General features: G+C 72.1%; 51 protein-coding genes and 1 tRNA gene (2 of these 52 only partly in view). 48 read left to right on the top strand and 4 right to left on the bottom strand.

Features of this window, described 5'->3' with window-relative positions:
* The 10 genes from alaS to nusB all read left to right on the top strand — a co-directional run.
* Positions 1-2,135, top strand: the 3' portion of a protein-coding gene (alaS, locus tag MTQ12_RS05760) for an alanine--tRNA ligase (protein ID WP_247424939.1). 523 nt of this gene lie to the left of the window's left edge; 2,135 of the gene's 2,658 nt are visible here — the last part of the coding sequence; its start codon lies beyond the left edge, outside the window; its stop codon occupies positions 2,133-2,135.
* Positions 2,135-2,617 carry a Holliday junction resolvase RuvX gene (gene ruvX, locus MTQ12_RS05755; RefSeq protein ID WP_345032186.1) on the top strand — a complete coding sequence of 161 codons (483 nt, stop codon included), beginning with the start codon at positions 2,135-2,137 and terminating at the stop codon, positions 2,615-2,617. The genes alaS and ruvX overlap by 1 nt, the downstream gene beginning before the upstream one ends.
* Positions 2,614-3,741 (top strand): endolytic transglycosylase MltG, encoded by a 1,128-nt coding sequence (mltG, locus tag MTQ12_RS05750; RefSeq protein WP_247424936.1) that lies wholly within the window; start codon positions 2,614-2,616, stop codon positions 3,739-3,741. Before ruvX ends, mltG begins: the two co-directional genes overlap by 4 nt.
* Positions 3,731-4,642, top strand: coding sequence for a shikimate dehydrogenase (locus MTQ12_RS05745; RefSeq protein ID WP_247424933.1), 912 nt, complete (start codon positions 3,731-3,733; stop codon positions 4,640-4,642). The genes mltG and MTQ12_RS05745 overlap by 11 nt, the downstream gene beginning before the upstream one ends.
* Positions 4,643-4,684: 42 nt before the next feature.
* Positions 4,685-5,455: a prepilin peptidase gene (locus MTQ12_RS15155; protein WP_247424930.1), complete on the top strand. Its 771-nt coding sequence runs from the start codon at positions 4,685-4,687 to the stop codon at positions 5,453-5,455.
* A gap of 10 nt (positions 5,456-5,465) precedes the next feature.
* Positions 5,466-6,659, top strand: a complete 1,194-nt coding sequence (gene aroC, locus MTQ12_RS05735) for a chorismate synthase (RefSeq protein ID WP_247424927.1) — start codon at positions 5,466-5,468, stop codon at positions 6,657-6,659.
* Positions 6,656-7,345: a shikimate kinase gene (locus tag MTQ12_RS05730; RefSeq protein ID WP_247424924.1), complete on the top strand. Its 690-nt coding sequence runs from the start codon at positions 6,656-6,658 to the stop codon at positions 7,343-7,345. Before aroC ends, MTQ12_RS05730 begins: the two co-directional genes overlap by 4 nt.
* Positions 7,342-8,448 carry a 3-dehydroquinate synthase gene (aroB, locus tag MTQ12_RS05725; protein ID WP_247424921.1) on the top strand — a complete coding sequence of 369 codons (1,107 nt, stop codon included), beginning with the start codon at positions 7,342-7,344 and terminating at the stop codon, positions 8,446-8,448. Before MTQ12_RS05730 ends, aroB begins: the two co-directional genes overlap by 4 nt.
* Before the next feature lie 117 nt (positions 8,449-8,565).
* Positions 8,566-9,129: an elongation factor P gene (gene efp / locus MTQ12_RS05720; protein WP_137319822.1), complete on the top strand. Its 564-nt coding sequence runs from the start codon at positions 8,566-8,568 to the stop codon at positions 9,127-9,129.
* Entirely contained in the window at positions 9,126-9,533 is a 408-nt protein-coding gene (nusB, locus tag MTQ12_RS05715) for a transcription antitermination factor NusB (protein ID WP_137319821.1), read from the top strand. The genes efp and nusB overlap by 4 nt, the downstream gene beginning before the upstream one ends.
* On the opposite strand, the gene MTQ12_RS05710 is transcribed toward nusB, so the two are convergent.
* On the bottom strand, positions 9,514-10,521 hold the full coding sequence (locus tag MTQ12_RS05710; RefSeq protein ID WP_247424918.1) for an alpha/beta hydrolase: 1,008 nt from the start codon (positions 10,519-10,521) through the stop codon (positions 9,514-9,516). The two genes, nusB and MTQ12_RS05710, sit on opposite strands and share 20 nt — an antisense overlap.
* A 155-nt stretch (positions 10,522-10,676) precedes the next feature.
* Here MTQ12_RS05710 and pyrR point away from each other — a divergent pair, with 155 nt between their 5' ends.
* From pyrR to pyk, 36 genes are all read left to right on the top strand, one after another.
* The gene (gene pyrR, locus MTQ12_RS05705; protein ID WP_137319819.1) at positions 10,677-11,228 is read left to right on the top strand and encodes a bifunctional pyr operon transcriptional regulator/uracil phosphoribosyltransferase PyrR; all 552 of its coding nucleotides are present in this window, start codon (positions 10,677-10,679) and stop codon (positions 11,226-11,228) included.
* Positions 11,228-12,208: an aspartate carbamoyltransferase catalytic subunit gene (locus tag MTQ12_RS05700; RefSeq protein WP_247424916.1), complete on the top strand. Its 981-nt coding sequence runs from the start codon at positions 11,228-11,230 to the stop codon at positions 12,206-12,208. The genes pyrR and MTQ12_RS05700 overlap by 1 nt, the downstream gene beginning before the upstream one ends.
* Positions 12,205-13,512, top strand: a complete 1,308-nt coding sequence (locus MTQ12_RS05695) for a dihydroorotase (RefSeq protein WP_247424914.1) — start codon at positions 12,205-12,207, stop codon at positions 13,510-13,512. The genes MTQ12_RS05700 and MTQ12_RS05695 overlap by 4 nt, the downstream gene beginning before the upstream one ends.
* Positions 13,500-13,997, top strand: a complete 498-nt coding sequence (locus MTQ12_RS05690; RefSeq protein WP_247424912.1) for an ABC transporter permease — start codon at positions 13,500-13,502, stop codon at positions 13,995-13,997. The genes MTQ12_RS05695 and MTQ12_RS05690 overlap by 13 nt, the downstream gene beginning before the upstream one ends.
* On the top strand, positions 13,994-15,148 hold the full coding sequence (gene carA / locus MTQ12_RS05685; RefSeq protein ID WP_247424910.1) for a glutamine-hydrolyzing carbamoyl-phosphate synthase small subunit: 1,155 nt from the start codon (positions 13,994-13,996) through the stop codon (positions 15,146-15,148). Before MTQ12_RS05690 ends, carA begins: the two co-directional genes overlap by 4 nt.
* Positions 15,149-15,160: 12 nt before the next feature.
* The gene (gene carB / locus MTQ12_RS05680) at positions 15,161-18,433 is read left to right on the top strand and encodes a carbamoyl-phosphate synthase large subunit (RefSeq protein WP_247424907.1); all 3,273 of its coding nucleotides are present in this window, start codon (positions 15,161-15,163) and stop codon (positions 18,431-18,433) included.
* Positions 18,430-19,323, top strand: a complete 894-nt coding sequence (gene pyrF / locus MTQ12_RS05675) for an orotidine-5'-phosphate decarboxylase (RefSeq protein WP_247424904.1) — start codon at positions 18,430-18,432, stop codon at positions 19,321-19,323. The genes carB and pyrF overlap by 4 nt, the downstream gene beginning before the upstream one ends.
* A 45-nt stretch (positions 19,324-19,368) precedes the next feature.
* Positions 19,369-19,686 carry an integration host factor, actinobacterial type gene (mihF, locus tag MTQ12_RS05670; RefSeq protein WP_137319812.1) on the top strand — a complete coding sequence of 106 codons (318 nt, stop codon included), beginning with the start codon at positions 19,369-19,371 and terminating at the stop codon, positions 19,684-19,686.
* Positions 19,683-20,294 carry a guanylate kinase gene (gene gmk, locus MTQ12_RS05665; RefSeq protein WP_137319811.1) on the top strand — a complete coding sequence of 204 codons (612 nt, stop codon included), beginning with the start codon at positions 19,683-19,685 and terminating at the stop codon, positions 20,292-20,294. Before mihF ends, gmk begins: the two co-directional genes overlap by 4 nt.
* Positions 20,295-20,612: a DNA-directed RNA polymerase subunit omega gene (gene rpoZ, locus MTQ12_RS05660; RefSeq protein WP_247424901.1), complete on the top strand. Its 318-nt coding sequence runs from the start codon at positions 20,295-20,297 to the stop codon at positions 20,610-20,612.
* Positions 20,609-21,877, top strand: a complete 1,269-nt coding sequence (gene coaBC / locus MTQ12_RS05655; RefSeq protein ID WP_247424898.1) for a bifunctional phosphopantothenoylcysteine decarboxylase/phosphopantothenate--cysteine ligase CoaBC — start codon at positions 20,609-20,611, stop codon at positions 21,875-21,877. Before rpoZ ends, coaBC begins: the two co-directional genes overlap by 4 nt.
* Before the next feature lie 9 nt (positions 21,878-21,886).
* Positions 21,887-23,089, top strand: coding sequence for a methionine adenosyltransferase (gene metK, locus MTQ12_RS05650; RefSeq protein ID WP_247424895.1), 1,203 nt, complete (start codon positions 21,887-21,889; stop codon positions 23,087-23,089).
* Positions 23,090-23,096: 7 nt separating this feature from the next.
* Positions 23,097-25,229, top strand: coding sequence for a primosomal protein N' (locus MTQ12_RS05645; RefSeq protein WP_247424892.1), 2,133 nt, complete (start codon positions 23,097-23,099; stop codon positions 25,227-25,229).
* Positions 25,230-26,044: 815 nt separating this feature from the next.
* Positions 26,045-28,291 carry an HNH endonuclease signature motif containing protein gene (locus MTQ12_RS05640; protein WP_247424889.1) on the top strand — a complete coding sequence of 749 codons (2,247 nt, stop codon included), beginning with the start codon at positions 26,045-26,047 and terminating at the stop codon, positions 28,289-28,291.
* A gap of 263 nt (positions 28,292-28,554) precedes the next feature.
* Positions 28,555-29,304, top strand: coding sequence for a M23 family metallopeptidase (locus tag MTQ12_RS05635; protein ID WP_348983846.1), 750 nt, complete (start codon positions 28,555-28,557; stop codon positions 29,302-29,304).
* An 89-nt stretch (positions 29,305-29,393) separates the two neighbouring features.
* Complete coding sequence (locus tag MTQ12_RS05630) at positions 29,394-30,458, top strand: methionyl-tRNA formyltransferase (protein WP_247424886.1); 1,065 nt, start codon at positions 29,394-29,396, stop codon at positions 30,456-30,458.
* 242 nt (positions 30,459-30,700) lie between these two features.
* Entirely contained in the window at positions 30,701-32,056 is a 1,356-nt protein-coding gene (locus MTQ12_RS05625) for a transcription antitermination factor NusB (protein WP_282599196.1), read from the top strand.
* Between the two features lie 9 nt (positions 32,057-32,065).
* Positions 32,066-32,728: a ribulose-phosphate 3-epimerase gene (gene rpe, locus MTQ12_RS05620; protein ID WP_247424879.1), complete on the top strand. Its 663-nt coding sequence runs from the start codon at positions 32,066-32,068 to the stop codon at positions 32,726-32,728.
* Positions 32,729-32,742: 14 nt separating this feature from the next.
* The gene (locus tag MTQ12_RS05615; RefSeq protein WP_137319802.1) at positions 32,743-33,405 is read left to right on the top strand and encodes a nicotinamide mononucleotide transporter family protein; all 663 of its coding nucleotides are present in this window, start codon (positions 32,743-32,745) and stop codon (positions 33,403-33,405) included.
* 73 nt (positions 33,406-33,478) lie between these two features.
* Positions 33,479-33,742 carry a phosphoribosyl-ATP diphosphatase gene (locus MTQ12_RS05610; protein WP_137319801.1) on the top strand — a complete coding sequence of 88 codons (264 nt, stop codon included), beginning with the start codon at positions 33,479-33,481 and terminating at the stop codon, positions 33,740-33,742.
* Positions 33,743-33,766: 24 nt separating this feature from the next.
* Entirely contained in the window at positions 33,767-34,609 is an 843-nt protein-coding gene (gene hisG / locus MTQ12_RS05605; protein WP_137319800.1) for an ATP phosphoribosyltransferase, read from the top strand.
* Positions 34,593-35,051, top strand: coding sequence for a PH domain-containing protein (locus MTQ12_RS05600; protein WP_247424874.1), 459 nt, complete (start codon positions 34,593-34,595; stop codon positions 35,049-35,051). The genes hisG and MTQ12_RS05600 overlap by 17 nt, the downstream gene beginning before the upstream one ends.
* Positions 35,052-35,085: 34 nt before the next feature.
* Entirely contained in the window at positions 35,086-36,288 is a 1,203-nt protein-coding gene (locus MTQ12_RS05595) for a CoA transferase (RefSeq protein WP_247424872.1), read from the top strand.
* A 5-nt stretch (positions 36,289-36,293) separates the two neighbouring features.
* Positions 36,294-37,799 carry an acetyl-CoA carboxylase carboxyltransferase subunit alpha/beta gene (locus MTQ12_RS05590; RefSeq protein ID WP_247424869.1) on the top strand — a complete coding sequence of 502 codons (1,506 nt, stop codon included), beginning with the start codon at positions 36,294-36,296 and terminating at the stop codon, positions 37,797-37,799.
* Positions 37,800-37,807: 8 nt separating this feature from the next.
* Positions 37,808-38,581 (top strand): imidazole glycerol phosphate synthase subunit HisF, encoded by a 774-nt coding sequence (gene hisF / locus MTQ12_RS05585; RefSeq protein WP_137319796.1) that lies wholly within the window; start codon positions 37,808-37,810, stop codon positions 38,579-38,581.
* Positions 38,578-38,937, top strand: a complete 360-nt coding sequence (hisI, locus tag MTQ12_RS05580) for a phosphoribosyl-AMP cyclohydrolase (protein WP_137319795.1) — start codon at positions 38,578-38,580, stop codon at positions 38,935-38,937. The genes hisF and hisI overlap by 4 nt, the downstream gene beginning before the upstream one ends.
* Positions 38,915-40,456, top strand: coding sequence for an anthranilate synthase component I (locus MTQ12_RS05575; RefSeq protein WP_137319794.1), 1,542 nt, complete (start codon positions 38,915-38,917; stop codon positions 40,454-40,456). The genes hisI and MTQ12_RS05575 overlap by 23 nt, the downstream gene beginning before the upstream one ends.
* Complete coding sequence (locus MTQ12_RS05570) at positions 40,453-40,950, top strand: Trp biosynthesis-associated membrane protein (RefSeq protein WP_137319793.1); 498 nt, start codon at positions 40,453-40,455, stop codon at positions 40,948-40,950. The genes MTQ12_RS05575 and MTQ12_RS05570 overlap by 4 nt, the downstream gene beginning before the upstream one ends.
* 84 nt (positions 40,951-41,034) lie before the next feature.
* The gene (locus MTQ12_RS05565; protein ID WP_137319792.1) at positions 41,035-41,313 is read left to right on the top strand and encodes an HGxxPAAW family protein; all 279 of its coding nucleotides are present in this window, start codon (positions 41,035-41,037) and stop codon (positions 41,311-41,313) included.
* The gene (gene trpC / locus MTQ12_RS05560) at positions 41,310-42,110 is read left to right on the top strand and encodes an indole-3-glycerol phosphate synthase TrpC (RefSeq protein ID WP_137319791.1); all 801 of its coding nucleotides are present in this window, start codon (positions 41,310-41,312) and stop codon (positions 42,108-42,110) included. The genes MTQ12_RS05565 and trpC overlap by 4 nt, the downstream gene beginning before the upstream one ends.
* A gap of 68 nt (positions 42,111-42,178) precedes the next feature.
* Positions 42,179-43,408, top strand: coding sequence for a tryptophan synthase subunit beta (trpB, locus tag MTQ12_RS05555; protein ID WP_247424865.1), 1,230 nt, complete (start codon positions 42,179-42,181; stop codon positions 43,406-43,408).
* On the top strand, positions 43,408-44,190 hold the full coding sequence (trpA, locus tag MTQ12_RS05550) for a tryptophan synthase subunit alpha (RefSeq protein ID WP_247424860.1): 783 nt from the start codon (positions 43,408-43,410) through the stop codon (positions 44,188-44,190). Before trpB ends, trpA begins: the two co-directional genes overlap by 1 nt.
* Positions 44,183-45,349, top strand: a complete 1,167-nt coding sequence (lgt, locus tag MTQ12_RS05545) for a prolipoprotein diacylglyceryl transferase (RefSeq protein ID WP_137319788.1) — start codon at positions 44,183-44,185, stop codon at positions 45,347-45,349. The genes trpA and lgt overlap by 8 nt, the downstream gene beginning before the upstream one ends.
* 135 nt (positions 45,350-45,484) lie before the next feature.
* On the top strand, positions 45,485-50,131 hold the full coding sequence (gene gltB, locus MTQ12_RS05540) for a glutamate synthase large subunit (RefSeq protein WP_247424857.1): 4,647 nt from the start codon (positions 45,485-45,487) through the stop codon (positions 50,129-50,131).
* Complete coding sequence (locus MTQ12_RS05535) at positions 50,124-51,572, top strand: glutamate synthase subunit beta (protein WP_247424854.1); 1,449 nt, start codon at positions 50,124-50,126, stop codon at positions 51,570-51,572. The genes gltB and MTQ12_RS05535 overlap by 8 nt, the downstream gene beginning before the upstream one ends.
* A gap of 91 nt (positions 51,573-51,663) precedes the next feature.
* Complete coding sequence (gene pyk, locus MTQ12_RS05530) at positions 51,664-53,193, top strand: pyruvate kinase (RefSeq protein ID WP_265809600.1); 1,530 nt, start codon at positions 51,664-51,666, stop codon at positions 53,191-53,193.
* Positions 53,194-53,247: 54 nt separating this feature from the next.
* On the opposite strand, the gene MTQ12_RS05525 is transcribed toward pyk, so the two are convergent.
* Positions 53,248-53,329, bottom strand: a tRNA-Leu gene (locus tag MTQ12_RS05525).
* A gap of 94 nt (positions 53,330-53,423) precedes the next feature.
* Here MTQ12_RS05525 and MTQ12_RS05520 point away from each other — a divergent pair.
* A complete protein-coding gene (locus tag MTQ12_RS05520) occupies positions 53,424-54,041 on the top strand; it encodes a response regulator (protein WP_137319785.1) in 618 nt (205 codons plus the stop codon).
* A gap of 46 nt (positions 54,042-54,087) precedes the next feature.
* Here the strand turns inward: MTQ12_RS05520 and MTQ12_RS05515 are convergent, their stop codons facing one another.
* Entirely contained in the window at positions 54,088-54,549 is a 462-nt protein-coding gene (locus tag MTQ12_RS05515; protein WP_247424848.1) for a hotdog fold thioesterase, read from the bottom strand.
* A gap of 84 nt (positions 54,550-54,633) precedes the next feature.
* Between MTQ12_RS05515 and polA the strand changes: the two genes are divergently transcribed.
* Positions 54,634-57,315: a DNA polymerase I gene (polA, locus tag MTQ12_RS05510; RefSeq protein ID WP_247424845.1), complete on the top strand. Its 2,682-nt coding sequence runs from the start codon at positions 54,634-54,636 to the stop codon at positions 57,313-57,315.
* 44 nt (positions 57,316-57,359) lie between these two features.
* Here the strand turns inward: polA and MTQ12_RS05505 are convergent, their stop codons facing one another.
* A protein-coding gene (locus MTQ12_RS05505) for a class I SAM-dependent methyltransferase (protein ID WP_247424842.1) crosses the window boundary here: on the bottom strand, positions 57,360-57,671 show its 3' end. 525 nt of this gene lie beyond the right edge of the window; only the last 312 of its 837 coding nucleotides appear in the window; its start codon lies off the right edge, out of view; its stop codon occupies positions 57,360-57,362.

Below are 57,671 nucleotides of genomic sequence, written 5' to 3'. Positions count from 1 at the left end.
ACTACGACCGCGGGCCCGACTACGGCGTCGAGGGCGGGCCGGTCGCCGACGAGGACCGCTACATCGAGATCTGGAACCTCGTGTTCATGGAGTTCGCGCTGTCCGCGGTGCGCTCGAAGGTCGACTTCGACATCGCCGGCGAGCTGCCGGCGAAGAACATCGACACCGGCATGGGGCTCGAGCGCGTCGCGTTCCTCAAGCAGGGCGTGGAGAACATGTACGAGATCGACGAGGTGTTCCCCGTGATCGCCGCCGCGAGCGCCCTGTCGAACCGGGAGTACGGGGCCGACCACTCCGACGACGTGCGGATGCGCGTCGTCGCCGACCACGTGCGCTCCGCCCTCATCATCATCGGCGACGGCGTGCGCCCGGGCAACGAGGGGCGCGGCTACATCCTGCGCCGCCTGCTGCGCCGCGCCGTGCGCGCCATGCACCTGCTCGGCGTGAGCGAACCCGTGCTCCCGCACCTGCTGCCGGTGTCCAAGGACGCGATGGCGGAGTCGTACCCGGAGCTCGCCACCGACTTCGACCGGATCTCGCGCATCGCCTACGCGGAGGAGACCGCGTTCCGCCGCACGCTCGACTCCGGCACCCAGCTGCTCACCACGGCGGTGGAGAAGGTCGGCTCCGGCGGCACGATCGGCGGCGACGTCGCCTTCGCGCTCCACGACACCCACGGCTTCCCCATCGACATGACGCTCGAGATGGCCGCCGAGCAGGGCGTGACCGTCGACGAGGAGGGCTTCACCGCCCTCATGGCCGAGCAGCGCCGCCGCGCCAAGGAGGACGCCAAGGCGAAGAAGGGCGGACTGCAGGCCGATCTCTCCGCCTACTCCGCGCTCCTCGAGTCCGGCCCCACCGAGTTCGTCGGCTACGACACGCTCACCACCGACTCCCGGATCCGCGGCCTCGTGGCCGATGGTGAGGCCGTCGACGTCGTGACCGCGGGGCAGACCGTCGATCTCGTCCTCGACGTCAGCCCGTTCTACGCCGAGTCCGGCGGGCAGAAGGCCGACACCGGGATCATCCGCGGCGACGGCTTCACCGCCCGCGTCCTCGACGTGCAGAACCCGCTCAAGGGTCTGCCCGCGCACCGGATCGAGGTGCTCGACGGGGAGATCGCAGTGGGGCGCGACGTCCATGCCGAAGTCGACGGCGGCCACCGCTTCGCCGCCGCCCAGGCGCATTCGGCCACGCACCTCGTGCACGCAGCGCTGCGCGAGATCCTCGGCTCCAACGCCGTGCAGGCCGGATCCCTCAACCAGCCCGGCTACATGCGCTTCGACTACTCGTTCCCCGAGGCGCCGAGCACGGCTGCCCGCGCGGAGATCGAGGACGCGGCGAACATCGCGGTCCGCGACAACCTCGAGGTGAGCTACGAGCACCTGCCCTTCGAGGACGCGAAGGCCTCCGGAGCGCTCGCGCTGTTCGGCGAGAAGTACCCCTCCGTGGTCCGCGTCGTCGACATCGGCGGCCCGTTCTCGCGCGAGCTGTGCGGCGGCACCCACGTGGCCCGGACCACCGAGATCGGCCCGATCTCCGTGATCTCGGAGGCCTCGGTGGGCTCCGGCACCCGCCGGATCGAAGCCTCGGTGGGGCTCTCGGCGTTCCGGGAGCTCGCCAAGGAGCGCACGATCCTCCAGTCGCTGTCCGACCTCCTCAAGGTCCCCGGCGCGGACGTCCCCGAGCGCGTCGAGAACCTGCTCGCGCGGATCAAGGACGCCGAGCGCACGATCGCCGCCCTCAACCAGGAGAAGGTGCTCGGCGCGGCACAGGCCGCGCTCGACTCCGCCCGTCGGGTGGGAGCGGTGACCTTCTCCGGGACCGTGCTCGGCGACGTGTCCGGCGCCGGCGACGTCCGCTCCTTCGTCCTCGACGTCCGCAACCGGATGGGCTCGGAGGCCGGGGTCGTCGCGGCGATCGGCGTGGCCGGCGGGAAGCCCGCCGTCGTCGTCGCCGTCAACGACGCCGCCCAGGCCACCGGGCTGCGGGCCGGCGACCTCGTCAAGGCGGCCTGTGCCGAGCTCGGCGGGGGAGGCGGCGGCAAGCCCGACCTCGCGCAGGGCGGCGGCAGCGACGCGAGCCGCGCCGAGGCGGCGATGAGCGCGGTGGCGCGCGCCCTGGAGACGAGCTGATGGCATTCCGCCGCGGCCGCCGGCTCGGGATCGACGTCGGCAGCGTGCGCGTCGGAATCGCCCAGTGCGACCCCGACGGCATCCTCGCGACCCCGCTCGACACCGTGTACCGGCGCGACGGAGACGCCGCAGCGCTGCGGCGGATCGCCGCGCTCGTCGCCGAGGTCGAGCCGATCGAGCTCGTCGCCGGGCAGCCGCGCTCCCTCGACGGCACCGCACGCGCCTCGGCGGACGCCGCCCTGGCCTTCACCGAGCAGATCGCCGGTGTGACCGGACTGCCGGTGCGGCTCGTCGACGAGCGCTTCAGCACCACCGAGGCCCACACCGTGCTGCAGGCGGTGGGGCGGAGCGCCCGGAAGCGGCGCGAGATCGTCGACGCCGTCGCCGCGGTGGTCATCCTGCAGAGCGCAGTGGACCAGGAGAAGAGCACGGGCGTGCCGGCCGGCACGCTCCTGCACCCGGCACCGGAGGCCCCCGCATGACCGAGATGGATGAGATCACCAGCGACGACGGCCTGAGTCGGGCCGAGCGCCGGGAGAAGGCCAGGCGGCGCATGCTGCGCCGTCGGCGGACCACGATCTTCGCGCTCGTCGCCGTCCTCGTCATCGGGATCGGCGGATTCGCGGCCTTCACCACCGCCGGCTCGGTCGTGAGCGAGATCTTCGGAGACTCCGGCGACTACGAGGGCGAGGGCGGCGAGGCCGTCGTCGTCACCGTGCTGCCCGGCTCCTCGGCCACGCAGGTCGCCAACCAGCTCGTGCAGGAGGACGTCATCAAGTCCGCCCGCCCCTTCCTCGATGAGATCGAGCGCCGCGAGGTCACGATCCAGGCCGGCGACCTCAGCCTCCGCAAGCAGATGAGCGCCGCCGCCGCAGTCGAAGCGATCGTCAACCCGGAGGCGCTGCAGACGATCGCGGTCCCCGAGGGCTTCCGGCTCAGCCAGATCGAGGCCAGGATGATCGAGTCCGGGATGAGCGAGGACGAGGTCGTCAAGGCGCTGAAGGACAAGACCCCCGGAGACTACGGGCTCGACGTCGACACCCCGAGCCTCGAGGGCTATCTCTATCCCGCCACCTACGACATCCGGCCCGGGATGACCCCGGAGGAGATGGTGCAGGAGATGGTCGATCGCACGAAGACCGAGATCGAGGAGCTCGACATCCCGCTCGAGGACGTCAACGAGGTGTTCACCCTCGCCAGCCTCGTCGAGATCGAGGCGCCCGGCGACGAGGAGGTGCGTCGGCAGGTCGCCCGCGTGTTCCTCAACCGGATCAGCGACACCTCGCAGACGAACGGCCTGCTCCAGTCCGACGCCACCGTCCACTACATCTTCGGCACTCGGAACGACGCGAGCACCACCGCCGAGGAGCGGGAGAGCGACGACCCGTACAACACGTACAAGCACCCCGGCCTGCCTCCGGGCCCCATCAACTCGCCCAGCCGCAGTGCCGTCGACGCCGCCCAGAACCCCGCCGACGGCGACTGGCAGTACTTCGTCGCGACGAATCCCGACACCGGGGAGACGGAGTTCGCCGAGACCTACTCCGAGCACCAGCGCAACGTCGAGAAGTACCGCGAATGGCTGCGCAATCGCGATGACGGCTGACGCGGCGGTCGCGCCGGGCTCGCGGCCGCGGATGCGGGCGGCCGTGCTCGGCTCGCCGATCGACCATTCGCTCTCCCCGGTGCTCCACCGGGCGGGCTACGCCGCGCTCGGCCTCAGCGGCTGCGTCTACGACCGCTGCGAGGTGGACGAGGCCGGCCTCGCCGACTTCCTCGACACCCACCCCGAGCACCGCGGGTTCTCCCTCACCATGCCGCTCAAGCACGCGCTGCTCGAGCTCGCGGCCGCACGCGGCTGGGAGATCGACCCCGTCGCCGCGCGCACCGGGGCCGGCAACACGCTCACCCGGCTCCCCGACGGCTCCGTGCGCGTGACGAACACCGACGTGGCCGGCATCGTGCGCGCACTCCGCGCGGCCGGCGTCGGCACTGCCGGCCCGCGCCCGCTGCGCGCCGCGGTGCTCGGCGGAGGGGCGACCGCCGCCTCGGCGACCGCCGCGCTGGCCGAGCTCGGCGCGGAGTCCATCGAGTTCTCCGTCCGCACCCCGGCCCGTGCCGCCGCCGTGCACGCCCTCGCCGAGGAGCTCGGCATCGAGGCATCCGTGGGCCTGCTCGCCGACTGGCGGCCCGGGGAGGCCGACATCACCGTGTCGACCCTGCCCGCCGGGGCGCTGGCCGGTGTCCGCCTCGCCTGGCCCGAGCGGTTCGCACAGCCCGCGGCGCTCCTCGACGTCGCCTATGCGCGCGCGGAACCCGACCTCCTGGCGGAGTTCACCGCACGCGGCGGGACCGCGGTGCCCGGCACCCGCATGCTCGTCCACCAGGCCGTCGAGCAGTTCCTCGGCTTCACCGCCGCCGCGGGCTGCGACCTCGACACGCCGGAGCACCGGGCACGGCTCGTCGCCGCCATGCTCGACGCCCTGCCCCGTGCCGCCGGCACCTGAGCACCCGCCCGCCCGACCGCCCCGAACCGGAATGGAGGAAGCGTGCCCGAGCCGCTCTCACTCGTCGCCAGCCTGAGCCTCACCGTCCTCACCGCGCTCGCGGTGAGCACCTGGATCCGACTGCGCTTCGCCCGCCTCATCGACGACGAGGCCGGCCTGCGGCTGCTCCGCGGGGTGGACCGGGACTCCACGCCGAGCGGACTCGTCACCGCCGTCCTCACCTCGAGCGGCGCCGTCATCGCCTGGCTCGCGGCCTTCATCGCACCGGCCTACCTGTCCCGCACCGTCGCCGACGCCCCGATCCTGCTCGCCCTCGGCCTGTTCGCGGGCGCGACCGGCTGGCTGTTCTGGATCGACTCCTCGATCCGTCGCCTGCCCAACCGGATCGTCCTGCCGATCACCTTCGCCTCCCTGCTCCTCTACCTCGTCTCCATCGTCATCGGCGTCACCCGCGAGCCGACCGGGCTGCCGGGCACCTGGGCCGGCGCGGCGACCCCCGCGGTCGAGGGCCTCATCAGCGGGCTCGTGGTCCTCCTCTTCTTCCTCCTCCTGGCCGTGCTGGCCCTGCGGATGCGGCGGACGGGGATGGGCGGCGGCGACGTCAAGCTCGCCGTCGTCGTCGGCATGCTGCCCGGAGCGCTGAGCCCGGGCGGCCCGCTCGTCGCGCTCCTCGTGATGAACCTCTCCGCACTCGTCCACGTGCTGTGGCTCACCGGCACCCGCCGGAAGCGGTGGGGCGACGCGATCGCCTTCGGGCCGCACATGCTGATCGGCACGTGGACGGCCGTGATCCTCGGCCCGCTGCTTTTGTAGACTTGGGAGAATGTTGAGATGGCTTACTGCAGGCGAGTCCCACGGCGAGGCCCTCGTCGGCATCCTCGAGGGCCTGCCCTCCCACGTCCCCGTCACCCGTGACGACATCGCCGCCGCTCTCGCGCGCCGCCGGCTCGGCTACGGCCGCGGCGCCCGGATGAAGTTCGAGGCCGACGAGGTGCGGCTGCTCGGCGGCGTGCGCCACGGTCAGTCGCTCGGCTCGCCCATCGCGATCGAGGTCGGCAACACCGAATGGCCCAAGTGGGAGACGGTGATGAGCGCGGACCCGGTACCGCCGGAGGTGCTCGCCGAGCAGGCGCGCAACGCCCCGCTCACCCGCCCGCGGCCCGGCCACGCCGACCTCGTCGGGATGCAGAAGTACGACTGGGACGAGGCGCGGCCGATCCTCGAGCGCGCCTCCGCCCGGGAGACCGCGATGCGGGTCGCGCTCGGCGCCGTCGCCGCGAACTTCCTCCGCGAGCTCGGCATCGGGCTCGTGTCCCACACCGTCGCGATCGGCCCGGTCACCGGCACCGGCGAGGAGCCGCTGCCCACGGCCGCCGACGTCTCCGCGCTCGACGCCGACCCGCTGCGCTGCTTCGACCCGGAGCTGTCGGCCCGGATGGTCGCCGAGGTCGACGACGCGAAGAAGTCCGGGGACACCCTCGGCGGCGTCGTCGAGGTCCTCGTCGAGAACGTGCCGCCGGGCCTCGGCTCCCACGTCCACTGGGACCGTCGGCTCGACGGCCGGCTCGCCGCCGCGCTCATGGGCATCCAGGCGATCAAGGGCGTCGAGGTCGGCGACGGCTTCCGGACCGCGGCCCGCCGGGGCTCCGCGGCCCACGACGAGATCGTCCGCACCGACGCCGCGGTGACCCGGGCGACGAACCGGGCCGGCGGCACCGAGGGCGGGATGTCCACCGGTGAGCCGCTGCGCGTGCGCGCGGCGATGAAGCCCATCGCCACCGTCCCGCGCGCGCTCGCGACGATCGACGTGAGCACCGGGGAGCCCGCCAAGGCCCACCACCAGCGCTCCGACGTGTGCGCGGTCCCGGCCGCCGGGGTCGTCGCCGAGGCGATGGTCGCGCTCGTCGTCGCCGAGGCCGCGATCGAGAAGTTCGGCGGCGACTCCGTGGCGGAGACGCGGCGCAATCTCCAGACCTACCTCGAGGCGATCCCGGCGGCGCTGCGCTCCGGCCGATGACCGCCTCCGAGCAGCCGCTGCCGCGACCGGTCCCGCCCCTGCGCCCGGTCCCGGCCGCGGAGTCCCGGATCGCGCTCGTCGGACCCCCGGCGGCGGGGAAGTCGACGATCGGGCGGCTGCTCGGCGACCGCCTCGGGCTGCCGATGACGGACACCGACGCGGAGATCACCTCCCGCCACGGGCCGATCCCGGAGATCTTCGCCGAACGCGGCGAGGCGCGCTTCCGGGAGATCGAGCGCGAAGTCGTCCGACGCTGCCTGCGCCGCCTCCTCGACCGCCCCGGGGTGGTGTCGCTCGGCGGCGGGGCGATCCTCAACCCCGGCACCCGCGCCCAGCTCCTCCACCCGGCCATCCGGGTGGTGAGCATCGAGATCGACACCGCGACCGCAGCCGCCCGCCTCCACGGCTCCCAGCGTCCGCTGCTCGCCGGCGACGAGGATCCCGTGCGACGCTGGGAGGCCCTGCTCGCCGAGCGCGCCCCGCTCTACCGCGGCGTCGCGACGCTCACCGTGTCGGCGACGAGCGGCCCCCCGTCGACCGTCGTCAACCGGATCGTCGACCTCCTCACCGGGCTCGAGCGCGCCGAGGAGTACGCCCGGTTCGCCGCCGCCCACCCCGAAGCGGACCCCCCGCCCTGTGCCGGGGACGGGCCCGCGCCCCCACCGAACGAAAGCAGGAGACCATGACCCCCACCACCCGCATCGACGTGAGCGCCGGAGGGGACTACCCGGTGCTCGTGGGCTCCGGCCTGCTCGGGCACCTCCCCGAGCTCATCGGCCCGCGCGCCGCGAAAGTGCTCGTCGTCCACCCGCGCGCGCTGCGCACCACCGGTGAGGCCGTGCGCGAGGACCTCGCCGCCGCCGGCTACGAGGCGGTGTCCGCGGAGATCCCCGACGCCGAGGAGGCCAAGCACGTCCAGGTCGCCGCATTCTGCTGGCAGATCCTCGGGCGCAGCGACTTCACCCGCTCCGATGCGATCGTCGGCGTGGGCGGGGGAGCGGTCACCGATCTCGCCGGCTTCGTCGCCGCGACCTGGCTGCGCGGCATCCGCTTCGTCACCATCCCCACCACGGTGCTCGGCATGGTCGATGCCGCGATCGGCGGCAAGACCGGGATCAACACCGCCGAGGGCAAGAACCTCGTCGGCGCCTTCCATGCCCCGGCCGGCGTCCTCGTCGACACCGACACGCTCGCCACGCTGCCGGACAACGAGCTGTTCACCGGCCTCGCGGAAGCCGTCAAATGCGGATTCATCGCCGACGAGCGGATCCTCGAACTCATCGAGGGCACCGCGCGGGAGGCGCTGGCCGACCACTCCTCCCCGGTGCTGCGGGAGATCGTCGAGCGCTCGATCCGCGTCAAGGCCGAGGTGGTGAGCGAGGACTTCGGTGAGTCCGGGCGCCGCGAGATCCTCAACTACGGGCACACCCTCGGCCACGCGATCGAGCTCACCGAGCGCTACCAGTGGCGTCACGGTGCGGCCGTCGCCGCGGGCATGATGTTCGCCGCCGAACTCTCCGCGCTGACGAAGAACCTCCCTGAGGCCGTCGTCGACCGGCACCGCTCCGTGCTCGAGCACCTCGGGCTGCCGGTGGGCTACCGCGGCGACAAGTGGCCGCAGCTGCTCGACGCGATGCGGCGGGACAAGAAGGCCCGCGGCTCGCTCATGCGGTTCATCGTGCTCGAGGCGATCGGCCGTCCCACGGTCCTCGAAGGACCCGACACGAGTCTCCTCCACACCGCCTACCAGGAGATCGGCGTCGAGGCCCCGACCCGCACCCTGCTGTGAGGCACGGGCGCGGGCGCGCGGCCGGGATCCGGCGCACGCCGGCGGCCCGGCTTGCTAGAATCTGTCCCCGGTGCGTCGGACCGGCGCTCGCACACTCCCAACGGTGAAGGAAACCACGTGGCAACGACCAACGACCTCAAGAACGGCATGGTGCTGTCCATCGACAGCCAGCTGTGGCAGGTGCTCGAGTTCCAGCACGTCAAGCCGGGCAAGGGCCCCGCGTTCGTGCGGACGAAGATGAAGAACGTGCTCAGCGGCAAGATCATCGACAAGACCTTCAACGCCGGCACCAAGGTGGAGACCGCGACCGTCGACCGCCGCGACATGGAGTACCTCTACCACGACGGCACGGACTACGTGTTCATGGACGCCAAGGACTACGACCAGGTGTCGATCGGTCCCGAGCTCGTCGGCGACGCCGCGAACTTCATGCTCGAGAACCAGAAGCTGCAGATCGCCTTCCACGAGGGCACCCCGCTCTACGTCGAGCTGCCCGCGAGCGTCGAGCTCACCATCACCCACACCGAGCCCGGGCTCCAGGGCGACCGCTCGACCGGCGGCTCGAAGCCCGCGACGCTCGAGACCGGCTACGAGATCCAGGTGCCGCTGTTCCTCGAGGAGGGCGTCAAGGTCAAGGTCGACACCCGGTCCGGCGACTACCTCGGTCGCGTCAAGGAGTGAGCGCCCGCACGCGCGCCCGGCGGCGTGCCCTCGAGCTGCTCTTCGAGGCCGAGCAGCGTGCGCTGCCCGAGGCCGAGGTGGTGCGCCTGCGCTCCGGCGACCCCGAGTACCCGATGAAGCCCTACGCCGTCGAGATCGTCGACGGCGTGGTGGCGCACCGGGAGCAGATCGACGAGCTCGTGCAGACCTATGCGCGCGGCTGGTCGCTTGAGCGGATGCCTGCCGTCGACCGGGCGCTGCTGCGGATCGCGGTGTGGGAGATGCTGTTCAACGACGAGGTCGACGACCCCGTGGCGATCTCCGAGGTCGTCGACCTCGCCCGGAAGTTCTCCACCGACGAGTCGCCGAAGTTCATCAACGGCGTGCTCGACCGGATCCGCTCGGTCAAGCCGACCCTCGACTGAGCCAGCCGCGCAGCGCGGCGACGAGCGCCTCCGGCTGCTCCTGCGCCACCCAGTGCCCGGCGTCGACGATCTCCTCGGTGAGGTCGTCGCACGCCGCGCGCATGGGATCGGCCGCCGTCGTCGTGAGCGTGGCGCACACCGCGTCCCAGCGCGCGTGGACGAACAGCGCCGGCACGGTGATCCGCCCGCCGGTCACTGCGCGGGCAGCATAGGCGTCGTTCTCCCGGTTGTTGCGGTACCAGGAGTTCGCCGCGGCGAAGCCCGTGCGCTCGAGATCGGCGACGAGGGCCGAGAAGGCCGCGTCGTCGAGCACCCGCGGGTCCGGGTCGTGGCGCGGCGGTCCGTCGGGGAACCAGCCGCCGCGGGCGCGCACGCTCGCATTCGGCGCCGGCCGCTCGAGTGCCCGCGGGCTGCCCGCGCGCATGATCGAGGCGAGCAGCCCGGGGACGTCCGCGTCGAACTCCGCGGCGAGCCGCTCGGGCATCCGGGCGTGGGCCACGAGGTAGTCCCACTGGCCCAGCGGGTAGTCCTCGACCGGGTAGAGGCGGCGGTCGACGTGATCGGCGAGCGAGGTGCCCGGCGGCGTGTGCGGCACGCACACCCCGACCACACCGGCGAGCCGGTCCGGATGGTGGGTGGCGAGGTTCCACGCCACCGGTGCCCCGTAGTCGTGGCCGACGACGGTGGCCGTCCCCGGTGCCGCGCCCAGGTGATCGAGGAGCTCGATCATGTCCGCGACCCCCTCCTCGATCGAGTAGTCGCTCGGATCCGGGTGCACCGTCGAGGCCCCGTAGCCGCGCATGTCCGGGGCGATCACCCGGTAGCCGGCCGCGGCGAGCGGCTCCATCACGCCGGCCCAGCTGCGGGCGTGCTCGGGCCAGCCGTGGACGAGCAGGAGCACCGGGTCGTCCGGGTCGCCGGCGGCGAGGTACGCGCTCGAGTGCCGCTGCGTCGTGTGCCTGCCGGTGCTGATCCCGGGTGCGTCCATCGTGAGCTCCTTCGCCGTCGGATCTGCCCAGCCTACGTCACGTGACCTGCGTCGCACCGGGTCCGCGCGCGTCCGGCGGGGGCGAGCGAGTATGCTGGTACGAGGACCGTACCGCTCCTTTAACCACCGTCCCGTGAGGCGGAGAAGGGGAACCTGTGAAGAACCGCACCGTCCTCGACGCAGCGGAGATCTCGCGGGCGATATCGCGCATCGCCCACGAGGTCCTCGAGAGCAACAAGGGTGCTGACGACCTCGTCGTCCTCGGCATCCCGTCCCGCGGCGTCCCGCTCGCCGTCCGGCTGGCGGAGAAGATCGCCGCGATCGAACCCGGCACCGACGCCGCCGCGATCACCGGCAGCCTCGACATCACGATGTACCGCGACGATCTGCGCACGCGCCGTCTCCGCTCGCCCGCCCCCACCCGCATCCCGGCCGCCGGGGTCGACGGCCGCACCGTCGTCCTCGTCGACGACGTGCTGTTCTCCGGGCGCACCATCCGGGCGGCGCTCGACGCGCTCGCCGACCTCGGTCGTCCGTCCGCGGTGCGGCTCGCGGTCCTCGTCGATCGCGGCCACCGGAGCCTCCCGATCCGTGCCGACCACGTCGGCAAGAACCTCCCGACCGCCGTCGACGAGCGCGTGTCGGTGAGCGTGGCGGAGATCGACGGCGAGGACGCGGTCACCATCTCCTCGGCAGAGGAGGAGTGATGCGCCACCTGCTGTCCACCGCCGACCTCGCCCACGACGACGCCGTCGACCTCCTCGACGTCGCCGAGGAGATGACGCAGGTCGCCGAGCGCGAGGTCAAGAAGATCCCCGTGCTGCGCGGCCGCACCGTCGTCAACCTCTTCTTCGAGGACTCGACCCGCACCCGGCTGTCCTTCGAGGCCGCCGCCAAGCGCCTGTCCGCCGACGTCATCAACTTCTCCGCCAAGGGTTCGAGCGTGTCGAAGGGCGAGAGCCTGCAGGACACCATCCAGACGCTGTCGGCGATGGGCGCCGATGCCGTCGTCGTGCGCCACGGCGGCTCCGGCACCCCGCAGCGGATGGCGACCTCCGGCTGGATCGACGTGCCGATCCTCAATGCGGGCGACGGCACCCACGAGCACCCCACCCAGGCGCTCCTCGACGCCTTCACCCTGCGCCGCGTGCTCGCCGGGGCCCCGGCCTCCGGGCCCGCCGAGGGCGCCCGCGGACGCGACCTGTCCGGGGCCACCGTCGCGATCGTCGGCGACGTCCTCCACTCCCGCGTCGCCCGCTCGAACGTCCACCTGCTCACCGCGCTCGGCGCCCGCGTCGTGCTCGTCGGCCCGCCCACCCTCATGCCGTGGGGCGTCGACGCGTGGCCGGCCGAGGTGTTCTACGACCTCGACGAGGCGCTCGCCGCCCACAGCTTCGACGCGGTGATGATGCTCCGTGTCCAGCTCGAGCGGATGCACCAGTCCTTCTTCCCCAACCCGCGGGAGTACACGCGCCTGTGGGGGCTCACCGAGCAGCGCTGGCGCGCCCTGCCCGAGCACACCGCGATCATGCACCCGGGACCGATGAACCGGGGGTTCGAGATCAGCGCCGCCGCCGCGGACTCCCCGCGCGCCGTCATCCTCGACCAGGTCGAGAACGGCGTCGCCGTGCGCATGGCGGCCCTCTACAGACTCCTCATCGGCACCGATTCGGAAGGACGACCGTGACCTCGTATCTCATCCAGGGGGCGTCGGTGCTCGGCGTCCGCCCGCGCGACCTCGCGATCTCCGGCGGCCGCTTCGTCGACGCGCTCAGCGACCCCGACGTCGTCATCGACGCCCGCGGCCTCGTCGCGCTGCCCGGCCTCGTCGACCTCCACACCCATCTGCGCGAGCCCGGCCGGGAGGACGCCGAGACCGTGCTCACCGGCTCGCAGTCCGCGGCCCGCGGCGGCTACACCGCCGTCCACGCGATGGCGAACACCGCTCCGGTCGCCGACACCGCCGGCGTCGTCGAACAGGTGTGGAACCTCGGCCGCGAGGCCGGCTGGACGGAGGTCGTGCCGATCGGCGCCGTCACCACCGGCCAGCAGGGCACCCAGCTCGCCGAGCTCGGAGCGATGGCCCGCAGCGCGGCCGGGGTGCGGATCTTCTCCGACGACGGCCTGTGCGTCGCCGACCCGCTGCTCATGCGCCGGGCGCTCGAGTACGTCAAGACCTTCGACGGGATCATCGCCCAGCACTCGCAGGAGCCCCGGCTCACCGAGGGCGCGCAGATGAATGAGGGCACGGTGTCCGCCGAGCTCGGGCTGCCCGGCTGGCCGGCCGTCGCCGAGGAGGCGATCATCGCCCGCGACATCCTGCTGGCCGAGCACGTCGGCTCCCGCCTCCACGTGTGCCACCTGTCGACCGCCGGCAGCGTCGAGCTCGTGCGCTGGGCCAAGTCCCGCGGCGTGCGCGTCACCGCCGAGGTCACCCCGCACCACCTCATGCTCACCGACGAGCTCGTGCGCACCTACGACCCGCTCTACAAGGTCAACCCGCCGCTGCGCACGCAGGCCGACGTCGACGCCGTGCGGGCCGGGCTCGCCGACGGCACCATCGACGTCGTCGGCACCGACCACGCCCCCCACACCTCCGAGCACAAGTGCTGCGAGTGGACGGCGGCCGCGATGGGCATGGTGGGGATGGAGACCGCGCTCGCGATCGTCGTCGAGGCGATGCGCGACTTCGACTTCGACTTCGCCGACGTGGCCCGCGTGATGAGCACCCGCCCGGCGGAGATCTCCGGACTGCCCGAACAGGGCCGGATCGAGACCGGGCGCGGGGCGAACCTCGTGCTCGTCGACCCGGAGGCGGAGGTCCGCATCGACCCCGCCGAGCACGCCACGATGGGCCGCAACAACCCGTTCACCGGCTTCACCGTCTCGACCCGGATCGTCGACACCTTCCTCTACGGGCACCGAGTCGTGGCCGGCTCCGCGCTCGCCGACCCGCACCCGATCGCACGAGGTGGAACATGGATCGCCTGATCCCCGCCCTCATCGTCGTCGCCGTCGTCATCGTCCTGTTCGCCCTCGTGTGGTGGGGCTGGCGCTCCCGGCAGCGCTTCCAGTCGGCACAGTTCCCCGCCCCGCCGCGACCGGTCGAGGGGATGCCGGTGCGCACCGAACCGGTCGCCGGGATGTACGTCGCGACCACCCTGTCCGAGCAGCCGCTCGAACGGGTCGCCGCCCACGACCTCGGCCTGCGCACCTCGGCGTTCCTGTCCGTGGCCGACGACGGGGTCATCATCGACCGCGACGGCGTGGACGACCTCCTCATCCCCGCCGCCGCGATCACCGGCATCACCACCGCGAGCGGGATGATCGGGAAGTTCGTCGAGAAGGACGGGCTCATCGTCATCACCTGGCGCCTCGGCGACACACCGGTGGACACCGGGTTCCGCACCCGCACCGCCGCCGACCGCACCCCCACCATCGACCACATCCGCCAGCTCATCGGGGAGAATTCGTGAACCTGCTGTCCACCACACCCGCCGTCCTCGTGCTCGAGGACGGCCGCACCCTGACCGGCCGGGCCTACGGCGCGGAGGGTGAGACGATCGGCGAGGCGGTGTTCGTCACCGGCATGACCGGGTACCAGGAGACGCTCACGGACCCGTCCTACCACCGGCAGATCGTCGTGCAGACGGCACCGCACATCGGCAACACCGGCGTCAACGATGCCGACGACGAGTCGCTGCGCTGCTGGGTCGCCGGGTACGTCGTGCGCGATGCCTCGCGGATCTCCTCGAACTGGCGTGCCACCGAGGACCTCGAGGCGCGGCTGGCCCGGCTCGGGATCGTCGGCATCTCCGGCGTCGACACCCGTGCGCTCACTCTCCACCTGCGCGAGCGCGGCGCGATGCGGATGGGCATCTTCTCCGGGGAGGCCGCCTCCCGCCCGGTGTCCGAGCTGCTCGCCGCCGTGACCGACGCCCCTCGCATGAGCGGCTCCGAGCTCGCCTCCGAGGTGTCCCGCGACGACGAGCTCGTCGTCCCGGCGGAGGGGGAGAAGCGGTTCACCGTCGTCGCCTACGACCTCGGCATCAAGTCCGAGACCCCTGCGCAGCTCGCCGCCCGCGGCATCGAGGTGCACGTCGTGCCCGCGACCACCCCGTACGAGCGGATCGCGGAGCTCGGCGCCGACGGCGTGTTCTTCTCCAACGGGCCCGGGGACCCGGCGACCGCCGACCACCAGGTCGCGGTGCTGCGCCGGCTGCTCGCCGAGCGCGTCCCGGTGTTCGGGATCTGCTTCGGCAACCAGCTGCTCGGCCGCGCGCTCGGCTTCGACACCTACAAGCTCAAGTTCGGCCACCGCGGCATGAACCAGCCGGTCCTCGACCGCGCCTCCGGCCGGGTGGAGATCACCGCCCAGAACCACGGCTTCGCCGTCGACGCTCCGCTCGACGGCCCCGTCGACGCTCCGGCGGACGCCGCCTTCGGCCGGGTCGAGGTCAGCCACGTGTGCCTCAACGACGACGTCGTCGAGGGCCTGCGCTGCCTCGACGCCCCGGCGTTCTCGGTGCAGTTCCACCCGGAGTCCGCCGCCGGCCCCCACGACTCCCGCGGCCTGTTCGACCGCTTCGTCGACCTCATGACCAAGTCCCGCGCAGCCGCGCTCTAAGGAGAACCCGAAGTGCCCATCAGAGAAGACCTGTCGTCCGTTCTCGTCATCGGCTCCGGCCCCATCGTCATCGGCCAGGCCTGCGAGTTCGACTACTCCGGCACCCAGGCCTGCCGCGTGCTCAAGCAGGAGGGCCTGCGGGTCATCCTCGTCAACTCCAACCCGGCGACGATCATGACCGACCCGGAGATCGCGGACGCCACCTACGTCGAGCCGATCGATCCCGGCGTCATCGAGACGATCATCGCCAAGGAGAAGCCGGACGCGATCCTCCCCACCCTCGGCGGGCAGACCGCGCTCAACGCCGCGATCAATCTCCACGAGGCCGGGATCCTCGAGAAGTACGACGTCGAGCTCATCGGCGCCGACGTCGCCGCGATCCAGCGCGGCGAGGACCGGCAGCAGTTCAAGGAGGTCGTCGAGCGCTGCGGCGCGGACGTCGCGCGCTCGATCATCGCCCACTCGATGGACGACTGCCTCGCCGCCGCCGAGCAGCTCGGCTACCCGATGGTCGTGCGCCCGTCCTTCACCATGGGCGGGCTCGGCTCCGGCATGGCCTACGACGAGACCGACCTGCGCCGCATCGCCGGCGACGGGCTGAGCGACTCGCTCACCCACGAAGTGCTCCTCGAGGAGAGCATCCTCGGCTGGAAGGAGTACGAGCTCGAGCTCATGCGCGACCGCAACGACAACGTCGTGGTGATCTGCTCGATCGAGAACGTCGACCCCGTCGGCGTGCACACCGGCGACTCGATCACCGTGGCGCCGGCGATGACGCTCACCGACGTCGAGTACCAGAAGATGCGCGACATCGGCATCGACGTCATCCGCGAGGTCGGAGTCGACACCGGCGGCTGCAATATCCAGTACGCCGTCGACCCCGACACCGGGCGCATCGTCGTCATCGAGATGAACCCGCGCGTGTCGCGCTCCTCCGCGCTCGCCTCGAAGGCCACCGGCTTCCCGATCGCCAAGATCGCCGCGAAGCTCGCGGTGGGCTACACGCTCGACGAGATCCCCAACGACATCACCGAGGTCACCCCGGCGTCCTTCGAGCCGGCCCTCGACTACGTCGTCGTCAAGATCCCGCGCTTCGCGTTCGAGAAGTTCCCCGCCGCGGATCCCACGCTCACCACGACGATGAAGTCCGTCGGGGAGGCGATGGCGCTCGGCCGGAACTTCACCACCGCGCTGCAGAAGGCGATGCGCTCCCTCGAGCAGAAGGGCTCCGCCTTCGAGTTCGCGGAGCGGTTCGACCTCGCGGATCCGGACGTCCGCACCGAGGTCCGCGCCGCGCTCGGCCACCCCACCGCGGATCGCCTCGCGACGGTGCAGCGGGCGCTCAACTCCGGGATGAGCGTCGCCGAGGTGCACGAGGCGTGCGACATCGACCCGTGGTTCCTCGACCAGATCGCCCTCATCAACGAGGTCGCGGCCGCCGTCGCCGGTGCCCCCGAGCTCACCGCGGAGGTGCTCCGGCTCGCCAAGGACCACGGCTTCTCCGACGTGCAGATCGGCCTCCTGCGCCACCTCGACGAGCAGGTCGTCACCGGGCTGCGGCACGCGCTCGGCCTGCGCCCGGTGTTCAAGACCGTCGACACCTGCGCCGGCGAGTTCGCCGCCCGCACCCCGTACCACTACTCGAGCTACGACCTCGAGACCGAGGTGTCCTCCCGCGAGCGCGAGGCCGTGATCATCCTCGGCTCCGGGCCGAACCGGATCGGGCAGGGCATCGAGTTCGACTACTCGTGCGTCCACGCCACGATGGCGCTGTCCGAGGCCGGCTACGAGACGATCATGGTCAACTGCAACCCGGAGACCGTGTCGACCGACTACGACACCGCCGACCGCCTCTACTTCGAGCCGCTGACCTTCGAGGACGTCATGGAGGTCTACCACGCCGAGCTCGCCGCCGGGCCTGTGGCCGGCGTCGTGTGCACGCTCGGCGGGCAGACCCCGCTCGGCCTCGCCGACCAACTCAAGGAGGCCGGGGTGCCGGTGCTCGGCACCCAGCCCGAGGCGATCGACCTCGCCGAGGACCGCGGCGAGTTCGGCCGGGTGCTCGCCGCCGCCGGGCTCACCGCGCCCAAGCACGGGACCGCGACGACGAACGAGGAGGCGCAGCGGATCGCCACGGAGATCGGCTACCCCGTGCTCGTCCGCCCCTCCTACGTGCTCGGCGGGCGCGGCATGCAGATCGTCTACGACACCGACCAGCTGTTCGACTACATGGCCACCGCGACCGAGGTGTCCGCCGACCGCCCGGTGCTCGTCGACCGCTTCCTCGAGGACGCCGTGGAGATCGACGTCGACGCGCTGTTCGACGGCGAGGAGGTCTACGTCGGCGGGATCATGGAGCACATCGAGGAGGCCGGGATCCACTCCGGTGATTCCGCCTGTGTGCTGCCCTCGATCACGCTCGGCGAGAACGTCCTCGAGCGGGTCCGTGAGGCGACCGCCGCGATCGCCCGCGGCACCGGGGTGCGCGGACTGCTCAACATCCAGTTCGCGATCGCCGCCGACGTCCTCCACGTCATCGAGGCCAACCCGCGCGCCTCGCGCACGGTGCCCTTCGTGTCGAAGGCGACGGGCCACCCGCTCGCCAAGGCGGCCGCGCTCATCGCGGTCGGCCGGAGCATCGAGAGCCTGCGCGGCGGGGTGCTCGCCGCTGCCGGCGACGGCTCCCGGCTCGACCTCGACCACCCGATCGCGGTCAAGGAGGCGGTGCTCCCGTTCCGCCGCTTCCGTACCGTCGACGGCGCGATCGTCGACTCGATCCTCGGCCCCGAGATGCGCTCGACCGGCGAGGTCATGGGCATCGACCGCACCTTCCCCGTCGCCTTCGCCAAGGCGGAGCTCGCCGCCGACGCCGGCCTGCCCACCTCGGGCACGGTGTTCGTGTCCGTGGCCGACCGGGAGAAGCGCTCGATCGTGCTGCCGGTCAAGCAGCTCGTCGACCTCGGCTTCACCGTCGTGGCGACCGGCGGGACCGCCGCGGTGCTCGCCCGCTACGGCATCACCGCGACCCGGCTGCCGAAGTTCTTCGAGGCCGCGGACGGGGAGCGGACGATCCTCGACGACATCGCCGACCGGCGGATCGACCTCGTCGTCAACGTCCCCTCCGGCCGGCAGGAGCGCGCCGACGGCTACGAGATCCGCGCCGCGGCCGTATCCGCCTCGATCCCGCTCATCACGACGATCGCGGAGTTCACCGCAGCGGTCACCGCGATCGAGTCGGTGCAGCAGCAGAAGTTCGACGTCCGCTCCCTGCAGGACTGGGCATGAACGAGCGGAAGCCGGGGGAGCCGGTCACCGCGGAGCCGGGCACGCGGGACTTCGGGCGCGCCTGGCCTGCGGCCGTGCGCACCTCGGCCCTGTGCGTGGGCATCGACCCGCACGCCGGGCTGCTCGCCGACTGGGGTCTGCCGGACACCGCGGACGGCGCCCGCACCTTCTCGCTCGCCGTCATCGAGGCCGCCGCCGGTCGAGTGGGCCTCGTCAAGCCGCAGTCGGCGTTCTACGAGCGTTTCGGCTCCGCCGGTGTGGCCGCTCTCGAGGAGGTGCTCGCCGCCGCGCGCGCCGCGGACCTCCTCAGCGTGCTCGACATCAAGCGCGGGGACATCGGCTCGACGATGGCCGGCTACGCCCAGGCGTACATGGACCCGGCCTCGCCGCTGTGCGGGGACGCCGTGACGCTCTCGCCCTACCTCGGCTTCGGCTCGCTCGCCCCCGCGCTCGACGCGGCCCGGGAGTTCGGGACCGGGGTGTTCGTCCTCGCGCTCACCTCGAACCCCGACGGCCCGCAGGTCCAGCACGCTCTCACCCCGGCCGGCCGGCCGGTCGCTGCGGAGGTCATCGCCGGCGTGGAGGAGTTCAACGCCGAAGTCGGATCCCCGCGGGCCGGCGTGGTCATCGGCGCCACGATCGGGGGCGCGATGCCGGCCCTTGGGATCGACCCCGCACAGCTCACCTGCCCGGTGCTCGCGCCCGGCTTCGGGGCGCAGGGCGGCACGCCGGAGGATCTTGCGGCGGTGTTCGGCGACTCCTTCACCTCCGGCCGGGTGCTCGTCAGCGCCTCGCGCTCGGTGCTCGCCGCCGGACCGGACCGGGCGGGCCTGTCTGGAGCGATGGACGAGATCACCCATGTGCTCCGGCAGCGGATGCGTCTAGACTGAGGAGACCTTCCCCTGCAAGGAACATTCTCTTGACGAGGAGTAGACGTGGCACTCGAACCATTGACGCCGGAGCAGCGGGCGGCCGCCCTGGACAAGGCGTTCAAGGCGCGGCAGGCGCGCGCGGAGGTCAAGACCGAGCTCAAGGCGGGGCGGACGACGCTGTCCGCCGTGCTCGACCGGGCCGGATCCGATGAGGCGCTGAGCAAGATGAAGGTCCACGACCTGCTCCGCTCGCTGCCCGGCGTCGGCGACCGGCGCGCGAGCGCCCTGATGGAGGAGATCGGCATCGCCGCCTCCCGCCGTCTCAAGGGCCTCGGGGTCCACCAGCGCGCCGCGCTGCTCGCGAAGTTCGGAGCTTCGTGAACACTCTCACCGTTCTCGCCGGGCCGACCGCGGTCGGCAAGGGCACCGTCAGCGCGTACATCCGCGAGCACTTCCCACAGGTCTGGTTCTCCGTCTCGGCGACCACCCGGCCCGCCCGTCCGGGCGAGGTCGACGGGGTGCACTACCTCTTCCGGACGGAGGAGGAGTTCGACGCGATGATCGCTGCCGGGGAGCTCCTCGAGTACGCGACCGTGCACGGCCGCTACCGCTACGGCACACCGGCCGGGCCGGTCCGGGAAGCACTCGAGAGCGGGCACGCCCCGCTGCTCGAGATCGACCTGCAGGGGGCCCGCCAGGTCAAGGAGGCGCTGCCCGAGGCGCGGTTCGTGTTCCTCGCCCCGCCGAGCTGGTCGGAGCTCGTGCGCCGGCTCATCGGCCGCGGCACCGAGACCCCGGAGGAGCAGGCGCGTCGGCTCGAGACCGCGAAGGCCGAGCTCGCCGCCGAATCGGAGTTCGACCACACGGTGGTCAACCACGATGTTCGTGCTGCCGCGCAGGACCTAGTAGGATTGATGGGGCTGTCGGTCGACAGCCCCGCCGACGGTTCCGCCGAACCGGTCGGCAGCCCCGAGTCAAATGGAGTCTGAGTGTCCGGAGAACCCGAAGGTATCACCAACCCGCCGATCGACGATCTGCTGGCGGTGACCGATTCGAAGTACGAACTCGTCATCGAGGCCTCGCGCCGCGCCCGGCAGATCAACGCGTACTACGCGCAGCTCCAGGAGGGCCTGCTCGAGAACGTCGGCCCGCTGGTGACCCCCGAGCCCAACGAGAAGCCCCTGTCGATCGCGCTGCGTGAGATCAACGAGGGCAAGATCCTCATCCGCGAGCCCCGCGAGTCCGACTTCGCCCCGCCGGTCGTCGAGGACTTCAGCATGCCGGTCGAGGAGCTCCCCGAGCAGTGAGGATCGTCCTCGGCGTCGCTGGCGGCATCGCGGCCTACAAGGCCTGCCATGTCGTGCGCGAGCTCAGGGAGCGCGGTCATACGGTGCGGGTCGTCCCCACCCGGGCCGCGCTCGAGTTCGTCGGCGCCGCCACCTGGGAGGCCCTGAGCGGGCAGCCCGTGGCGACAGACGTGTTCACCCGCGTCGACGAGGTCGAGCACGTGCGCATCGGCCAGGACGCCGAGCTCGTCGTCATCGCCCCGGCGACCGCGGACTTGCTCGCCCGGCTGCGGGCCGGGATCGCCGACGACCTCCTCACCGCCACCGTCCTCACCACCACCGCGCCCGTCGTCGCGGCCCCGGCGATGCACACCGAGATGTGGCAGAACCCGGCGACCGTCGACAACGTCTCCACCCTGCGTTCCCGCGGGATGCACGTCATCGACCCCGCGAGCGGCCGCCTCACCGGCGCCGACTCCGGCCCCGGGCGCCTGCCCGAGCCCGGCGACATCGTCGCCGCTGCGCTGGCGATCCATGCTGAGAGCACCTCGGTCAAGGAGAGCACCGCGGTAGAGGGCGCCTCGGGCGAGGAGTCCGGCACCGCGCTCGCCGGCCGGAACGTGCTCGTCACCGCCGGTGGCACCCGGGAACCGCTCGACCCCGTCCGCTTCCTCGGCAACCGGTCCTCGGGCAAGCAGGGCGCGGCGCTCGCCGCCGCCGCGGCCCGGTCCGGCGCCCGCGTGCGCCTCATCGCGGCCAACGTCGCCGCCGAGGTGATCGCCGAGCTTCCCGGAACCGTGACCATCGAGCACGTCGAGACCACCGCGGAGCTCCAGGCCGCGGCCGAGGCCGCCCAGCCGGACTCCGATGTCGTCATCATGTGCGCCGCCGTGTCCGACTACCGGCCGGCCGAGGTCGCCGCGCACAAGATGAAGAAGGATGGCGACGCCGGCCTGCGGCTCGAGCTCGTGCAGAACCCCGACATCCTCGCCGGCCTCGTACGGACCCGCACCCCCGGCCAGCTCATCGTCGGCTTCGCCGCGGAGACCGGGTCCCCGGACGCCGGGATCGAGGAGCTCGCCCGCGCCAAGCTGCTCCGCAAGGGCTGCGACCTGCTCGTCCTCAACGACGTGTCCGCCGGGCAGGCCTTCGGCACCGAGTCGAACTCGGTGATCCTCTACGCCCGCACCGGCGACACGGTCACCGAGGTGGCCCGCGCCTCGGGCACCAAGGCCGAGGTGTCGCAGAAGGTCATCTCCGGACTCGTGTCCGTCCTCGATCGCTAGGATGGGGGCGTGACTTCTTCAGCGCTGCGCCAATTCACGTCCGAATCCGTGACCGAGGGCCATCCCGACAAGATCTGCGACCAGATCAGCGATGCCGTCCTCGACTCCCTCCTGTCCCAGGACCCGCACGCCCGGGTGGCCGTCGAGACCCTCGTCACCACGGGGCTCGTCCACGTCGCCGGCGAGGTGACGACGAGCGGCTACGCCGACGTCGCGAACCTCGTGCGCGAGGTCATCACCGGGATCGGCTACGACTCCTCGGACAAGGGCTTCGACGGGCACTCGTGCGGCGTGTCGGTGTCGATCGGCTCGCAGTCGGCCGATATCAGCTCCGGCGTGACGACCTCGCTCGAGCACCGCAGCGGCACCCACGACCTCGAGGACGAGGGCTCGGCGCTCGGTGCGGGCGACCAGGGGCTGATGTTCGGCTATGCCGACAACTCCACCGACGTCCTCATGCCGTTGCCCATCCACCTCGCCCACCGGCTCTCGGAGCGCCTCACCACGGTCCGGAAGTCCGGTGAGCTCGACTACCTGCGCCCCGACGGCAAGACGCAGGTGACGATCGGCTACGACGGCGACACGCCGGTGAGCATCGAGGCGATCGTCGTCTCCACCCAGCACGATGCCGCCGTGGGCGCCCACCAGCTCGAAACCGACATCCGCCGCACGGTCGTCGACCCGGTGCTCGCCGAGCGCGGTCTCGACACCTCCGGCACCGAATACTTCATCAACCCCGCCGGACCCTTCGTCGTGGGCGGGCCGATGGGCGACGCCGGTCTCACCGGACGCAAGATCATCGTCGACACCTACGGCGGCTTCTCCCGCCACGGCGGCGGCGCCTTCTCCGGCAAGGACCCCTCGAAGGTCGACCGCTCGGGCGCCTACGCGATGCGCTGGGTGGCGAGGAACGTCGTCGCGGCCGGACTCGCCGACCGCGCCGAGGTCCAGGTCGCCTACGCGATCGGCTCCTCCCGGCCGGTGGGCCTCTACGTCGAGACCTTCGGCACGGAGACCGTGGACCCGGAGAAGATCGCCGCAGCGATCCGCAGCGTGTTCGACCTCCGTCCCGCGAAGATCATCGAGGCGCTCGACCTGCGGCGCCCGATCTACTCCGCGACCTCGACCTACGGCCACTTCGGCCGGACCGAGGACACCTTCACGTGGGAGAGGACCGACCGCGCCGAGGCGCTGCGCCGCGAGGTGAGCTGATCTCCCGATGAGCGGCGATCCGCGCGACGCGGCCCCGGGACTCTTCGAGGCGCCGACCGGCTCAGCCCTCGCACCGGTGCCCGAGGGCGACGGGCTCGGGGGAGTCCTGCGGGTGCGCGGCGGCATCACCCCGGCCGACGGCCTGCCCGTCGCCGCCGTCCTCGTCGAGACCCAGCTGCCGCACCTCGCCCGGCCCTTCGACTACGCGGTGCCCGCGAAGCTCGACGCGACCGCGCAGCCCGGCGTGCGGGTGCGGGTGCGCTTCGCCGGGCGGCTGACCTCGGGCTTCATCCTCGAACGGCGTGAGGTCACCGAGCACGTCGGCGAGCTCGCCGCGCTCGAACGCGTGACCTCCCCGCTGCCCGTCCTCACCCCGTCTCTGCTGACGCTGTGCCGGGCGATCGCGGACCGGTACGCCGGGACGTTGCCCGATGTGCTGCGGCTCGCGATCCCGCCGCGCCACGCCCGTGCAGAGAAGCGCGCGCTCGGCCGGCCCGAGCGCCTGCTCTCGGAGCCCGCGCTCGTCCAGGTGGCCGGGGAGGTCACCCCGCGCGCCGACGAGCCGCCGGCCTTCCACGACTACCTCGCCGCGCTCGAATCCTGGGCCGCGGAGCCGGGCCCGGAGGATGACGCGGGTACGGATGGTGATGCGGGTGCGGTGCGCGGGCCGCGCGCCGCCTGCGCCGTGCTGCCCGGCAACGATCCCGGCACCGGATGGATCCACCTCGGCCTGCGGGCCGCCGCTCCCGTCCTCGCCGCAGGGCGCAGCGTGCTCTGGCTCGTGCCCGACCACCGGGAGCTCGCCGCGCTCGAGGCGCGCCTCGGCGACCTCGCCCCGGTCACGGTCCGGCTCTCGGCGGACCAGGGTCAGGAGGAGCGCTGGGACGCGTGGGTGTCCGCACTCACCGGGCGCGCGCGCCTCGTCATCGGCACCCGGGCCGCGGCCTTCGCGCCGCTGCCGGACCCGGGACTCGTCATCTGCTTCGACGACGCCGACGGCTCCTACCTCGAGCAGCGCGCGCCCTACCCGCACGCCCGTGAGGTGCTCCTCACCCGGGTGCAGCTCGAGGGGTCCGCGCTGCTGCTCCTCGACTACGGGCGGAGCGTGGAGACACAGCACCTCGTCCACTCCGGCTGGGTGGGGGACATCGTGGCCCCGCGCGAGCTCCGTCGGCAGGCGGCTCCGCTCGTGTTCGTGCCCGACCCCGACGGCGACCCGGGCTCCGCCGGCCGCCTCCCGCCTCGTGCCTTCGAGCTCGTCCGCGATGCGCTCGGCCGCTCGCGCCGGGCGCCGTCGGCGCCGGGTGCGGTGCTCGTCCAGGTGCCGCGTGCGGGCTATCTGCCGGTCATCGCGTGCGCCCGCTGTCGGACGGTGACCCGCTGTCCGCAGTGCGAGTCGAAGCTCACCGCCGCCTCGATCCTGGGCCCCTTCGCGTGCCGGCGATGCGGGTACCGGGCCGATTCGGTGACGTGCCGGGAGTGCTCCGCGACCGCCGTGCGCTCGGTGGTGAGCGGGCTCGACAAGGTGTACGAGGAGCTCGGAAGGGCGTTCCCGGGCGCACTCATCGTCCGGTCCGGCGGTGACCGGGTGCTCGGCGCGGTGGATCCGGAGCCGAGCATCGTCGTCGCGACGACCGGTGCGGAGCCCTATGTCGAAGGCGGGTACGCCTCGGCGCTGCTGCTCGACACGCTGTGGCCGGGGCCGGGGCTCCGTTCGACGGAGCAGGCGATCGCGCGTCGCCTGCGCGGTGCCTCGCTCGTGCGATCGCACTCCGCGGGTGGCCGGGTGCTGCTGCTCGACGAGGACGAGGCGGTGCAGCGTGTGGTGAGCCGGTTCGAGCCCATCCCGTGGGCGGCGGAGCAGTCCGCGGACCGGGCCGCGCTCGGGCTGCCGCCGGCGGCGCGGACGGTGACGATCAGCGGCGGGCGCGAGGCCGTGGGAGAGGTCATCGCGGTGCTGCGGGAGACCGCCGAGGTGCGCGAGCTCATCGCGGAGGACGAGCCGTACTCGGTCGTCGTGGGCTTCACGATCGCCGACGGCCGCGCAGTGACGACGCGCCTCGCCGCAGAGGTCGCATCGCGGTCGATGCGCGGAGCCGACATCGTCGCGGTCCGCGTCGACGACCCCGACGCGCTGTAGGCGCGGGGCGGGCGCGCTGGGTCCGAGGCGCGGCGGCTTGAGGCGCGGCGGCTCGAGTCGCCGGTTCGAGCTGCCAGTTCGAACTGCCACCTTGAGGCGCCCGCTCGAGTCGCCATCTTCGAGCGTCACCGTGAGGCGCTGTCTTGAGTCACCGGGTGGGGAGACTGACTGAATGCGCCTGCCGGTGCCTGTGCCGCTCGGCGGTCTCGGCCGGGTGACGAGTCGGGGAACCGTGAGGCCCGGGAACCATGAACCGGACCGAGGTGTCCTCAGGTCGGGGGAGTCGTCCGGGGCTGTGTTTGGGCCGACCGGAGATATTGCCCGCAGTTGCTCGCGGTTTCGGGAAGCCGGGGAGTCGCGTACGTTCTCTGGATATCTCCAGTCATGGGGCTCGCGCGCTGGGTCGGGCTGTCGTGGTGCCGGGGGCGCCGTGAACCGGGCAGAGCTGTCCTCGTATCGGGGGAGTCGTCCGGGGCTGTGTCATGGAGCCGATCCGTGCGGTCGGATCCGGCAGGGTCCATCTGTGGCTGTCGGATTGCTCGCCTCGCAATCTGACCCTTCATTTCTAGCGGCGTCCCTGCGCAGAGTGGAATGGGTTTCCACAATCGATGATGCAGGCGAAAGAATATTCAGATTAATATCGAACACCCTGTGGATAACACGGCTTTTCGACGCTTTCAGCCCATTCTGTGTCCGTGGGTCCCGATAGCCTGGAACCACTCGCACAGCACACCCGACCAAACCCCAGTATCCACTGTCCCGTACCCGTTCCCCGATCGATTCCCGACACCCGTCCCCGAAGGAGGTGACCTCCGATGACCGCACCCACCGTCCACCCCGACAGCACCGACCCCGGCGACCCCGATCCCCGCGACCCTGCCGGTCACCCCTTCGGAGAGCGTCCTGCACTCATTCGGCTGCGGGACTCGGTGGCCGCCCATGATCGGGTGATGCTCGCCCGGATGCAGCTCATCGCCGATACCATCATCGAGGAATGCCTCGACCTCACCCCCACCCCCGACTGCACCACCTGCACCGGAACCGGCTGCCCGGGGTGCGGGCGGGACCGCTACGGCCTGCCTGCCGATGGGTCGCTCGCCCACTGGGTGCTCGAACGCGTCACCGGCGAACACCTCACCTGTCTCGCCGCGGTCCTCGACACCACCATCACACGCGCCTACACCGCCGCCCGCGAAGCACTCATCGCGACGTTCAGCCTGCGGGCCTGCCACGACCGCGCCACCACCGGAATCCTGCGCTACGAACGCCTGCAGTACGCCGCCCGCCGCGCTCACCGACTCGGGGATGAGAAACTCGCAGCGCTCGATGCGGGGATCACCGCACTGCGTCCCGATCTGTCGTGGGAAGCCTATTGCCGGGCGGTCAACGAGCTCATCCGGATGCTCACCGATGACGAGGAGCAGGAGGAGCAAGTGCGGGAGAACCGGCGGGTCGATTTCTGGCGCAGCGATGCCCGGGAAGGACGTCTACTCCTCACCGGTCCCCTCGAGCCCCTGCACGCCCTGCACCGCCGCCTCGAGGCCACCGCCCGCGCGATCCGGGCCGCCCACGCCTCGACGTTCGGTGAGCAGCTCCCGGCCGGGGCGCAGATCGCAGACGACCGCACCATCCCGCAGCTGATGTTCGACCTCCTCACCGCCACCGCCCCGAGCACCCACGTCGAGATCACCACCCCGAACGACACCGCCGGTTCCGACGACGCCTGCAGCCAGGACGCAGGCGCGTTCACTGCTGAGGGGAGTACCGCAGATCCGAATCCAGGACTCTTCCCCTCCACCGGTGATACCGATGCAGGTGAAGCAGGCCCGGACGGGCGCGTGCGGCAACATGTCACGGTGACGTGTCCGTCGAATCAGGACTGGCTGCGCAGACAGGCCACCGTCGTCATCACCGTCCCCTTCCTCACCCTCACCGGACACGCCACACTGCCCGGCACCTGGTCCGACGGCACCCCCATCCCCGCCGACCTCGCCCGCAGACTCGCCGCCGGGTCGGAGAAATTCATCCGCATCCTCACCGACCCCACCACCGGCGCCATCTGCCCCGAGATCGCGCAGTCCTACACGCTGCCGGCCGGGATGCGCACCACGCTGAACCAGACCTGGGCCTGGTGCACCGCCCCGGGCTGCACGCGGCGGGCCGAGACCAGCGAGGCCGACCACATCACCCCCTTCGACCACGCCGCTCCTGCTCGTGGCGGGCGGACGGACTTCGACAACCTCCACCCCCTGTGCAAGCAGCACCACCAGATGAAGACCGAACGGATCCTGCGCCTGCACCGCACCGCCGACGGACTCATCTGCTGGCAATTCGCCCACGGCATCACCCACACCACCACACCGGCCGACAGGCCCGCCGATCGCGAAGCCGCGCGCATCACCCGCCGCCTCCTCGGCCTGACCAACCCCGACAAGCCCGACCCGCCACGGAGCACATCCCAAGAGAGGCCACCCGACGGCCCGAGCACCGGAACACCGGACGACCCCGATGACGACCCACCGGATCGTCCCGATGGCGGACCCCCGCGTGACCCTGATGACGGCCCGCCGGACCGCGAACCGGACGGCACCGCGTCGCGCAGCTCTCGTGCTTCTGTCGTCATCGATCCCTGGGAGTGCTGGGAGAAGGCGCCCCAGTCTGATATCGATGACACCGAGTCGGCCGACCCCTGGCCGGATTCCACCCGGCCGCAACCCGCCGCGTCCGTCGACAGCACAACTGCGAACAGCAGGAACAGCGATCGCCTCGCGCACACCGGCGTTGCGACAGACTGCCAGCCCGACCGCAGGAACAGTGGCGCAGCGCACGCGGAGCCCGGTTCCGGAGCGACTGTCCTGGGTGTGTCGGTCTCCGGAGGGTCAGTCACCGGAAGATCGGCCAGTGCAGATCGGTCCGCTGGGGGATCGGTGATGAGAACGCCGGCGGTCGAGCGACTCGCAAACGATACCGACACCGGGAGTGCGGGCGAAGCATCGACCGGTCCTCCCGCCGGTGGCAGTGACCCCTGGTGGCACGCCGACGACGACCCGCCGCCCTTCTGAGACCCGCCGATCTTATGAGAGCCACCGCCCATGTGAGGCCCGCAACCTATCAGAGACCCACAGCCCTTGTGAGAGCCACCGCCCCTCCAAAGACAGTGCTCTTCTGGGGACAGCGCCCTCGGATCACCGCCGCTCTTCCGGGATGGATCGGGCGACGACACTTTCCAGTGCCTGATCCCCTGGAACCGGAGCTCCGACGATGAGAGAATCGAGTGAGGGCTTGTCCCAGTGCGACTCCCGAGGCCCCGCAGACGATCGCCGCTGTGGATGCAAGCAGATCAGTCGACGAACGTGGCTCTGTCAACGCGCGTGCGCCGATTGGCTCACGTGGATCTATCGACGCATGTGGAGCGGTCGCGGCGCACGAAAGGGAGTCCTGTATGTCATCCGGCATCGATCTCGACTATCCGTTCTCCGGCCGCTGGCTCGTCCAGAACAGCCCGGCCGACAGGATTCCCAGCCATGGCACCCATCGGTTCGCCACATCGCATGCGATCGATTTCGTGCCGGTCGGGGAGGATTCGCGCACTGCTCCGATCACGTTCAGCGGGCTCGTCCGACCGGAGCCCCCGGAGCGCTTCCCGGGTTTCGGTCGGCCGATCCTCGCCCCTGCCGATGGTGCTGTGGTCGCGGTGCATGATGCGGAGCCCGACCATCGGGCTCACCGCGGCCTGCCGTCGATCGGCTATACGCTGACCCAGCCACGTCGAGTCGCGGCGGGGTGGACGGCACTTGCGGGGAACCACGTGTTCATCGAACGCGGGGGCATCGTCGTCGCTCTCTGCCATCTGCAGCTGGGGAGTGCTGCTGTCCGGACGGGGCAGCACGTGCGCGCCGGCGAGCTCATCGGCCGGTGCGGGAACTCGGGCAACAGCACTGAACCCCATCTGCACATCCAGGCGATCGACGGCACGCACATCGAGGGCGCGAACGCGGTGCCGATGACCTTCCGGGGATCCCTGCCGCGGAACCGCGAGATCGTCGACGTCCCGCTGGCGCACGGAGTCGGATGACGCAGTCGTGACCGGGCGGACCCACCCCGGTGCACCTCGATCGCACTGCCGTACCGGCGCGCACGCCCCGCGCCGTAGACTGGATCCTCGTGAGACTGATCTTCGCCGGAACCCCCCACGTCGCCGTGCCCTCCCTCGAGGCGCTGCTCGCCTCCGAGCACGAGGTCGTCGCCGTGCTCACTCGGCCCGATGCGCCTGTCGGCCGCAAGCGCGTCCTCACCCCCAGCCCGGTCAAGGTCCGCGCGCAGGCCGCCGGGATCCCGGTCCTCGAGGCCGACCGGCTGCGCGGCGACATCCTCACCGAGATCGAATCCCTCGCCCCGGACGCCGTCGCCGTGGTCGCCTACGGCGCGATCGCGGGCCCACGCGCCCTCGCCGCGGCCGCCCACGGCTGGTTCAACCTCCACTTCTCCCTGCTCCCGGCCTGGCGGGGTGCGGCACCCGTGCAGCGCGCGATCATGGCCCGGCAGACCGGCTCCGGTGTCACCGTGTTCCGGATCGACACCGGCATGGACACCGGAGACGTCGTCGCCCAGGCCGCCTTCGAGCTCCCGGAGGCCGACGCCGGCGCTGTCCTCGACGACTACGCCGAGCGCGGTGCACCCGTGCTCGTCGCCGCGCTCGACGCCGTCGCCGCCGGCACCGCGGACTACCGGCCGCAGGCGGGGGAGTCCTCCCACGCGGACAAGATCACCCCGGACGAGGCGCGCCTCGACTTCCGCGCCTCCGCGCCCGAGGTGTCCGCCCGCGCCCGCGGAGTCACCCCGCAGCCCGGCGCCTGGGCTCTCATCGACGGGAAGCGGACCAAGCTCTTCGGCGTCCAGGTCCACCGCAGCGGCAGCTCCGATCACACCGCCCCCACGGACCCCCGGACTGCGCCTCCGACGGACCCCCAGACGGGCTCTCCGACGGACCCTCAGACCGAACCTCCGACAGATCCCCGGACGGATCCTCGGCCGGGGGCTCCGGCAGGCCCCTCGGCTGACCTCCCGCCCGGCCGGCTGACCCGGCGCGGTGACGCCGTCATCATCGGCACCGGCGACGGCGCCGTGTCCGTCATCGGGATCCAACCCTTCGGCAAGCCCCGCATGTCCGCGCTCGACTTCCATCGCGGCCACGGCGACATCGACTTCGACCTCGAGGAGACCCCGTGACATCGGACGAGTCCAAGAACCACGACCGGCAGCACCACGACCCTCAGCCCCGCGACCGGCAGCGAGACGACCGGCAGCCCCGTGACAGGCAGGGGGATGATCGGCCGCGCCACGATCGCCGCACCTCCGGCCCTCGTGACTCAGGCCCCCACCACCACGACCGCCGGGGCTCAGGGCCCCGCGACCACGACCGTCGGGGGCCCCGTCAGCCGCGCCCGCCGCGCGCCGACCTCCCGCGGACCCTGGCCTGGGAGGTGCTGCGCGACGTCGAGCTCGAGGATGCCTACGCCAACCTCCTGCTGCCCGGCAAACTCGCCCGCACCCGCCTCACCGGCCCCGACGCCGCCCTCGCCACCGAGCTGACCTACGGCACGCTGCGCGGCATCGGACTCTACGACGCGATCATCACCGTCGCCGCGGGCCGCCCCGCCGCCGACATCGACCCGCCCGTGCGCGCCGCGATGCGGATGGGCGCCCACCAGCTGCTGAATATGCGCGTCGCCGACCACGCCGCGGTGTCCGAGACCGTCGGCGTCGTCAAGGCCCACCACGACGCCCGGGCCGGCGGATTCGTCAACGCCGTCCTCCGGCGCATCTCCGAGCGCACCCGCGAGGAATGGCTCGACACCGTCACCGCGGACGTCGATCCCACCCGGGAGCTCGAGATCGCGACCTCCCACCCGGCCTGGATCATCCGTGCCCTGCGCCAGGCGCTCGTCGCCCACGGCCGCGACGCCGGTGAGCTGCGCGCGGTGCTCGATGCCGACAACGCCCCGGCCAAGGTCTGCCTGAGCGTCCTGCCCGGCCTCGCCGACCGCGCCGACGTCGCCGACCGGGTCGGCACCCCGACCCCGCTCTCGCCCCTCGGCGTGCACCTCGACCACGGCGCCCCGCTCGACGTGCCCGAGGTGCGCGAGGGCACCGCCCGGGTGCAGGACGAAGGCTCCCAGCTCGTCGCCCTCGCACTCACCCGGCCCGAGGCGCCCGCCGGGGCGTGGCTCGACCTGTGCGCCGGACCCGGTGGCAAGACCGCCGTGCTCGGCGCGGTCGCCGCGGGCACCGGTGATCGTGTCATCGCCGTCGACACCTCCGACCACCGGGCCGACCTCGTCGAGGACTCGACCCGGGCACTGCCCGAGGTCGTCGAGGTGTTCGCCGCCGACGGGCGCGAGTTCGGCACCGACCACGCCGAGCAGTTCACCCGCGTCCTCGTCGACGTGCCCTGCTCCGGCCTCGGTGCGCTGCGCCGCCGGCCCGAGGCCCGCTGGCGCCGCACCCCGAAGGACGTCAACACCCTCGGGCCCATCCAGCGCGAGCTCCTCGCCGCCGCGATCAGCGCCGCGATGCCCGGCGGCGTCATCGCCTACACCACCTGCTCGCCCCACCACGTCGAGACCCTGCTCGTCGTCGAAGAGCTCGCCGCCGCGGAGTCCTCCGCCGTCGAGATGCTCGACGCCGCCCAGGTGCTCGCCGAGGTCACCGGCCGCCCGGCCGAGGAGTTCGCCTCCGCACCGGTGGCCGGGGGCCGCTGCGCGCAGCTGTGGCCCGACGTCCACGGAACCGACGGCATGTTCCTCGCCCTGATGCGGAAGAAGTAGGATTCCCCCGTGACCATCCACATCAATCCGAGCATCCTGTCCTGCGACTTCGCCGACCTGCGCGGCGAGCTCGCCGCGATCGCGAACGCCGACATGGCCCACGTCGACGTCATGGACAACCACTTCGTGCCGAACCTCACCTTCGGCCCGCCGGTGGTCGAGCGGATCCGCGCCGTGTCCCCGATCCCGCTCGACGCGCACCTCATGATCGCCGACGCCGACCGCCACGCACCCGTCTACGCGGAGCTCGGCTGCGCCTCGGTGACCTTCCACGCCGAGGCCGCCGCCGCCCCGGTCCGGCTGGCCCGGGAGATCCGGCGCCTCGGCGCGAAGGCGAGCCTCGCCCTCAAGCCGGCGACCCCGATCGAGCCCTACGTCGACCTCCTCGGCGAGTTCGACCAGATCCTCATCATGACCGTCGAGCCCGGGTTCGGCGGCCAGTCCTTCCTCGACGTGTGCCTGCCGAAGATCCGCCGCACCCGCGAGGCGATCAGCGCCTCCGGCCTCGACATCCTCCTCCAGGTCGACGGGGGAGTGTCCGCCGCGACCGTCGACCGCGTCGTCGACGCCGGCGCGAACGTGCTCGTCGCCGGCTCGGCCGTCTACGGCGCGGACAGCCCGGCCGCCGCCATCGACGAGCTCCGCACCCGCGCCGCCGCCCACGCGCACTGACCCGAGGGGATTCCATGGAGATCTTCACCTGGCTCAACACGCCGATCTTCGAGCTGCTGGGCAATCCCGTCCCGTGGTCGGACTTCCTCGGCAACATCTGTGCGCTCGCCACGGTGTTCCTCGCGCTGCGCCGGAACATCCTGTCCTGGCCGGTGCAGATCCTCGGCTCGATCCTCCTGTTCTCCGCGAGCGTCTCCGCCGGTCTCGGCGGCAACGCCTCCCGCCAGGTCGTCATCATCGTCGCCGCGATCTGGGGCTGGAGCCAGTGGAAGCGCTCGCGTGAGCAGACCGGTGAGATCCAGGTCCGTTGGGCGACGTGGAAGGAGCGGATCCTCCTCGTCCTCGCGCTGCTCGTCGGCACCGTCGCCTTCGGCGCGGTGCTCTCCGCCGGCGGCTGGTCGTGGAACCCCTACCCGGACGCCTACATCTTCGTCGGCTCGCTCGTCGCGATGTACGCCCAGGGCCGCGCGATCGTCGAGTTCTGGTTCGTCTGGCTCGCCGTCGACCTCGTCGGCATCCCGCTGGCGATCATGGGCGGGCTGGCCTTCTCCGGCATCGTCTACTTCATCTTCCTCATCATGGTGGTCGTCGGGATCATCGACTGGGCGAAGCGCTCCCGGCAGACGATCTCCTCGCCGATCGCACAGTCCCAGACGGTGACCGGCCGCCCCGATTGAGCGAGCGAGGTCACGTTCCCGAGGTGCGGACGGGCCCTGGCGCGCGCCCGCCCATGCACTAGGCTGGGACACCGTGAAGACCTTCGAAGAGCTGTTCGCCGAACTCACCGCCAAGGCCGCCGCCCGACCGGCCGGATCCGCCACCGTCGCCGAGCTCGACGCCGGGGTCCACGCGATCGGCAAGAAGGTCGTCGAGGAGGCCGCCGAGGTGTGGATGGCCGCCGAGTACCAGACCGACGAGGAGCTCGCCGAGGAGATCTCGCAGGCCCTCTACCACCTCCAGGTCATGATGATCGCCCGCGGCCTCACGCTCGACGACGTCTACCGCAAGCTCTGAATCCCGGATCCTCGAAAGGACATCATGCTCCGTGTCGCAGTGCCCAACAAGGGCGCGCTGTCGGAATCGGCCACGACGATGCTGCGGGAGGCCGGCTACTCCCTGCGGCTCAACTCCAAGCGCCTCGTCCATCGCGACATCGACAACGACATCGAGTTCTTCTACCTGCGGCCCCGTGACATCGCGACCTACATCGGCCGCGGCATCCTCGACATCGGGATCACCGGGCGCGACCTCCTGCTGGAGTCCGAGGCGGAGGCCGACGAGGTCATGCAGCTCGGCTTCGGCCGCTCCGCCTTCCACTACGCGGCGGAGGAGGGCACCTACTCCGACCCCGCCGAGCTCGCCGGGAAGACCATCGCCACGAGCTACCCCGTGCTCGTCGACCAGGACCTCGCCCGCCGCGGCATCGAGGCGACCACCGTCAAGCTCGACGGCGCCGTCGAGGTGTCGATCGAGCTCGGAGTCGCCGATGCGATCGCCGACGTCGTCGAGACCGGCACCACCCTGCGGATGGCCGGCCTCGAGACCTTCGGCGAGCCGATCCTCATGTCCGAGGGCGTGCTCATCGCCCGCGGCGAGGTCACCAAGCCGGGGGCGGACGTCTTCATCCGGCGCATGCAGTCCGTCATGGTCGCCCGCTCCTACGTGCTCATCGACTACGACATCCGCACCGAGCTGCTCGCCGATGCGATCGCGGTGACCCCGGGCTACGAGAGCCCCACGGTCTCCCAGCTCAACGACCCCGCATGGTCGGCCGTGCGTTCGATGGTCGAGAAGAAGGACTCCCACAAGATCATGGACCGGCTGTACTCGGCCGGGGCACGGGCGATCCTCGTTACCGCGATCGATGCCTGCCGGATGTGAGGTCTTCCGCCCCTACGTGCTGCGGCCCCTGACACTGGTGGCCGCGGTCGCGGTCCTCGCCGCCTTCATCGCCCTGTCCTACGGGCTGGGCACGATCGGCTGGGACGCATGGAAGCCGGTCGACCACATCTGGCTCATCGCCCTCGGCGTCCTCTTCGCCGCGATCCTGTGGCGCCTCGGCTCGGTGCGCGCGATCGCGACCCCCGCATCGCTCACCGTCCGCAACATCGTGCGCACCCGGACCTTCACCTGGCCGGAGATCATCGGCGTGAGCTACTCGACGACGAGCGGACAGCCGTGGCCGCTGCTCGACCTCGCCGACGGCACCACGTATGCGGTGATGGCGATCCAGACCGCCGACGGCGCCCGCGGATTCGCCGCCGCGGGCCGATTGCGTAGACTCGTGGACACGTACGGAACCCCCGACGGCCCCGACAACTGAGGCCGCGCGCGGACCCTCCCACCGGAAGGCAGCCATGTCCCGACCCACGCCCAATCCCCGCACCGCCGGCGCCCTGTCCGGGTACACGGTCGTCGACCTGTCCCGCGCGCTCGCCGGCCCCCACGCAGGGCAGCTGTTCGGCGACCTCGGCGCCCGCGTCATCAAGGTCGAGAACCCCGCCTCCGGCGACGACTCCCGCTCCTGGGGGCCGCCCTTCGTGGGGCCCGCCGACGACCTGCAGGCCACCTACTTCTTCTCCTGCAACCGCAACAAGGAGTCGATCGCGCTCGACCTCAAGAGCGAGGACGGGAAGGCCACCCTGCGCGCCCTCATCGCCCGCGCCGACGTCCTCGTCGAGAACTTCCGCGGCGGCGTGCTCGACCGGCTCGGCTTCTCGACCGCGACCTGCCTCGAGATCAACCCGCGCCTCGTCATCCTCTCGATCACGGGCTTCGGCCACGACGGGCCCGAGGCGCAGCGCGCCGGCTACGACCAGATCGCGCAGGGCGAGGCCGGCCTGATGTCGCTCACCGGCTCCGGACCCGACGACATGCAGAAGGTCGGCGTCCCGATCGCGGACCTGCTCGCCGGCATCTACGGCGCCTACGGCGTCCTCGCCGCCCTCCTCGAGCGCGAGCGCACCGGCCGCGGCAAGGTCGTGCGCACCTCGCTCATCGCCGGCATGGTCGGCGTCCACGCCTTCCAGGGCACCCGCGCCACCGTCGCCGGCGAGGACCCGCGCCCCGGCGGCAACCACCACCCCTCGCTCTCGCCCTACGGCCTGTTCCACTGCGACGGGGGTGCTGTGCAGATCTCCGTCGGCAACGAGGGCCTGTGGCAGCGCTTCTGCGCCGCCTTCGACCTCGACCCCGCCGCCCCGGGGATGGCGACGAACTCCGAGCGGGTGACGAACCGGCCGGCCGTCACCGCCGCGATCGAGGACGTGTTCGCCGCCTACGAGTCCGCGGCGCTGCTCGAGAAGCTCGCCGCCGCCGGCATCCCCGCCGGGATCGTCCGCACCCTCCCCGAGGTCTACGACTGGGAGCAGGCGCTGTCCCAGGGCCTCAAGATCACCGTCGACCATCCCGTCGTCGGCCCGATGGACCTGCCCGGGCCCCCGGTCCGGTTCTTCGACGCCGACGCCGCCGGGGAGACGGAGACCACCGTCACCGAGCACCTCGCGCCGCCGCTGCTCGGCGAGCACGACGCCGTCATCCGCTCCTGGCTCGAGGGCTGAGGGCTATGGCACAGCGACTCGACGCCCGCGGGCTCATCGACCTCGTCGTCGACCCCGGGACCTACACGAGCTGGGACACCACCCCTGTCACCCCGGCCGCCGGGATCGACGCGGACTACGCCGCCGAGCTCGGCCGGGCGGCTCGGAAGTCCGGCGTCGACGAGGCGGTCATCACCGGTGAGGGACTCGTGCGCGGCCGCCGCGTCGCCGTCGTCGCCTGCGAGTTCCGGTTCCTCGCCGGCTCGATCGGCGTCGCCGCCGCCGAGCGGCTCGTGTCCGCGATCGAGCGGGCCACCGCCGAGGGGCTGCCGCTGCTCGCCGGGCCCGCCTCCGGCGGCACCCGGATGCAGGAGGGCACGGTCGCCTTCCTCTCCATGGTCAAGATCACCGCGGCCGTCATGGCCCACAAGCAGTCCGGCCTGCCCTTCCTCGTCTACCTCCGCCACCCCACCACCGGCGGCGTGTTCGCCTCCTGGGGCTCGCTCGGCCACTTCACCGTCGCCGAACCCGGCGCGCTCATCGGCTTCCTCGGCCCGCGCGTGTTCGAGCAGCTCTACGGCCGCGAGTTCCCCACCGGCGTGCAGACCGGGGAGAACCTCCACCGGCTCGGCATCATCGACGCCGTGATCGGTCCCGAGCGGATCGCCGACACCGTCGCGAAGGTGCTCGACGTCCTCATGGGCAGCCGCGAGGTGCCCGCCCCCGTGCCGGACCCCGAGACCGCGCCCGACCCCGCTCCGTCCGGCACCCGGGCCTGGGACATCATCACGGCCTCCCGCAACCCCGAGCGCCCCGGCGTGCGCGAGCTGCTGCGCCACGGCGCCACCCACGTGCTGCCGCTCAACGGCACCAGCCAGGGGGAGAAGGACCCCGGCCTGCTGCTCGCGACCGCGAAGTTCGGCAGCGCGCCGTGCATCGTGCTCGGGCAGGACCGCTACCGGCAGCGCTCCCACGAGCCCATGGGCCCGGCCGCCCTGCGTGAGGCGCGCCGCGGCATGGCGCTCGCCCGCGAGCTCGGCGTGCCCCTCGTCACCGTCATCGACACCCCCGGAGCGGCGCTGTCGAAGCAGGCGGAGGAGGGCGGCCTGGCCGGCGAGATCGCCCGCTCGCTCGCCGATCTCATCACCCTCGAGGCGCCCACCGTGTCGCTGATCATGGGCGAGGGCAGCGGCGGAGGAGCGCTCGCGCTCGTCCCGGCCGACCGCGTGCTCACCGCGCAGAACGGCTGGCTGTCCCCGCTCCCGCCCGAGGGCGCCTCGGCGATCGTCCACCGCGACACCGAGCACGCCCCGGAGATGGCCCAGGCGCAGGGCGTGCAGGCCGAACGGCTGCTCGCCGACGGCGTCGCGGACAGGATCATCGCGGAGGAGCCCGACGCCGCGGCGGAGCCGGAGGCGTTCGTCGCCCGCGTGTCGGCTACCCTCGAACACGAGATCATCGCGCTCATGCGCCAGCCGGCGGACCGCCGCTGGCACCGCCGCATCGAGCGCTACCGCAACCTCGGACTGTGAGGAGCTCCATGGCAGTGTCGGTACGGGTCATCCCCTGCCTCGATGTGGACGCCGGACGCGTGGTCAAGGGAGTGAACTTCACCGGGCTGCGCGACGCCGGGGACCCGGTCGAGCTCGCCCACCGCTACGACGCCGAGGGCGCCGACGAGCTCACCTTCCTCGACGTCACCGCCTCGAGCGGCGACCGGGAGACGACCCTCGACGTCGTCGGCCGCTGCGCCGAACAGGTGTTCATCCCGCTCACCGTCGGCGGGGGAGTCCGCTCGACCGCCGACGTCGACCGCCTGCTGCGGGCCGGGGCCGACAAGGTCGGGGTCAACACCGCAGCCGTCGCCCGGCCCGAGCTCCTCGCCGAGATCGCCGACCGGTTCGGCAATCAGGTGCTCGTGCTGTCCCTCGACGCCCGCCGGGTCCCGCCCGGGGCGGATCCCACCCCCTCGGGCTTCGAGGTCACCACCCACGGCGGCCGCCGGGGCACCGGGATCGACGCGATCGAGTGGACGCGGCGCGCCGCGGAGCTCGGCGCCGGGGAGATCCTCCTCAACAGCATGGACGCCGACGGCACGAAGGCCGGTTTCGACCTCGAGCTCATCTCCGCCGCCCGCGCCGTCGTCGACGTGCCGCTCATCGCCTCCGGCGGGGCCGGTGCCGTCGAGCACTTCGCGCCGGCCGTGCGCGCCGGGGCCGACGCGGTGCTCGCCGCGAGCGTGTTCCACTTCGGGCAGTTCACCGTCGGTGAGGTCAAGGACGCTCTGCGCGCCGAGGGGATCGAGGTCCGATGACACCGCCGACCATCGAGGACGCGCTGCCCGGCGTCGTCTTCAGCCCCGACGGCCTGGTGCCCGTCGTCGTGCAGGAGCACACCACCCGGGAGGTCCTCATGCTCGCCTGGATGGATGCCGAGGCGCTGCGCCGCACCGCGACCACCGGGCGGGCCACCTACTGGTCGCGCTCGCGGGGCGAGTACTGGGTCAAGGGGGAGACCTCCGGGCACGTCCAGCACGTGCGCGGGCTCGCCCTCGACTGCGACGCCGACACCGTGCTCCTCACCGTCGACCAGACCGGCCCGGCCTGCCACACGAACACCGCCACCTGCTTCACCGGGAGGGAGATCGATGTCCGTCACCCCGACGCGTGAGGAGTTCCGGGCCCTCGGCGCCGACCACCGCCTCGTGCCCCTGTACACGACCGTGCTCGCCGACTCCGAGACCCCGCTGAGCATCTACCGCCGGCTCGCCGGCGGTCGGCCCGGCGGGTTCCTCCTCGAATCGGCGACGAGCGGAGTGTGGAGCCGCTACTCCTTCATCGGCCGCCACCCGATCGCCACCCTCACCGAGGTCGACGGCGAGGTCGCCTGGCTCGGCACCCCGCCGGCCGGCGCCCCGACGAGCGGCGACCCGCTCACCGCCCTGCGCGCCACCCTCGAGCTGCTCCACATCGACGTCCCGCACCCCGACCTGCCGCCGATGATCTCGTCCCTCGTCGGCTACCTCGGCTGGGACGTCGTGCGCCGCTTCGAGCGGCTCGGCCACGGCCCGCTGCCGGAGGACGCGGTGCCCGAGCTCAGCCTGTCGATCCCCGGCGACGTCGCGATCTTCGACCACTCGACCTCCCGGGTCACCCTCGTGGCGAACGTCGTCAACGTCGACGGCCGCGACTCCGGCATCGATGCCGCCTACGACACCGGGCGCGCCCGGCTCGCGGCGATGATCGACGACCTGCTCGCCCCGGCCCCCTCGACCGTCGCCGTCCACACTCCGCTCGAGCCCGAGGTCAAGCCGCGCACCCCGCGCGAGGAGTACCTCGAGTCCGTGCTCACCGCCAAGCAGGAGATCGTCGACGGGGAGATCTTCCAGGTCGTGCTCGGGCAGCGCTTCGACTCGCCCTGCGATGCCGACCCGCTCGACGTCTACCGGATGCTGCGGACCACGAACCCGAGCCCCTACATGTACCTCCTCGACGTCCCGACCCCCGACGGGCGGCCGCTGAGCATCGTCGGGTCCTCGCCCGAGGCGCTCGTCACCGTCAAGGCCGGACACGTCGTCACCCATCCGATCGCCGGCTCCCGGCCGCGCGGGGCGACGCCGGAGGAGGACCACGAGCTCGCCCGCGACCTGCTCGCGGACGAGAAGGAGCGCGCCGAGCACCTCATGCTCGTCGACCTCGCCCGCAACGACCTCTCGAAGGTCTGCGAACCCGGCAGCGTCGACGTCGTCGAGTTCATGGAGATCGAGCGCTACAGCCACATCATGCACATCGTGTCGACCGTCACCGGCAGCCTCGATCGGCGGTGCAGCGGGGTCGATGTGCTCGCCGCGACCTTCCCCGCCGGCACCCTGTCCGGAGCGCCCAAGCCGCGCGCGCTCGAGATCATCGATCGGCTCGAGCCGACCGCGCGCGGCGTCTACGGCGGGGTCGTCGGCTACCTGTCCTTCACGGGCGACCTCGACGTCGCGATCGCGATCCGCACCGGCATCATGCGCCCCGGGGTGATCAGTGTGTCCGCCGGCGCCGGGATCGTCGCCGACTCCGTGCCCGACACCGAGTACATCGAGACGCAGAACAAGGCCGCCGCGGTGCTCCGCGCCGCCGCCGCGGCCCACACCCTGCGCACCCCCGGGACGGAACCGGAGCGGACCGCGGGGGCACCCCGGTGACGAAGGCGCGCGGCATCCTCGCCCTCCTCGTGTCCGCGGCCGCCCTGTGGATCGTCGCCGGTCGCACGTGGATCACCGCCGCCGCGGACCCCACCACCCCGGTACCCGGTGTCGCCCAGGCGACCGCCGAGGCGCCCGGGAACTCCCCGCTGCTCGTCTCCTGCGCCGCGATCATCGCCGTCATCGCGCTCCTCTTCGGCCTCCTCGAACGGGTCGGGCGCTGGGTGGTCGGCGGCGTCGCGGTGCTCGCCGCGCTCGGCTACTCCGGTGTCGCGCTCGCCACGATGCTCGCCGACCGGCCCCACACGGCGTGGCCCGGCGTCGGCCTCGTGCTCGGTCTCGCGGTCGCCGCCGTCGCGGCGTGGGTGACGCGCGCGAGCGGCCGCTGGCAGGCCTCGGCCCGCTACGAGCGCAGCAGCGCGGCCGACGACGGGGAGCCCGGCGCGGATCCCACCCGCACCTGGGACGCGCTGTCCCGCGGGGAGGACGTATGAGCGGATCCTGCATCGCGGGTCGGGGCGCGACCCGGCCCGCCCTCGTGAGACAATGACGGCACGCAGCCCCAGAGAAGGAGAACCATGACAGAGATCATCGCGCGCGACGGCACCGGAGACCTCGACCGGTCGTCCATCGACTACACCGCGGTCCAGGATCCCGGACACGGCAACACCGTCGCCGGCTGGACCGGCGTCTTCATCATCTTCGCCGGCGCGATCATCGCCACCTTCGGCAGCGTCGCCGGCAACTGGACCGTCTTCTGGGCCGGCATCATCGTCTGTGCCATCGGCCCCATCGTCGGCCTCGTGCTGCGTGCCGCGGGCAAGGGCGGGAAGCAGAAGTCGGGCCACCACCGGTGACCGTGCTCGACGCCATCGTGGCCGGGGTCCGCGAGGACCTCGGGCCGCGTGAGTCCGCAGTCCCTCTGGCCGAGATCCGCGCCCGGGCGGCGGCCGCCGCCCCGGTGCGGCCGCTGCTCCCGCGGGCGCCCGGCGATTTCGGCATCATCGCCGAGGTCAAGCGGTCCTCGCCCTCGAAGGGCGCCCTGTCCGACATCGCGGACCCGGCCGCCCTCGCCTCCGCGTACGCCGCCGGGGGCGCGGCCGCGATCAGCGTGCTCACCGAGGAGCGCCGCTTCGGCGGCAGCCTCGCCGACCTCGATGCCGTGCGCGCCGCGGTCGACGTGCCGCTCCTGCGCAAGGACTTCGTCGTCACCGAGTACCAGGTCCACGAGGCCCGCGCCCACGGCGCCGACATCGTCCTCCTCATCGTCGCCGCGCTGAGCGAGTCCCAGCTCGCCGAGCTCCACGGTCTCGCCACCGAGCTCGGTATGGCCGTGCTCGTCGAGGCGCACACCCCGGACGAGGTCGCCGCGGCGGCAGCCCTCGAGGCGCCGCTCATCGGCATCAACACGCGCAACCTCAAGGACCTCACCGTCGACCTCGCGCGGTTCGCCCCGCTCGCCGCCGACTGCCCGCCCGCGGCGGTGCTCGTCGGCGAATCCGGCGTCACCGACGCCGGGGACGTCACCGCCTTCGCCGACGCCGGGGCCGACCTCGCGCTCGTCGGCGAGGCGCTCGTCACCGGCGGCCGCCCGCAGGAGGCCGTCGCGGAGTTCACCGCCGCGGGCCGCGCCGCAGTCGCCGCCCACCGCTGAGCCCCACCCGCCGCCTCCGGCACGCCCGCGCGCCGCTCCACTCGCCGCATCCGATCCCGAAGGACCTCATGGACCACGAGCTGTTCTCATCACCGGCCTCCGAACTGCCCCAGGGCCCGTACTTCGGGACGTTCGGCGGCCGCTTCATCCCGGAAGCGCTCATCAGCGCCCTCGACGAGATCACCGACGCCTTCGCCAAGGCGACCGTCGACCCCGGGTTCGTCGCCGAGCTCCACCGCCTCCACCGCGTCTACACCGGCCGCCCGAGCCTGCTCACCGAGGCCCCGCGCTTCGCCGAGCACGCCGGTGGTGCCCGGATCCTCCTCAAGCGCGAGGACCTCAACCACACCGGCAGCCACAAGATCAACAACGTCCTCGGGCAGGCGCTGCTCGCACAGCGGATGGGCAAGACCCGTCTCATCGCGGAGACCGGGGCCGGCCAGCACGGCGTCGCGACCGCCACCGCTGCCGCCCTCATGGGACTCGAGTGCCGGATCTACATGGGCGCCCAGGACACCGAGCGGCAGGCCCTCAACGTCGCCCGGATGCGGCTCCTCGGTGCCGAGGTCATCGCCGTCGAGGCCGGATCCCGCACCCTCAAGGACGCGATCAACGCGACCTTCCGCGACTGGGTCGCGAGCGTCGACACCACCCACTACGTGTTCGGCACCGTCGCCGGCCCGCACCCCTTCCCCATGCTCGTGCGCGAGTTCCAGCGGATCATCGGGCTCGAGGCGCGCGCCCAGATCGAGGAGCTCGTCGGCCGCCTGCCCGACGCCGTCACCGCCTGTGTGGGCGGCGGGTCCAACGCGATGGGCATGTTCCACGCCTTCATCCCCGACTCCGGGGTCCGGCTCGTCGGGTGCGAGCCCGGCGGCGACGGGGGAGAGCTCCACGCCGCGTCCCTCACCCGGGGCACCGAGGGCGTGCTCCACGGCGCCCGCTCGATGATGCTCCAGGACGACGACGGACAGACGATCGAGAGCCATTCGATCTCCGCCGGCCTCGACTACCCCGGGGTCGGTCCCGAGCACGCTTGGCTCCACGACTCCGGCCGGGGCGAGTACCGGGCGATCACCGACGCCGAGGCGATGGAGGCCTTCCGGCTGCTCGCCCGCACCGAGGGCATCATCCCCGCGATCGAGAGCGCCCATGCTCTGGCCGGGGCGCTCCAGCTCGGCCGCGAGCTCGGGCCCGATGCCGTCATCGCCGTGTGCCTGTCCGGCCGCGGCGACAAGGACGTCGACACGGCGGGGAAGTACTTCGGCTACTTCGACGCGAACAACGAGGAGGACTGATGAGCACCGCACCCGTGCTCCGCGCCTGCGCGGCGGAGAACCGCGCCGCCTTCATCGGCTACCTGCCGGTCGGCTATCCCGACGTGCCCGGCTCGCTCGACGCGATGCGCGCCCTCGTCGCCGGCGGCGTCGACATCGTCGAGGTCGGCATGCCCTACAGCGACCCCGGGATGGACGGCCCGGTCATCGAGGCCGCGGGCGTCACCGCGCTCGCCGGCGGGGTGCGCACCCGCGACGTCCTCACCGCGATCGAGGCCGTCCGCGAGGCCGGCGCAGCGGCGGTGACGATGACGTACTGGAACATCGTCGAGCGCTACGGGGTCGAGGCGTTCGCCCGCGACCTCGCCGCGGCCGGCGGCAGCGGCATCGTCACCCCCGACCTCGTCCCGGACGAGGCGGGGGAGTGGATCGCGGCCTCCGACGCCCACGGGCTCGATCGGATCTTCCTCGTCGCGCCGTCCTCGAGCCCCGAGCGGCTCGCCTACGTCGCCGGCAGCTCGCGCGGCTTCGTCTACGCCGCCTCGACGATGGGCGTCACCGGCACCCGCGCCGAGGTCGGCTCCGCGGCCGCCCAGCTCGTCGCCGACACCCGCTCGGCCGGCGCCGAGCACGTGTGCGTGGGACTCGGCGTGTCGACGCGCGAGCAGGCCGCCGAGGTCGCGGCCTACGCCGACGGGGTCATCGTCGGCTCCGCGCTCGTCAAGGCGCTCGACTCCGGCGGGACCGCCGCACTCGAGCGGCAGGCCGCGGAGTTCGCCGCCGGGGTGCGCGACCGTGGCTGAGCCGAGCACCGCCGGAACGGCCGTCGACGTGCTCGCAGCGATCCCCTCGCCCTCGTGGAGCGGGTTCTCGCTGGGACCGCTGACCATCCACGCCTACGCGCTGTGCATCCTGCTCGGCATCGTGCTCGCGCTGTGGGTGACGAACCGTCGCTGGCAGGCGCGCGGGGGGTCCGAGGACGACCTGTGGAACATCGCCATGTGGGCGATTCCCGCCGGCATCATCGGCGGCCGGCTCTACCACGTGTTCTCCACCCCCGACCCGTACTTCGGGCCGAACGGGAATCCGGTCGCCGCGCTCTACATCTGGAACGGCGGGCTCGGCATCTGGGGCGCGGTCGCGCTCGGCGTCCTCACCGTCTTCTTCGTCTGCCGGCACTACGGCATCCGCTTCACCGCGTTCCTCGACGCCGCGGCTCCCGGGCTCATCCTCGCCCAGGCCGTCGGCCGCTGGGGCAACTGGTTCAACCAGGAGCTGTTCGGCGCCCCGACCACCCTGCCGTGGGGGCTGGCGATCGACCGCGAGATCGACGGCGCGCCCAACCCCAACTGGCCCGACGCCGCGCTGCCGGCCGACACCCTGTTCCACCCGACCTTCCTCTACGAGTCCCTGTGGAACCTCGTCGGGTTCGTCCTCCTGATCTGGGCCGGGCGCCGGTTCGCGCTCGGCCACGGCCAGGTGTTCTTCCTCTACATCTGCTACTACACCGCCGGCCGCGTATGGATCGAGGCACTGCGCATCGACACCGCCGAGCTCATCCTCGGCGTCCGCCTCAACGTCTGGGTGTCGATCCTCGTCTTCGCCCTCGGCGCGGCGCTGTTCGTGCTCTCCCGGATCCGCCACCGGGCACCCGAGGACGGGGTCTACACCGGCCGGCGGGCGCAGCCCGGATCGGACGACGACACCGACGGCCGCGACCACGACGACCATGGCTCGGCCGGCCATGCCGGCCCCACGGCCGCCGGCACCGCCCCCGGGAACGCCGCTCCCGGGAGGGCATCCGGCCCTGCTCCGCGTGATCCCGAGGACCCCGAGGATCCGCGCGGCTCGACGATGTCGAAGCGGAGCTTCGGCTTCTTCGGTGCGGTGACCTCGGCGATCTCGATCGTCCCGCAGGTGGGGTCGCGCACACGATCCGAACGCCCGCCGCGCGCCGACTGACAGTTCGTGTACACTGCAAACCCGCGATCGGTGACCCGCGTCACCCCTCGCAGGTCCTCGGGGTCCGCCCGCTGACCGATGCAGACAGCGCCGTCCGCAGAAACCATGTCCGCAGCAGTTGAGAAGGACGGTGCCATGAGCCCATCCCGCATGTCCGCGCCCGCCCTGCCCCACAGCGCCCTCCCGGCCGCACGGGGACTCTACGATCCCGGGGCCGAGCGCGACTCGTGCGGATTGGCGATGATCGTCCGCTACCGCGGGGACGCCGACCACCTCGTCGTCCAGCAGGCCCTCACCGCGCTGCGCAACATGGAGCACCGCGGCGCCGTCGGCGGCGACGAGGGCACCGGCGACGGGGCCGGCATCACGGTCCAGGTCCCGCACCGGTTCCTGAGCGACGTCCTCGACTTCTCCCTGCCGGAGCCCGGCGACTACGCCGTCGGCACCGCGTTCCTCGACCCCGCCGACCCCGAGCGCGGCCGCGCGATCGTCGCCGGCTTCGCCGCCGAGGAGGGCCTGCGGGTGCTCGGCTGGCGCGAGGTGCCCATCGTCGCCGATATCGTCGGACGCGCCTCGCGGGCCGTCATGCCGCAGTTCAGCCAGGTGTTCCTCGCCCTCGACCCGAAGATCCCGGTGACCACCGACGACCACGGCCGTCCGCTCCAGGAGGAGCTCGAGCGGCGGTGCTTCGCGACCCGCAAGCGCAGCGAGCACGAGGGGATCTACTTCCCCTCGCTGTCCTCGAAGACGCTGACCTACAAGGGCATGCTCACGACCGCCCAGGTCGAGGCGTTCTACCCCGACCTGCACGACGAGCGGTTCGTGTCCCGGATCGCGCTCGTCCACTCCCGGTTCTCGACGAACACCTTCCCGTCCTGGCCGCTCGCGCAGCCCTTCCGGATGATCGCCCACAACGGCGAGATCAACACCGTGCGCGGCAACCGCAACTGGATGCGCGCCCGGGAGAGCGACATGTCGGCCCAGACCCTCGCCTCGCCGTGGTCCGACGGCTCGACCCGCGACCTCAGCCGGTTCTTCCCCGTCGTCACCGAGGGCGCCTCCGACTCCGCGTCGTTCGACGAGGTCCTCGAGCTCCTCGTCATGGGCGGCCGCTCGCTGCCCCACGCGGTGATGATGATGATCCCCGAGGCGTGGCAGAACGACGACTCCATGGACCCGGCGCGTCGGGCCTTCTACGAGTACCACTCGCTCCTCATGGAGCCGTGGGACGGACCCGCCTGCGTGTCCTTCACCGACGGGACTGTGGCCGGCGCCGTCCTCGACCGCAACGGCCTGCGGCCCGCCCGCTACGTCGTCACCGACGACACCGTCGTGCTCGCCAGCGAGGTCGGCGTCATCGACCTGCCCGACGAGCGGATCATCAAGCGCGGCCGCCTCAAGCCCGGCCGCATGTTCCTCGTCGACACCGCCGCCGGCCGGATCGTGCCGGATGCGGAGATCAAGGACGAGCTCGCCGCCGCGCACCCCTACGCGGAGTGGCTCGAGACGGAGAGCTCCGAGCTCGCCGACCTGCCCGACCGGGAGCACATCGTCCACCCGCAGTCCTCCGTGGATCGCCGCCAGCGCACCTTCGGCTACAACGACGAGGACCTCATGTTCCTCATCGGGCCGATGGCGGAGACCGGGGCGGAGCCGATCGGCGCGATGGGCTCCGACACCGCGATCGCCGCGTTCGCGCAGCGCCCGCGGATGCTCTTCGACTACTTCGTGCAGAGCTTCGCGCAGGTGACGAACCCGCCGCTCGATGCGATCCGCGAGGAGCTCGTCACCAGCCTCGCGACCGGGCTCGGCCGCGAGCACAACCTGCTCGCCGCCGGCCCCGAGCACGCCCGGCAGGTCCTCCTGCCCTACCCGGTGATCGACAACGACGAGCTCGCGAAGTTCGTCCACCTCACCAAGCCGCGCCGCCGCGGCGGCGCGGAGCGGCCCTCGTCCCACGTGCTCAGCGGGCTCTACGCGCCGGCCGGCGGGGGAGTGAGCATGGCCCGTCGGATCGAGGAGCTGTGCACCGAGGCGAGCGAGGCGATCGCGCGCGGGGTCCACTACCTCATCGTGTCCGACCGCGACTCCACCGCCGAGCTCGCCCCGATCCCCTCGCTGCTCCTGACCTCGGCGATCCACCACCACCTCATCCGTGAGCGCTCCCGCACCCGGGTGTCGCTCCTCGTCGAGGCCGGCGACGTCCGCGAGGTCCACCACGTCGCGACCCTCATGGCCTACGGCGCCTCCGCGGTCAACCCCTACCTCGCGATGGAGACCGCGGAGCTCCTCGTCCGCGAGGGCCGGATCCCCTCGGTGACCGAGGAGCAGGCCGTCGCGAACCTCCTCACCGCCCTCAACAAGGGCCTGCTCAAGATCATGTCGAAGATGGGCATCTCGACGGTGCAGTCCTACCAGGGCGCCCAGACCTTCGAGGCCGTCGGCCTGTCCAAGGCCTTCGTCGACCGCTACTTCACCGGCACGGTGTCCCGGCTCGAGGGCCTGAGCATCGAGGGTGTGGCCGCCGAGGTCGATGCCCGCCACACCATGGCCTACCCCGCCCAGCACCCGCCGCTGCCGCACCGCCGGCTCGAGATCGGCGGGGAGTACCAGTGGCGCCGCGAGGGCCCCACCCACCTCTTCAACCCGGAGACGGTGTTCAAGCTCCAGCACTCGACCCGCACCCGCCGCTACGACATCTTCCGGGAGTACACCCGCCTCGTCGACGACCAGGCCGAGGAGCTCATGACGCTGCGCGGGCTGTTCGACCTGCGGCCGCTCGACTCGGGCCCGATCCCGCTCGAGGAGGTCGAGCCGGTGAGCTCGATCGTGCGCCGGTTCTCGACCGGGGCGATGAGCTACGGCTCGCTGTCGCAGGAGGCGCACGAGACGCTCGCGATCGCGATGAACCGGCTCGGCGGCAAGTCGAACACCGGAGAGGGCGGCGAGGACGTCGACCGGCTCCTCGACCCGGAGCGGCGCTCGGCGATCAAGCAGGTGGCGAGCGGGCGCTTCGGCGTCACCAGCCTCTACCTCACCCACGCCGAGGACATCCAGATCAAGATGGCGCAGGGCGCGAAGCCCGGCGAGGGCGGGCAGCTCCCGCCGTCGAAGGTCTACCCCTGGGTGGCGCGCACCCGCCACGCGACCCCGGGCGTCGGCCTGATCTCCCCGCCGCCGCACCACGACATCTACTCGATCGAGGACCTCGCCCAGCTCATCCACGACCTCAAGCGGGCCAACCCGGCCGCCCGCATCCACGTCAAGCTCGTCGCGGGGATGGGCATCGGCACGGTCGCCTCGGGCGTGGCGAAGGCGAGCGCGGACGTCGTGCTCGTGTCCGGCCACGACGGCGGCACCGGTGCGAGCCCGCTCAACTCTCTCAAGCACGCCGGCGCCCCCTGGGAGCTCGGCCTCGCCGAGGCGCAGCAGACCCTGCTCCTCAACGATCTCCGCGAGCGAATCAGCGTCCAGGTCGACGGCCAGCTCAAGACCGGCCGCGACGTCGTCATCGCCGCGCTGCTCGGCGCCGAGGAGTTCGGCTTCGCGACGGCCCCGCTCGTCGTGTCCGGCTGCGTGATGATGCGCGTGTGCCACAAGGACACCTGCCCCGTCGGCGTCGCGACCCAGAACCCGGTGCTGCGCAGCCGGTTCACCGGGAAGCCGGAGTTCGTCGTCAACTTCTTCGAGTTCATCGCCGAGGAGGTCCGTGAGCTCCTCGCCGAGCTCGGCTTCCGCAGTCTCGACGAGGCGATCGGGCAGGTCGAGCGGATCGATATGCGCAAGGCGATCGGGCACTGGAAGGCGCAGGGGCTCGACCTCACGCCGATCCTCACCGTGCCGACCCTCGTCGACGGCTCGCCGGCGACGGTGCGCAAGCAGACGACGGTGCAGAACCACCGCATCGAGGAGCACTTCGACCAGCGCCTCATCAGCGCCGCCGCACCCGCCCTGCGGAACCGGGAGGCGGTGGAGATCGACGCCGAGGTGTGCAACATCGACCGCAGCGTCGGCACGCTGCTCGGCCACACCGTGACGCGCACCTTCGGCACCGACGAGCTCCCCGACGACACGATCACCGTGCGCCTCAGCGGCAACGCCGGCCAGTCGCTCGGCGCGTTCCTGCCCGCCGGGGTGAGCATCCACCTCTCCGGCGACGCGAACGACTACGTCGGCAAGGGGCTGTCCGGCGGGCGCATCGCAGTGCGCACCGCACCCGGCGTGTCCGGCCGGCCGGAGGACAACGTCATCGCCGGCAACGTCATCGGCTACGGCGCGACGAGCGGCGAGATGTACATCTCCGGTCAGGTCGGCGAGCGGTTCCTCGTCCGCAACTCCGGGGCCCGCGCGGTCGTCGAGGGGATCGGCGACCACGGCCTGGAGTACATGACCGGCGGCACCGCGGTGGTCCTCGGCGCGGTGGGCCGGAACTTCGGCGCGGGGATGTCCGGCGGCACCGCCTATCTGCTCGACTTCGACGCCGCGCGGATGAATCGGGCGGACGTGCGCGCCGGCCGGTTCCGGCTGGACGGGGTGCAGGCCGAGGACTCCGCCGAGCTCCTCGAGCTCCTCGCCTCGCACGTCCACCACACCGGCTCGTCGCTCGCATCCGAGCTGCTCGCCGCCCACGACCGCGGCGAGGACGTGCTCGCCCGCTTCACCCGCATCGTCCCCGCCGACTACGCGGCGGTCCTCGAGATCCAGGCGCAGTGCGCCGAGTCGGGGCTCGACCCGGAGGGCGACGAGGCCTGGACCACGATTCTGGAGGCAACTCATGGCTGATCCGCGCGGATTCCTCAAGGTCACCGAGCGCGAGCTCCCGCCCAAGCGACCGGTCCCGGTGCGGCTCATGGACTACCGGGAGATCAACACGACGATGGACCGGCAGGCGTTCATCGAGCAGGCCGGACGCTGCATGGACTGCGGCATCCCCTTCTGCCACCAGGGGTGCCCGCTGGGGAACTACATCCCGGAGTGGAACGACGCGATGTGGCGCGACGAGCTCGAGCGCGCCGTCGGCCTCCTCCACAGCACGAACAACTTCCCGGAGTTCACCGGCCGCGCCTGCCCCGCACCGTGCGAGAACGCCTGCGTGCTCGGCATCAACCAGCCGGCGGTGACGATCAAGAACATCGAGGTCACCATCGTCGACCGCGGGTTCGAGGAGGGACTCATCACGCCCTTCGTCGCGGAGCGGATCTCCGGGCGCCGGGTCGCCGTCGTCGGGTCCGGGCCGGCCGGCCTCGCCGCCGCCCAGCAGCTCACCCGGGCAGGCCACACCGTCGTCGTGTACGAGCGCGACGACCGGGTGGGCGGGCTGCTGCGCTACGGCATCCCGGATTTCAAGCTCGAGAAGCACCACATCGACCGCCGGCTCGCGCAGATGCGCGCCGAGGGCACCCGGTTCCGCACCGGGGTCGAGATCGGCGTCGACATCTCCTGGGACGACCTCCACGACCGCTTCGACGCGATCGTCGTGTGCACCGGTGCGCTCGCCCCGCGCGATCTCCCGCTGCCCGGCCGGGACCTGCCCGGCGTCGAGTTCGCGATGGACTACCTCGTGCCCGTCAACCGGCAGCAGGCCGGGGACGAGGTCGAGATCATCGACGCCGCCGGCAAGGACGTCATCATCATCGGCGGCGGCGACACCGGCTCCGACTGCCTCGGCACCGCCCTGCGCCAGCAGGCGAACTCGGTGACGACGCTCGCGATCGGCAAGCGCCCGCCCGTCGAGCGCCCCGCCGACGGCCCCTGGCCCACGACGCCGCGCGTGTTCGAGGTCTCGACCAGCCACGAGGAGGGCGGGGAGCGGACCTTCCTCGCCTCCACGGTGGAGTTCCTCTCCGACGACGCCGGTGCGCTGCGCGCGCTGTCGGTGGCGGAGACCGGGTTCGTCGACGGCCGGCGCGTCCCGCTGCCGGGCACCGAGCAGGAGATCCCCGCCGACCTCGTGCTCATCGCGCTGGGCTTCACCGGCCCGGAGACCGCGCAGCTCGCCGATTGGGGGCTCGCCGTCGAGCGCGGCAGCTTGGCCCGGGCCCGCGACTACTCGACCGATGTCCCCGGCGTCTACGTCGCCGGCGACGCCGGCCGCGGCCAGTCGCTCATCGTGTGGGCGATCGCCGAGGGCCGTGCGGCGGCCGCGGAGGTCGACGCCTACCTCATGGGCTCGACGCTGCTGCCCAAGCCGGTCATGCCCACGGAGGCCGCGCTCAGCGTGTGACCCCTCCGCTCCCGGCGCACCGTGCGGCGGGTGTGAGGATGATGACGGATGCGCGAATTCCTCGTTGCGCACGCGACGCGGGGCACCCCGGATGACTAGGGTGGACGGCATGAGGCATGCAAAGATCGTCGCCACTCTCGGCCCCGCCCAAGCAACCTACGAGGACATCCGCGCGCTGATCGAGGAGGGCGTCGACGTCGCCCGCTTCAACTTCAGCCACGGCACCCGTGCCGAGCACGAGGAGCGCTACCGCTGGGTGCGCCAGGCCGCCCAGGACACCGGGCGCACCGTCGGCGTCCTCATCGATCTCCAGGGTCCGAAGATCCGCGTCGGCACCTTCGCCGACGGCGCGAAGCCGGAGCTCTCCAAGGGGGATGCCTTCACGGTCACCACGCGGGACGTCGCGGGCTCGGCGAGCGAGGTGTCGACGAGCTACGCCGGACTGCCCGGCGACGTCGAGGTCGGCGATCCGCTCCTCGTCGACGACGGCCGGATCCGGCTGCGCGCCGTCGAGGTCACCGACACCGACGTCCGCTGCGAGGTCGAGGTCGGCGGCCGCATCTCCGACCACAAGGGCATCAACCTGCCCGGCGTGGCGGTGTCCGTGCCGGCGATGTCGGACAAGGACATCGAGGACCTCCGCTGGGGCCTGCACCTCGGTGCCGACTGGGTCGCCCTGTCCTTCGTCCGCACTCCCGCGGACGCCGAGCTCGTGCGTGATGTCATGCGCGAGGAGGACATCCTCATCCCGGTCATCGCGAAGCTCGAGAAGCCGCAGGCCGTCGAGGTGCTCCCGGACATCGTGCAGGCCTTCGACGGGATCATGGTCGCCCGCGGCGACCTCGGCGTCGAGCTCCCGCTCGAGCAGGTGCCGATCGTGCAGAAGCGCACCGTCGAGCTGTGCCGGCGGCAGGCCAAGCCCGTCATCGTGGCCACCCAGATGCTCGAGTCGATGATCGAGGAGCCGCGCCCCACCCGCGCGGAGGCCTCCGACTGCGCGAACGCCGTGCTCGACGGCGCGGACGCCCTCATGCTCTCGGGGGAGACCTCGGTCGGGGCGCACTGGCTCGAGGCGGTGCGCACGATGAGCCGGATCATCACCTCGACGGAGGAGCACGGGCTCGAGCGGATCGCGGAGCTCGGCACCGAGCCGCACACCCGCGGCGGCGCGATCACCGCGGCCGCGGTGCGGGTCGCCCAGCAGCTCGACATCGACCTGCTGTGCACCTTCACCCAGTCGGGCGACTCGGTGCGCCGGATGTCGCGCCTGCGCGCCCCGCACCCGATCCTCGCCTTCACCCCGGACGTGCGCGTGCGGCACCAGCTCGCGCTGACCTGGGGCGCCCAGGTGTTCCTCGTCAAGGAGGTGCGCCACACCGACCAGATGGCGCGCCAGGTCGATGCGGTGCTGCTCGGCAACGGTCGTGCCCAGGAGGGGCAGCTGTGCGTCATCGTCGCCGGCTCCCCGCCGGGGATCGCCGGGTCGACGAACGCGCTGCGCGTGCACCGGATCGGGGATGCCTCGAAGGGGCTGGCCGCGGCCTACCGCGACGAGTCGGACAACGGGGAGAACCCGCTCGAGGGGTACGGGGAGATCCGGGAGGACGCCGCGCAGTCCTGAGCGGGGGAGCGGAAGCGCCCCGGGATCCTGCCCGGGTGCCCGCGCGGCTTCGAGTACCGGATGCGGGACTCGAACCCGCACGTCTTGCGACAGCGCATTTTGAGTGCGCCGCGTCTACCAATTCCGCCAATCCGGCATACCCGTCCATGGTAGAGCACGTGCGTGCATGCGCGCTTCGCCGGGCCCGGGGCAGGTGGCTAAGCCCGCGCCCGGGGGTCTAAGATCGGGGCGTGCCTACTTCAGACAGCGCCCCCGCCCCCGATCAGGGTCCGGTCCGCCGGATCGTCGTCGCCGAGGACGAGGCGGTCATCCGCCTCGACATCGTCGAGATGCTCCGTGAGATCGGCTACGACGTCGTCGGCGAGGCCGCCGACGGCGAATCCGCGATCCGCCTCGCCGAGGAGCTCCGCCCCGACCTCGTGGTGATGGACATCAAGATGCCGATCCTCGACGGCATCTCCGCCGCCGAGCGCATCGCCCGCGCCCGCATCGCCCCGGTCGTGCTCCTCACCGCGTTCTCGCAGAAGGAGCTCGTCGAGCGCGCTCGCGACGCCGGCGCGATGGCCTACGTCGTCAAGCCCTTCACCGCCGCCGACCTCGCCCCGGCGCTCGAGATCGCGCTGTCGCGGCACGCCGAGATCGGTGCGCTCGAGACGGAGATCGCCGACCTCACCGACCGCTTCGAGACCCGCAAGCTCGTCGACCGGGCGAAGAGCCTGCTCATGTCGAACATGGGGCTCACCGAGCCCGAGGCGTTCCGCTGGATCCAGAAGACGTCGATGGACCGGCGTCTGACGATGCGCGAGGTCGCCGAGACCGTCCTCAGCCAGATCGGCAACAAGGGCTGATCCGAACTCCAGCGGCCAGGCCCCGGGCTCAGCGCTGCGAGCGGGCTCAGCCCTGCGAGCGCTGCGCGAGGACGAAGTTCGTGATCCGCACGATCGACAGCAGCTTCCCGTCCGCGTTCGTCATCTTCACCTCGTGGCTGATGAGCGTGCGCCCGTGGTGGAGGACCTCCGCGCGGCCGTAGACCCAGCCCTCGCGAATGGGCCGCAGATGGGTGGCGTTGAGATCGACTCCGACGACGTCGTGCCCGTTCGCCAGCAGGTACGAGTGCATCGACCCCAGGGTCTCCGCGAGCACGACGTGCGCCCCGCCGTGGAACAGCCCGGCCGGTTGCAGATTGCCCTCCACCGGCATCCGGGCGGAGAACCAGTCGTAGCCCATGTCGAGGAACTCGATGCCGCACCGCTCGACGAGCGTGCCCGGAGTGCGGCCGGCGTTGTACTCCATGAGGCGGCGGTAGTCCTCGGGGGCGAGCCCCGGCTCCATGCGCGGTCGATCGTGTGCGGTCATTCCTACTCCTTGCTCCGGGCAGCCGAACGGGTGCGTCGAGGTGGGTGCGGGGCGTGCGGGGACGCGAGGCGCTAGGCTGGCAGGGTGAGTACGGATACCCGCAGACTGCTGCTGATCGACGGCCACTCCCTGGCCTACCGCGCCTTCTACGCCCTGCCGGTGGAGAACTTCTCCACCACCACGGGCCAGTCCACGAACGCCGTCTACGGCTTCGTGTCCATGCTCATCAATGTACTCGCCTCCGAGGAGCCCACCCACATCGCGGTCGCCTTCGACCTCGGCCGCGAGACCTTCCGGCTCGAGGAGTACCCGGAGTACAAGGCCGGCCGGGCGAAGACCCCGCCGGAGTTCCACGGCCAGGTCGAGCTCATCCAGGACCTGCTGCGCGCCCTCGCCGTGCCGGTGGTGACGAAGGAGGGCTTCGAGGCCGACGACGTGCTCGCCACCCTCGCCGTGCAGGGCACCGCCGCGGGGATGGAGACCGGGATCGTCACCGGGGACAAGGACTCCTTCCAGCTGGCCTCGCCGAGCGTGACGATCCTCTACCCCAAGCGCGGGGTGAGCGAGCTCGCCCGGATGACCCCGGAGGCCATCGAGGACAAGTACGGCGTGAGCCCGGAGAACTACCGGGGGCTCGCGGCGCTCGTGGGGGAGAAGGCCGACAATCTGCCCGGTGTGCCCGGCGTCGGCGACAAGACCGCGGCGAAGTGGTTGACGAAGTACGGCGACCTCCCCGCGGTCCTCGCCGCCGCGGACGACATCGGCGGGAAGGCCGGGGAGAACCTGCGCGCCCACCTGTCCGAGGTCGAGCGCAACCATCGCCTCAATCGGCTCGTCACCGACCTCGAGCTCGCCACCTCGGCGGCGGAGGCGGTGCGCGGAGAGGCCGACCGGGAGGCCGTCGAGGCGCTGCTCGACCAGCTCGAGTTCCAGGTCCTCGGGCGCCGCCTCGAACCGCTGCTCGGCGCCGCCGCGGCACCGGCGGCCGACGCGGAGATCCCCGTCCCGCGCCTCGTCGACGCCGCCGGGCTCGTCGAGTTCGTCTCCGGGCTCGACGCCGAGGCGCCGGTCGGGGTCGCCACCGACGCGCGCTTCGAGCTCGGCCTCGGCACCGTCGACGCGATCGGGATCGCGCAGGGCGATGCGGCCGTCGCCGCCGACCTCACGACACTCGACCCTGCGGCCGTCGACGCGCTGTCGGAGCTGCTCGGCTCGCATCCCGGACTCGTGCTCCACAGCGCCAAGCCGCAGCTCAAGGCGCTCGCCCAGGCCGGGTACCCGCTGCCGCACCTCGCGCTCGACACCGAGATCGCCGCGTACCTGCTCGTGCCCGACCAGCGGACCTACGAGCTCGCCGATCTCTGCACCCGCTACTGCGGGTTCAGCCCCGCCGTCGCGGAGGACGAGCCCGAGGCCGGCACGCTCGACCTCGGGCCGGCGGACGCCGCGAGCGCGCTCACCGGCATCGGCCGGAGCGCCTGGGCAGTGCTCCCCCTCGCCGCGGTGCTCCGGGAGCGGATCGAGGCCGCCGGGATGACCGGGGTGCTCACCGACATCGAGATCCCGCTCGTGACGATCCTCGCGCGGATGGAGCTCACCGGGATCGCCGTCGACCGCTCCGGGCTCACCGCGCTCGGGGCCGAGTTCGGCGCCCAGGCCCAGGCGAGCGCGGACGCCGCCTACGCCGCGATCGGCCACGAGGTCAACCTCGGCTCGCCCAAGCAGCTCCAGACGGTGCTGTTCGAGGAGCTCGAGATGCCGCGCACCAAGCGCACGAAGACCGGGTGGACCACCGACGCCGACGCGCTCACCGACCTGTTCGTCAAGACCGGGCACCCCTTCCTCGAGCACCTGCTCGGCTACCGCGACACGACGAAGCTCAAGCAGACCGTCGTCGGGCTCGAGCGGATGGTCGCCGACGACGACCGGATCCACACGACCTACCTGCAGACGGTCGCGGCGACCGGCCGCCTGTCCTCGATCGACCCGAACCTCCAGAACATCCCCGTGCGCACCGACGCCGGGCGGCGCATCCGCGAGATGTTCGTGCCCGCGGCCGGGGACGGCTTCGCCGACCTCGTCACCGCCGACTACTCGCAGATCGAGATGCGCATCATGGCCCATCTGTCGGGCGATGCGGGGCTCATCGACGCGTTCCGGGCCGGCGAGGACCTCCACTCCTTCGTCGGTGCGCGCGTGTTCGACGTGAGCACCGACGCCGTCACCCCGGCGATGCGCTCCAAGGTCAAGGCGATGTCCTACGGGCTCGTCTACGGCCTGTCCGCCTACGGTCTGTCCAAGCAGCTGCGGATCGGCGTCGAGGAGGCGCGCGGCCTCATGGACGAGTACTTCGAGCGCTTCGGCGCCGTCCAGGAGTACCTCGCCGGAGCCGTCGAGTCCGCCCGCCGAGTGGGATACACCGAGACGATGTACGGCCGTCGCCGCTACCTCCCGCAGCTGAGCAGCGACCGCCGCCAGGTCCGCGAGATGGCCGAACGCGCCGCGCTCAACGCCCCGATCCAGGGCACTGCGGCCGACATCATGAAGATCGCGATGCTCCGCGTCGACGCGGCGCTCGCCGAGGCCGGGCTGGCCAGCCGGGTGCTCCTCCAGGTGCACGACGAGATCGTGCTCGAGCTCGCCGACGGCGAGTTCGATGCGGTGGCCGAGCTGCTCGCGACGACGATGGGTGCGGCCGCGGAGCTCGAGGTGCCGCTCGAGGTCAACATCGGCCGCGGCGCGACCTGGCAGCAGGCCGCCCACTGAGGCCGGGCGCCCGCTGCGTCACGGGGCGCAACGGGGCCGGCCGCCTACTTCGGCAGGCGGGTGGAGAAGATCGCGGTGCCGGGCATGACCTGGCCGCGCAAAGGCGACCAGCCGCCCCACGCCGTCCGGTTGTGCTCGGGCCATTCCGGCTCGGTGAGCCCGGAGAGGACGAACCCGGAGTCGACGAGCAGCGAGATCCAGTCGCCCATCGTGCGGTGGTGCTCGGCGTACACCGGGTGCCCGTCCCCGTCGAGCTCGACGTAGGGCGTGCGGTCGAAGTACGAGTACTCGACGGTGAGCCCGGCCTCGCCGGGGACGTCGGGGAACATCCAGCGCACCGGGTGCGTGACGGAGAA

It is taken from the genome of Brevibacterium sp. R8603A2 (assembly GCF_023072605.1).
In the GTDB taxonomy this organism is placed as follows: domain Bacteria; phylum Actinomycetota; class Actinomycetes; order Actinomycetales; family Brevibacteriaceae; genus Brevibacterium; species Brevibacterium pityocampae.
Note: the sequence above shows the minus strand (reverse complement) of the source record. Positions and strands in the feature narration are given on the sequence as shown.

Coding starts and splice junctions, on each gene's coding strand:
- ruvX (WP_345032186.1), top strand. CDS start 2,135: ATGGCATTCCGCCGCGGCCGCCGGCTCGGGATCGACGTCGGCAGCGTG.
- mltG (WP_247424936.1), top strand. CDS start 2,614: ATGACCGAGATGGATGAGATCACCAGCGACGACGGCCTGAGTCGGGCC.
- MTQ12_RS05745 (WP_247424933.1), top strand. CDS start 3,731: ATGACGGCTGACGCGGCGGTCGCGCCGGGCTCGCGGCCGCGGATGCGG.
- aroC (WP_247424927.1), top strand. CDS start 5,466: ATGTTGAGATGGCTTACTGCAGGCGAGTCCCACGGCGAGGCCCTCGTC.
- MTQ12_RS05730 (WP_247424924.1), top strand. CDS start 6,656: ATGACCGCCTCCGAGCAGCCGCTGCCGCGACCGGTCCCGCCCCTGCGC.
- aroB (WP_247424921.1), top strand. CDS start 7,342: ATGACCCCCACCACCCGCATCGACGTGAGCGCCGGAGGGGACTACCCG.
- MTQ12_RS05710 (WP_247424918.1), bottom strand. CDS start 10,521: ATGGACGCACCCGGGATCAGCACCGGCAGGCACACGACGCAGCGGCAC.
- MTQ12_RS05700 (WP_247424916.1), top strand. CDS start 11,228: ATGCGCCACCTGCTGTCCACCGCCGACCTCGCCCACGACGACGCCGTC.
- MTQ12_RS05690 (WP_247424912.1), top strand. CDS start 13,500: ATGGATCGCCTGATCCCCGCCCTCATCGTCGTCGCCGTCGTCATCGTC.
- pyrF (WP_247424904.1), top strand. CDS start 18,430: ATGAACGAGCGGAAGCCGGGGGAGCCGGTCACCGCGGAGCCGGGCACG.
- MTQ12_RS05645 (WP_247424892.1), top strand. CDS start 23,097: ATGAGCGGCGATCCGCGCGACGCGGCCCCGGGACTCTTCGAGGCGCCG.
- MTQ12_RS05640 (WP_247424889.1), top strand. CDS start 26,045: ATGACCGCACCCACCGTCCACCCCGACAGCACCGACCCCGGCGACCCC.
- MTQ12_RS05615 (WP_137319802.1), top strand. CDS start 32,743: ATGGAGATCTTCACCTGGCTCAACACGCCGATCTTCGAGCTGCTGGGC.
- hisG (WP_137319800.1), top strand. CDS start 33,767: ATGCTCCGTGTCGCAGTGCCCAACAAGGGCGCGCTGTCGGAATCGGCC.
- MTQ12_RS05600 (WP_247424874.1), top strand. CDS start 34,593: ATGCCTGCCGGATGTGAGGTCTTCCGCCCCTACGTGCTGCGGCCCCTG.
- MTQ12_RS05595 (WP_247424872.1), top strand. CDS start 35,086: ATGTCCCGACCCACGCCCAATCCCCGCACCGCCGGCGCCCTGTCCGGG.
- MTQ12_RS05590 (WP_247424869.1), top strand. CDS start 36,294: ATGGCACAGCGACTCGACGCCCGCGGGCTCATCGACCTCGTCGTCGAC.
- hisF (WP_137319796.1), top strand. CDS start 37,808: ATGGCAGTGTCGGTACGGGTCATCCCCTGCCTCGATGTGGACGCCGGA.
- hisI (WP_137319795.1), top strand. CDS start 38,578: ATGACACCGCCGACCATCGAGGACGCGCTGCCCGGCGTCGTCTTCAGC.
- MTQ12_RS05575 (WP_137319794.1), top strand. CDS start 38,915: ATGTCCGTCACCCCGACGCGTGAGGAGTTCCGGGCCCTCGGCGCCGAC.
- MTQ12_RS05565 (WP_137319792.1), top strand. CDS start 41,035: ATGACAGAGATCATCGCGCGCGACGGCACCGGAGACCTCGACCGGTCG.
- trpB (WP_247424865.1), top strand. CDS start 42,179: ATGGACCACGAGCTGTTCTCATCACCGGCCTCCGAACTGCCCCAGGGC.
- trpA (WP_247424860.1), top strand. CDS start 43,408: ATGAGCACCGCACCCGTGCTCCGCGCCTGCGCGGCGGAGAACCGCGCC.
- gltB (WP_247424857.1), top strand. CDS start 45,485: ATGAGCCCATCCCGCATGTCCGCGCCCGCCCTGCCCCACAGCGCCCTC.
- MTQ12_RS05535 (WP_247424854.1), top strand. CDS start 50,124: ATGGCTGATCCGCGCGGATTCCTCAAGGTCACCGAGCGCGAGCTCCCG.
- pyk (WP_265809600.1), top strand. CDS start 51,664: ATGACTAGGGTGGACGGCATGAGGCATGCAAAGATCGTCGCCACTCTC.
- MTQ12_RS05515 (WP_247424848.1), bottom strand. CDS start 54,549: ATGACCGCACACGATCGACCGCGCATGGAGCCGGGGCTCGCCCCCGAG.